This window comes from Kineococcus sp. NBC_00420, assembly GCF_036021035.1.
Taxonomy (GTDB): Bacteria; Actinomycetota; Actinomycetes; order Actinomycetales; family Kineococcaceae; genus Kineococcus.
This window is the reverse complement of sequence record NZ_CP107930.1, coordinates 4,877,857-4,935,527: the sequence shown is the minus strand read 5'-3', so window position 1 is coordinate 4,935,527 and position 57,671 is coordinate 4,877,857. Positions and strand designations below refer to the sequence as shown.

Genomic DNA, 57,671 nt, shown 5'->3' with positions numbered 1-57,671 from the left:
GGCCCGGTCGGGGACCGCGGCCAGGTTCCCGCGGACGACCGCGGCCGGGACCATCCAGCCGACGACCAGGTAGGCGAGGCCGACGACCAGGCTGGAGACCAGGGGCGCGGCGGCCGGGGCGGTGAAGCGTTGCTGGGCCTGCAGGACCCCGGCGAAGACGACGGCGACGGCGTACAGCGGGACCTGCGGCAGGAAGACCCACAACATGACGGTGCCGATGCGCAGCAACGAGTCCCCGCACCCCTCGACGGAGCCGCCACGCAGCAGCAGCCCCATGACGGGCCGCGCCAGCAACGCCGTGAGCCCGGCGACGACGACGAGGACGAGGACGCTCCAGGTGAGCGCGGCCGACGCCGTCCGGGACGCGTCGGCGCGTTGCCGCTCGTCCCCCGAGGCGAGCCGGGAGGACAACAGCGGCACCAGGACCCCCGCCAGCGCCCCTCCCGCCACGACCTCGAAGAGGACGTTGGGGACCTGGTTGGCGGTCTGGTAGGCGGTGCCGAGACAGGTGTCACCGACGGTCTGGCTGAAGGCGAGGATCCGGCCGAACCCCGCGAGGCGGGCGAAGACCGTCAACAGGGCGACCGACGCCGCCGCGGCGGCGACGGAGCGGACCTTCGGCGTCACGGACGGCCGAGGCGGTCGAGCTCCCGCAGCACCGGTACGGACTCGATGACCCGGCTGAAGCTGATCCGTTCCGAGGCCAGGGTCAGCCCCACCACGGTGGCCAGGGCCAGACAGCGACCAGGCCGTTCCCACCGGGCGAGCGCGGCGACGCCGAGGACCCCGCCGAGGGCGTTCGCGCCCGTGTCGCCGAGCATGCTGCGCCCGGCGAGGTCGTCGGGCAGGACGGCCGAGCAGGCGCCCAGGACGGCGGCCGCGCAGGGGCGGGCCGCCGCCGCACCGGCACTGCCGGGGGCTCCCACGGCCAGCGACACGGCCACGACCGTCGCGACCTTCGCCGCGCGCCCCGGGCGCAGGTCGAAGAGGTTCAGGAGGTTGGCGCTGCCCGCCACCAGGGCACCACCGAGGAGGGTGTCGAAGGCCTGCCCGGCCGTGCGGGGACGATCGGCCACCACCGCGGCGGCGAGCCCGGTCGCGCCGATGCCCAGCACCTTCCAGGCCCCCGTGGTGACACGACGCCGGCGCAGCGCCTCGAGGTGACCGCGGAGACCACGCGCACCGGCGTCCCGGTCCCCGGCCCGTTCGGTGAGGTCGTCCAACGCGCCGAAGGCCCCCGCACCGAGGGCCGCGACGACTCCCGCGACCCGGTACGGCGGTCGGGAGGCCAACGACCCGGTGGCGACGGCGAGGGCCGCGGTGGGCCCCTCGAGCAGGGTGACGGTTGCTCCGCGGTGGTTCCGGCGGTCCCAACGCCCTGCCCCCGCCGGCGGGTGGTCCCGCAGCAGCGCGCCGAGGCGTCGACCCGCCCCGCGGGCTGCGGTGAGCGCCAGCGCGGAGCGCGGTGTCGAGGCGCCGTTCACTGCGGTGCCGCCGGCAGCTGCGGGGAGACGGCGTCGGCGGAGCCCGCGGTCCCGTACTGGCCCGCGCCTCCGGACAGCTGCTGGCGCAGCCCGAGGACGACGTTGACCCGCCCGATCGGGGAGTCGAGGTCGTCGACCCCGCTGACGGTGGCCGCGACGTCCTTGTCGGAACGCAGCGCCGCGACCGGTCCACCGTCGGCGGCCGCCTCGGGCGGACCCGCGAGCAGCGCGCCCGCACTGGCGGCGTCGAGCTCGCGGGCGAGCGCGACCCAGGCCGCGTCGTCCTTGGTGACCTGGGCGTCGGTGGCGTCGGAGTCGGGCGCCCCACCGACGAGCAGGGCGAGCGTCGCCCGTTGACCGCTCGCGTCGGTTCCGCCGTCGACCTCGACGAGGCCCGCGTCGGTCAGCGTCTTCAGCACCGCTGCACCGCCTTCGTCGGGCTGACCGGTCTGCGCGAGCTCGGTGGTGACGAGGGCCCGGGCCAGTTCCGCGGCGAGCACGTCCTCGGTGCCGGCGTCGGTGGCCGGCGCCGTGGTCAGCTGACCGGTCAGCTCGTCGGCGACGTCGTCGCGGTCGCTCTGCTTCGCGGGGTCGATCCAGCTGTTCTGGATCGTGACCTGCGTGGACACGGTCGCACCCGCCTGCTCCAGGACGTCGACGGTGGCGTCGACCTGGCTGGAGTCGGCACCGGGGAGTTCCACGACGGCGACGCTGCGACCACCGAGCTGACGGGCGACCAACGCCGGCGTGACAGCCTCGGCCCAGCTGTCCTGCGCCTTGGTGGCCGTGAGCGCGGCGTCGCGTTCGGAGCGCAACTGGTTCTTCTCCGCGGTCAGCTGCTTCACCTGGTCGGTGATCCCCGTCGAGATGCCCTCGTTCAGCGGACCGGCGCCCAGGACGATCCCGACGGCGAGCGCGAGGAAGATCGACACCAGCGAGACGACGTGGTATCGGAAGTCGATCACTGGGCATCCTGTCGTCGAGAAGTGGTGCGGTGCAGTCGGTCCAGGCGCCCTCGGCGGGACGCGCCGGTCACGGCCCCTCCCCCGGCAGCAGGCCGAGGAACCCCGCCCACAGGTCTTCGAAGCGGGCACCGGTGACCGCGAGGATCGCCTGGCCCGTCGGGGTGACCAGCAGCGCGGCGACGAGGGCCAGCACGCCGGAGAGGACGAGGACGACGACCTGGGAGTCGGAGACCCGGGACCGGTAGAGCCGGGACACCCCCTTGGCGTCGACGAGCTTGCCGCCGACGCGCAACCGGGTGAGGAAGGTGCTGGCCATGCCCGAGCGGCCCTTGTCCAGGAACTCCACGAGGGTCACGTGGGTGCCGACGGCGGCGATGAGCGTCGCACCCTTGTCGTCGGCGAGCAGCATCGCGACGTCCTCGCTGGTCCCGGTGGCGGGGAAGACGACCGCGTCGATGCCCAGCGACCGGACCCGTTCCAGACCGGGCGCACGCCCGTCGCGGTAGGCGTGCACGACGACCTCGGCGCCGCAGCGCAGCGCCGCGTCCGAGACGGAGTCCATGTCACCGACGATCAGGCCGGGCTTGTACCCGGCCTCGAGGATCGCGTCGGCGCCCCCGTCCACCCCGATGAGGACCGGCTTGTACTCGCGGATGTAGGGCCGCAGCGTGACCAGGTCCTCCTTGTAGTGGTACCCGCGGACCACGATGAGGACGTGGCGACCGTCGAGGTCGGTGCGGATGTCGGGCACCCCGACCCCGTCGAGCAGGAGGTCGCGCTCGCGGCGCAGGTACTCCATCGTGTTCGCCGCGAAGGCCTCCAACTGCAACGACAGACCCGCGCGAGCGACCTCCATGTCCGCGGCGACGACCTCGGGGGTCAACCGGCGTCCGCGGGCCACGACCTGCCCGTCGACGCGGACGACGTCGTCGTCGAGCTGGAGCTTCGCGCCCTCGACGAGCGCGGTCATGGCGTCGTCCCCGACCTCGTCGATGACGGGGATGCCGGCGTCGACGAGGATTCCGGGTCCGAGGTTCGGGTAGCGGCCGGAGGTGCTGCGGGAGGCGTTCACCACCGCGGCCGGGTGGCAGGCGACGAGCGCCTCGGCGGAGACCCGGTCGAGGTCGAGGTGGTCGATGACGGCGACGTCCCCGGGTTTGAGGCGTTTGGTGAGCCGTTTGGTCCGGCGGTCCACCCGCGCCGTCCCCTTCACCACGTCGAGGGTGCCGGTCGTCCCGTTCGACTCGGCTCCGGCCGCGTCACCGCGCGCTCGTCGCCGCCTGATCACCGTCGAACTCCTCCACCCCTACGTCGCACGCCCGCGCGGCTTCCGCGCAGCAGTGCTCGATCGTCCCACGGGTGCAGGACCGCCCCGTGCCGCACGCGCCGGACGTGACCTGCTCGTGCGCCCGGCCCCGGTCTCCTGCACCGCTTCCGCACGCGAGGAGTTCAAGAGCTCCTCGGCGTGCGCGCGGGCGGTCCCCGACCCGCTGCCGGAGAGCATCCGGGCGAGCTCGGTGACCCGTCCCTCGTCGTCGAGACGCACCACCCCGGACTCGGTCACGCTGCCGTCGTCGGTCTTGACGACCGTGAGGTGGCTGTCGGCGAAGGCCGCGACCTGGGCGAGGTGGGTGACGACGACGACCTGGGTCGTGCGCGCCAGCCGTGCCAGCCGTCGGCCGATCTCGACCGCGGCGCGGCCCCCCACACCCGCGTCGACCTCGTCGAAGACCATGGTCGGCACGGGGTCGGTCCCGGCCAGGACGACCTCGAGAGCCAGCATCACCCGGGACAGCTCACCGCCCGAGGCACCGCGCGACAGCGGTCGTGGGGCCGCCCCGGAGTGCGCGGCGAGGAGCAGTTCGACGCTGTCGCAACCCCACGGTCCGAGGTCGTGGCCGGTGTGGACGGCGACCTCGATGCGCGCGCTGGGCATGGCGAGCGCGGTGAGCTCGCTCGCCACCCGCTCCTCCAGCGTCGACGCGGCGGCCCGGCGGGCGACGCTGAGTCGAGCGGCCAGGGCGCGCAACTGTCCCTCGAGCTCGTCGCGTTCCTTGGCCAGCGTCTCCAGCCGGCCGTCGTCGTCGAGGTCGAGCAGCCTCTCCGCCGCGCCCCCCGCCCACCGGAGCACTCCCGCGACCCCCTCGGAGGGGTCGGCCGCGTAGCGACGCACCAGCGACGTCAGGAGCGCACGGCGTTCCTGGACGACGGCGAGGCGCAACGGGTCGGCCTCGAGGGACTGCGCGTAGGCCGCGACCTCGGTCGCGAGGTCCGCCAGCAGGTAGGAGACCTCCCCGGCGCGGGCCGCGAACCCGGACAGCGTCGGGTCGTGGTCGCCGGCCTGGCTCAGGGCGCGACGGGCGCTGTCGACCCGTACGTCGGCTCCGCCCTCCCCGCTCCCGTCCCCCCCGCTGGCCTCTCCGGTCAGCGCCTCGTGGGCCGTCGAGACGGCCTCCCGGAGGACCTCGACGTGGGCGAGGCGATCGGACTCCTCGCGCAGGGCGACGTCCTCCTCGGGCTGGGGATCGACGCGTTCCACCTCCTCCAGGCCCAGTCGCAGCAGCTCCGCCTCGCGGGCCCGCTCGGCGGAGTGGCCGGCGACGTGGTCGTGCTCGGCGGTGAGGGTCCGCCAGCGGGCGTGGACCTGCTGGTACTCGGCGAGGTCCTTCGCCACGACCGCTCCGGCGAAGGCGTCCAGGACGCGCAACTGCTGCGCCCCCGAGCGCAGTCGGAGCTGGTCGGTCTGACCGTGTACGGCGATGAGGTGCTCGGAGATCTCGGCCAGCACCCCGACGGGTGCACTGCGACCACCGACGTGGGCCCGACTGCGACCGGTCGCCGAGAGGGTCCGGACGAGCAGGAGCTCACCCTCGTCGACCTCGCCGCCCGCCTCACGGGTGCGGGCCGCGACGGCACCGTCCTCGGGGACCTGGATGCGGCCCTCGACGACGGCGGCGTCGTCGCCCGCGCGGACGGCTCCGGCGTCGGCGCGCTCCCCCATGAGCAGTCCGAGACCGGTCACGACCATCGTCTTGCCCGCACCGGTCTCCCCGCTGATCACGGTGAGCCCGGGCCCCAGGGGGAGCCTCGCGTCGCGGATGACCCCCAGGGAGCGGATGTGCATCTCCTCGATCACGCCGTCACCCGTCCTCGCTCGAGCGCGGACCCCGCCAGCCCTGGACGGGCAGGCCGAACTTGGCCACGAGCCGGTCGGTGAAGCTGCCGGAGCTCAGCCGCGCCAGCCGGATCGTCTGAAGCGAACGACGGACCTCGACGCGTGCACCGGCCGGGGCCGCGAACGTCCGCCGACCGTCGCACCACAGGACCCCGCCGTCACCCATCCCCGGCAGGACCTCGATCCCCACGACGGAGGTGGGGGCGATGACCAGCGGCCGGGCGAAGAGGGCGTGCGCGCTGATCGGGACGACGAGCAGCGCCTCGACCTCGGGCCAGACCACGGGGCCCCCGGCGGAGAACGCGTAGGCGGTCGAGCCCGTCGGTGTCGCCGCGATGACCCCGTCGGCGCCGAACGTGCTCAGCGGTCGACCGTCGACGTCGACGACGAGCTCCAGCATCCGCTCGCGGTTGGCCTTCTCGACCGAGACCTCGTTCACCGCCCACGAGGAGGCCACGACCTGACCGTCGAGGACGACCTGCACGTCGAGGGTCATGCGCTCCTCGACGCGGTAGTCGGCCGCGACGACCCGCGTGACGGTCCCGACGATCTCCTCGCGTTCGGCCTCCGCGAGGAAGCCGACGTGGCCGAGGTTGACCCCGAGCAGTGTCGTGTCGGTGCCGCGGACGAGCTCGGCGGCCCGCAGGATCGTGCCGTCCCCGCCCAGGACGATGACCATCTCGGCCCCGAGGACGGCACCCTCGAGGTCGCACTCCTCGACCAGCGCGCGGTCGTCGACGCTCAACGCCGACGCCTCGTCCGGGGTCATCAGGGTGCGGATCCCCGCCTCGTGGAAGCGGTGCACCACCTTGGTCAGCGCGGACACCGCCTCGGAGCGACCGGTGTGCGCGAGCACCAGGACGGAACGCTCCGCCTGCGGGAGAACAGCCGGTCGTCCGGTCACGACAACCCTGCCTGGGGACCCTCGGCGATCGCCCGGGCGAGGTCGTCCTCGTCCAGGGTGGGCGCACCCTCACCCAGGTGCAGGAAGTACTCGACGTTGCCGGAGGGGCCGGGGAGCGGGCTCGCGGCGACGCCGCGCACCCCCAGGCCGAGGGTGGCCGCGGCCGCCGCGACCGTCCGGACCGCGCCGGCACGCAGCTCAGCGCTGCGGACCACACCCCCCGCGCCAAGCGCGTCGCGGCCGACTTCGAACTGCGGTTTGACCATGAGCACGTGTTCCGCCTCGGGAGTGACGCACCGCACCAGCGCGGGCAGGACGAGCGTCAGGGAGATGAAGGACAGGTCGGCGACGACCAGCGAGGGCGCCGGAGCGACGACCTCGGGTTCGAGGGTGCGGACGTTGGTGCGCTCCACGACCGTCACGCGGTCGTCGGTGCGCAGCGACCAGGCGATCTGGCCGTAGCCGACGTCGACCGCGACGACGTGCCCGGCGCCCCGCCGGAGCAGGACGTCGGTGAAACCGCCGGTGCTGGCCCCGGCATCGAGACAGCGACGCCCGGTGACGTCGACGGCGAACGCGTCGAGGGCGCCCACGAGCTTGTGGGCACCCCGGGAGACGTACTCGTCCTCGGCCGTGACCTCCTCGACGAGGATCGCGGCGGCGACGTCGACCTGGGTCGCGGGTTTGGCCGCGGTCGCGCCGCCGACGCGCACGCGACCCGCGGCCACCAGTTCGCTCGCGTGCTCACGCGACCTGGCCAGACCTCGACGCACCAGTTCCGCGTCGAGGCGGAGCCTGCGGACGGCCACCGTCATCCCTCCGTCGCAGCCAACCGCTCGCGCAGTGCGAGGTCGACGGCGGTGTAGACGTCCACGTGGTCGTGGACGCTGACGGCCTCGAGGCCGTCGAGCCGGGCGAGGGCGTGGTCGAGCACCTCGTCGTGGGCGGTCGAGCGCGGGGACGGACCGGGCTTCGGCGCCTGGCTGCGAACGTCCTCGGGGTTCATCACGGGCGCCACGCTACAAGCTCGGTCCGACGCACTCGGGGACGTCGTCCACACCCGCGCGTTCGACCGGCTGTTCGACCAGTCCGGCGAGCGCCTCGACCGCGGCGGCGAGGTCGACGTCCAGCCCCGCGTCCACACCGGCCCAGACGGCTGCGGCGGCCGCCCGCAACACGTCGAGACCGTCCGGACCGACCTCCCCGACGCGGACGACCAGCGACCCATGATCGACCTCGACCTGCGCCTCACGACAGGTCGCGAGGACTCCGTAGGGGCGCTGTACGACCTCCACCGCGGGGTGCACGTCGACGAGGCCCCGCAGGTCGTGGCTGACGTGCCCGGGTCGCTCGTGCGGCTTCGCCGCGAGGAGTTCCCCGACCCCGGTCACGCCGGTGAGGACGAGCAGACCGGGAAGGCCGGCGGTGCGTGCTCCCTGCAGGTCGGTGTCCAGGCGGTCCCCGACGACGAGGGCGTTCTTCGCCCTCAACCGTTGCACGGCCGCGTCGAAGAGGGCGCGCTCCGGCTTGCCGCAGACGACGTCCGGGCCCCGCCCCGCTGCGCGGGCGACGAGGTCCACCAGCAGCCCGTTGCCCGGTGCGGGGCCTCCCGGGGTCGGCACCGTCGCGTCGAGGTTCGTCGCGACCCACGGCAGACCCGAGCGGACCGCGTGGGTCGCTTCGGCGAGCTGGACCCAGCTCAGGTCCGGGGAGAACCCCTGGACGACGGCGACGGCCTCGGTGCGCTCCTCGGTGGGGCGCAGTCCCACGTCCTCCAACGCCACGCGCAGTCCGGTGCCCCCGACGAGCAGCACCGCCGAACCGGCAGGCAGTTCGGCGGCCAGGTGGTCGGCGGCGGCCTGCGCGGAGTTGACGACGTCCTCGTCGGCGGCAGGGACGCCGAGGTCGCGCAGGTGGCCCGCGACGGTCGCCGGGGTGCGGGAGGCGTTGTTCGTGATGAACCCCAGCCGGAGTCCCGCCGCGACGGCGACCTCGAGCGCGGAGACGGCGTGCGGAACGGCGTCCGGCCCGACGTAGACGACACCGTCGAGGTCGAGCAACAGGACGTCGTGGTCGTCGAGGAGGGAACCGGTGCTGGCGGACAGGGTGGTGCTCACGGACTCCCCGGGATCTGGCGCGCCGCGATCGTGGCGCGGACCTGTCGAAGGCGGTCGGCGTACTCCGGACGGTCTGGACGCATGGCGTGCGCCATGGCCAGGTGTTCGGCTGCGAGGCCGAACCGTCCGAGGCGGCTGAGGCAGAGACCCAGCCCGAAGTGAGCGTAGTCGTCGGCCGGCCGGGCGACCGCGAGGTCCCGGAAGGACTGCGCCGCTCCTGCCACGTCACCAGAATCGTACTGGGCCCTGGCCAGGGCCTCCAGAACTCCCGTCGAGCTCGGTTCCTCGCCGTGAGCCCGGGCCAGCAACGTCGCCGCCGCCGCGGCTTCACCGGCTGCGAGCAAGGCGAGACCGCGGTGGAGCCACTCGTAGGTCCCCCCGCTAGGACGCCCGCTCGAGCGGTCTCCGTCCCCCTCGGGAGAGCTATGGGACACGGTGGACCTCCTCGCGATCAGGGGTGGAGCGGTCGACGACAGCTCCGACCGTAGGATGCGACGGGTGGAGGACGCACGCACGGGAACGCGTGCCCGACCAGGATCACCGTCGCGACCAGCCGAGTCACCAGGTCCTCTGCTCCGGCCGTTCCCCGGCCTGCGCTACGACCCGGTCGTCGCTGGCCCGCTCGCCTCACTGCTGGCCCCACCGCACACCGAACTGGACCGCAGCACGCGGACAGCTCTGTTGGCGTCCTCGCGCTACGTCGTGACCCACCTGGAACGCCCCGAGTACGACGCCGGCCCCGGCCGCGCCGTGCAACGGTGGTTGGACGAGGGAGCGCTGGTCCAGGACGAACCCAGCTTCTACGTCGTGCGCCAGGAGCAGGACGGACGTGTGCAGCACTTCCTGATGGGGCAGCTCGACGTGTCCGCGCACGACGACCGCGTGCATCCGCACGAAGGCGTCTTCGAGCAGGCCGTCACCGCGAGGCTGGAACGGCTGGAGACGACGGGTGTGGATTCCGAGCCCGTCCTCGTGGTCGACAGGCATCCCTGGCCGTTGTCCTGGACCGACCCGGCCCCGCTCGGTCGGCGGGTCGAGGTCGCGGAGAACGACCGGTGCCACGTGGAGGTCTGGCAGCTCGACGATCCAGACGTGCTGACGGAACTCACCGTGGCGTCGGCAACGCACCGGTTCCTCATCGCCGACGGGCACCACCGCCACGCAGCAGTCCTCCGAGCCGCGCAACGCGACGGGACTCCGCACTCGTTGCTGGTCGCGGTCGCCGACGACGCGATCGAACCGGTCGACCTCCGCGCGCTGCACCGGGTCCTGCCGCGGGCAGCCGCTCAGGAGGTTCTTCGACGAGCCCCCCGACGACGCGACGTCGTGGTGAAGAACGCCGCAGGAGTCGCCCTCATCGTGGACGCCCTGGGATTCGAGCAGGCTCTGGTGGTCTGTGACGGAGCCAGCGTCGTGGTCGAGTGCCCGCCCGCTACCGGGACGACGGTCGGGAGTGGCGCGTGGGTCGACACGGTCGTGCGAGGGTTCGGCACAGGCAACTCCGACGTGCGCTACCGACCCGACGCCAGCGCGATCTGGTCGACCCTCGGCGACCGCGCCGCGGTCTTCCTCCCCAAACCCCGGGTGCCGGCCCTCCAAGAGCTCGTCCACGGAGGCAGCAGCCTCGGGAGGAAGACGACGTCCTTCCGCCCCAAGCCCCTCGCGGGGACCGTCCTGCGCTTGCGCTGAGAACTGCGCAGGATCGGCTGTCCCAGCCTGAAACGGGGCAGAAACACGTGTGGGGAGCAACCCTTACGGGCTGCTCCCCACACGCTTACCCACTACAAGAGTGAGTGGCCGGCGGTGACCTACTCTCCCACCCAGTCTCCCGAGCAGTACCATCGGCGCAGGTGGGCTTAGCTTCCGGGTTCGGAATGAGACCGGGCGTTTCCCCACCGCTATGACCACCGGACCACAAAGGCCAGGATCAAACCACACCCCCCACCCCCACGAGTGGGACGTGAAGCGTGTGTTCGAGTTCTCTCCCGAGAACCACACAATGGACGCGAACACCACAACAGCAGTGAAATCGTTAGTTGGATTGTTATCACACTCGCCCCGACCCACCAACCCACCACAAAGTGGCGGCAGCTGGTGCGTGGTAGACAAGTGATCGGCTTATTAGTACCGGTCAGCTCCACAGCTCTCTCGTCGCTGCTTCCACACCCGGCCTATCAACCCCGTGATCTACAGGGAGCCTCCCACCCCTTCAACAGGGCACGGAAACCTCATCTCGAAGCAGGCTTCCCGCTTAGATGCCTTCAGCGGTTATCCCTTCCGAACGTAGCCAACCAGCCATGCTCCTGGCGGAACAACTGGCACACCAGAGGTTCGTCCGTCCCGGTCCTCTCGTACTAGGGACAGCCCTTCTCAAGTTTCCAACGCGCGCAGCGGATAGGGACCGAACTGTCTCACGACGTTCTAAACCCAGCTCGCGTACCGCTTTAATGGGCGAACAGCCCAACCCTTGGGACCTACTCCAGCCCCAGGATGCGACGAGCCGACATCGAGGTGCCAAACCATGCCGTCGATATGGACTCTTGGGCAAGATCAGCCTGTTATCCCCGGGGTACCTTTTATCCGTTGAGCGACCGCGATTCCACACTCCACGGCCGGATCACTAGTCCCGACTTTCGTCCCTGCTCGACCTGTCGGTCTCACAGTCAAGCTCCCTTGTGCACTTACACTCAACACCTGATTGCCAACCAGGCTGAGGGAACCTTTGGGCGCCTCCGTTACTCTTTAGGAGGCAACCGCCCCAGTTAAACTACCCATCAGGCACTGTCCCTGATCCGGATCACGGACCGAAGTTAGACATCCAGAACGACCAGAGTGGTATTTCAACGATGACTCCACCATCACTAGCGTGACCGCTTCACAGTCTCCCACCTATCCTACACAAGCCGTCCCGAACACCAATACCAAACTATAGTGAAGGTCCCGGGGTCTTTCCGTCCTGCTGCGCGTAACGAGCATCTTTACTCGTAGTGCAATTTCGCCGAGTTCGCGGTTGAGACAGCGGGGAAGTCGTTACGCCATTCGTGCAGGTCGGAACTTACCCGACAAGGAATTTCGCTACCTTAGGATGGTTATAGTTACCACCGCCGTTTACTGGCGCTTAAGTTCTCAGCGTCCCCACTTGCGTGGGTAACCGGTCCCCTTAACGTTCCAGCACCGGGCAGGCGTCAGTCCGTATACATCGTCTTGCGACTTCGCACGGACCTGTGTTTTTAGTAAACAGTCGCTTCCCCCTGGTCTCTGCGGCCCTCAAACGCTAGCCCGCAAGGAGCTTCACGTCTCAGGCCCCCCTTCTCCCGAAGTTACGGGGGCATTTTGCCGAGTTCCTTAACCACGATTCACTCGAACGCCTCGGTATTCTCTACCTGACCACCTGAGTCGGTTTAGGGTACGGGCGGCTCGAACCTCGCGCCGAGGCTTTTCTAGGCAGCATGGGATCACCCTACTTCCCCCCGAAAGGGTCACCATCAGGTCTCAGACACGACATTGAAGTCAGAAGTGCGGATTTACCAACACCTCGCCCTACACCCTTGGACGTGGACAACCATCGCCACGCGGAAGCTACCCTCCTGCGTCACCCCTGTTAATACGCTTGACTACTACCGGATCGGATCACACGCTCCACCAACCACCACCCGAAGGCGCCGGCGGCTTAGGGTGCTTAGCATCCCCGGCCTCACCATGGACGGTTCTACGCCGGTACGGGAATATCAACCCGTTGTCCATCGACTACGCCTGTCGGCCTCGCCTTAGGTCCCGACTTACCCAGGGCGGATGAACCTAGCCCTGGAACCCTTGGTCAATCGGCGGACGGGTTTCTCACCCGTCATTCGCTACTCATGCCTGCATTCTCACTCGCGTGCAGTCCACAACCCATCACCAGGCTGCTTCACCCCACACACGACGCTCCCCTACCCATCCACACACCTGCCCACCAACACCCAACCCCCACCCACAACCCGAAGGCCACAGACAAAGATCACTGCTGAAGAGAGATTAATATGTGAATGCCACAGCTTCGGCGGTGTACTTGAGCCCCGCTACATTGTCGGCGCGGAATCACTTGACCAGTGAGCTATTACGCACTCTTTCAAGGGTGGCTGCTTCTAAGCCAACCTCCTGGTTGTCTGCGCAACTCCACATCCTTTCCCACTTAGCACACGCTTAGGGGCCTTAGCTGATGATCTGGGCTGTTTCCCTCTCGACTACGAAGCTTATCCCCCGCAGTCTCACTGCCACGCTCTCACTTACCGGCATTCGGAGTTTGGCTGACGTCAGTAACCCGGTGGGGCCCATTAGCCATCCAGTAGCTCTACCTCCGGCAAGAAACACGTGACGCTGCACCTAAATGCATTTCGGGGAGAACCAGCTATCACGGAGTTTGATTGGCCTTTCACCCCTACCCACAGCTCATCCCCCAGGTTTTCAACCCTGGTGGGTTCGGTCCTCCACGCGGTCTTACCCGCGCTTCAACCTGGCCATGGGTAGATCACTCCGCTTCGGGTCTAGAGCACGCGACTATAGGACGCCCTATTCGGACTCGCTTTCGCTACGGCTACCCCACACGGGTTAACCTCGCCACGCACCACTAACTCGCAGGCTCATTCTTCAAAAGGCACGCCGTCACAGGTACAAGCCTGCTCCGACGGATTGTAGGCACACGGTTTCAGGTACTATTTCACTCCCCTCCCGGGGTGCTTTTCACCATTCCCTCACGGTACTTGTCCGCTATCGGTCATCAGGAAGTATTTAGGCTTACCAGGTGGTCCTGGCAGATTCACACGAGATTCCACGAGCCCCGTGCTACTCGGGACATGCTCCCAAGGAGGCCGCAATGTTTCGCCTACGGGGGTCTCACCCACTACGCCGGACCATCCCAGGCCCTTCGGCTACACCACGACTTTCTCACTCCCCGACCAGGTGGTAGCCCAGTCCAGAACACTCCCACAACCCCAACCCCGCAACCCCTACCAGGTATCACACGGAACTGGTTTAGCCTCATCCGCTTTCGCTCGCCACTACTCACGGAATCACTATTTGTTTTCTCTTCCTGTGGGTACTGAGATGTTTCACTTCCCCACGTTCCCTCCACACACCCTATACATTCAGGTGCGGGTGACCGCCCATGACGACGGCCGGGTTTCCCCATTCGGACACCCTCGGATCAACATTCGGTTGCCAACTCCCCGAGGCTTATCGCAGGCTCCCACGTCCTTCATCGGCTCCTGATGCCAAGGCATCCACCATGCGCCCTTACACACTTGACCACCACACACCACCCACCACCACCAACCCACCCGAAAGCAGGACAACAGCAGCAGAGCAGACATGCAGGTCAAGGCGAAACTGCAATAAAAACCCAAACCACAAAGACAGTACGGACCACCACCCACCGAAGTGAGATGACAGCCCGCTCATCAGAGGATTATCACTCGACGAACATCACTACTTTCACGCCCCTCAAAGGAGCGCTACTTGATGCTCGCGTCCACTGTGCAGTTCTCAACAGACAACCCGCACCCACCCCGTAGAGACCGACACCAGACACCCGCAACCCCACCCGAGAGCAGAGACACGAACCGATGTGAACGATCAGGGCAGGCCCAGACCAAGACACCAACCACACCCACCCACCACCCTCCCCAGACACGACGTCGGAAGAAGAGCAGTACGTAGCTGCCGGCCGGTCCCTCAGGACCCAACAGTGCGCCAGGCACTCCCCGACCCCACCACCGCGTTCCACCCGAGCAAAACTCGAGGTACTGACAGATGATGAGCATCCAGAAGTGCCGTGTTGATGTTCCACCCTTGAGCACCAGCCGTCGAACGTATGCCGACGAAACTGGCCCATCCCCACCACACCTCATACCCCACGAAGGAGGCCTGAGACCTGAGATTCAACTCAGTGACGGGGTTGATGCTCCTTAGAAAGGAGGTGATCCAGCCGCACCTTCCGGTACGGCTACCTTGTTACGACTTCGTCCCAATCGCCAGTCCCACCTTCGACAGCTCCCCCCCTTACGGGTTGGGCCACCGGCTTCGGGTGTTACCGACTTTCATGACGTGACGGGCGGTGTGTACAAGGCCCGGGAACGTATTCACCGCAGCGTTGCTGATCTGCGATTACTAGCGACTCCGACTTCACGGGGTCGAGTTGCAGACCCCGATCCGAACTGAGACCAGCTTTTTGGGATTCGCTCCACCTCACGGTATCGCAGCCCTCTGTACTGGCCATTGTAGCATGCGTGAAGCCCAAGACATAAGGGGCATGATGATTTGACGTCATCCCCACCTTCCTCCGAGTTGACCCCGGCAGTCTCCCATGAGTCCCCACCATAACGTGCTGGCAACATGGAACGAGGGTTGCGCTCGTTGCGGGACTTAACCCAACATCTCACGACACGAGCTGACGACAACCATGCACCACCTGTACGCGACCAACTAAATGACACCCCATCTCTGGGATTCCACCGCGCATGTCAAGCCTTGGTAAGGTTCTTCGCGTTGCATCGAATTAATCCGCATGCTCCGCCGCTTGTGCGGGCCCCCGTCAATTCCTTTGAGTTTTAGCCTTGCGGCCGTACTCCCCAGGCGGGGCGCTTAATGCGTTAGCTGCGGCACGGAATCCGTGGAATGGACCCCACACCTAGCGCCCAACGTTTACGGCATGGACTACCAGGGTATCTAATCCTGTTCGCTCCCCATGCTTTCGCTCCTCAGCGTCAGTAACTGCCCAGAGACCCGCCTTCGCCACCGGTGTTCCTCCTGATATCTGCGCATTTCACCGCTACACCAGGAATTCCAGTCTCCCCTACAGCACTCTAGTGTGCCCGTACCCACTGCAAGCTCAGAGTTGAGCCCTGAGTTTTCACAGCAGACGCGACACACCGCCTACGAGCTCTTTACGCCCAATAATTCCGGACAACGCTTGCACCCTACGTATTACCGCGGCTGCTGGCACGTAGTTAGCCGGTGCTTCTTCTGCTCCTACCGTCACTTTCGCTTCTTCGGAGCTGAAAGAGGTTTACAACCCGAAGGCCGTCATCCCTCACGCGGCGTCGCTGCATCAGGCTTTCGCCCATTGTGCAATATTCCCCACTGCTGCCTCCCGTAGGAGTCTGGGCCGTGTCTCAGTCCCAGTGTGGCCGGTCGCCCTCTCAGGCCGGCTACCCGTCGTCGCCTTGGTAGGCCATTACCCCACCAACAAGCTGATAGGCCGCGAGCCCATCCCCAGCCGAAAAACTTTCCACCCACACTCGATGCCGAGGCGGGTCGTATCCGGTATTAGCCACCGTTTCCAGTGGTTGTCCCAGAGCCAGGGGCAGGTTGCTCACGTGTTACTCACCCGTTCGCCACTGATCCACCCCGAAGGGCTTCACCGTTCGACTTGCATGTGTTAAGCACGCCGCCAGCGTTCGTCCTGAGCCAGGATCAAACTCTCCGTCGAAAAACCTACGACCACACCACCACCCCGAAGAGCAGTAGCACAGCCAAGATCTTTAGCACTTCATAGTTGACCCTTGGACTCGAAAACCCCACCCCCCACTGGCGTGAAAGAGGCGGAGATCAATCCCAAAGGAACCCCAAACCATCACCCACCCACGCAGAAAACGCAGCGCAGTGACAGCCGAATTGGGGGTTGATACATATATGGCATCAACATTTTTGGCACACTGTTGAGTTCTCAAGAACCGGACGCACCCACCCGCAACAACCCCCACACAGAGGGCCACCCGAAGAGGGGCAACTTTCCCACCTTAACCACCAACCAGGCCAAACAGCAACCCAGTCACCATCAAGGCTTCCGGCGCCACCCACCAGACGCGGACCACCCAAGCTCAGAAGCTCCGGTTTTCCGCCCCGTCGGGGCGACATGAGAAACAGTACGCGGCTGTCGGGGCGAAGGGCAAATCCGCATCGCCCCGACAGCCACTCACCTACTGCGGCAACAGAAGTGCCACCGCAGCGAGGGTCTTCTTCCCCCGCCGCAGCACCGCGTAGCGGCCGTGGAGGAGCTCCACGTCCGCCAGCGTCGCCTCGGGGTCGGTCACCTTGGTGTTGTTCACGTAGGCGCCACCCTCCCCGATGGTCCGGCGGGCACCGCCGAGGCTGGGTGCGAGGCCGGTGTCGGCGAAGAGCTGCGCCAGGCGCACGTCCCGGTCGGCCGGCGTCGCCGTCGGCAGCTCCTCGAGGGCACCCCGCAGGATGCGTTCGTCGATCCCGTCCAGCTCGGAGCCGCCGAACAACGCTGCCGAGGCGTCCTCGACGGCGACGGCGGCCGCCTCACCGTGGACGAGTGCCGTGACCTCGTGGGCCAGCGCACGCTGCGCCGCCCTGGCCCGGGGGTTCTCGACGACCTGTCGACCCAGCTCCTCGATCTCCTCGCGGGAGCGGAAGCTGAACGCCTTCAGGTAGTCCACGACCTTGGCGTCCTCGGCGTTGAGCCAGAACTGGTAGAAGGCGTACGGCGACGTCAGGTCGGGGTCGAGCCAGACCGCGCCGGACTCCGTCTTGCCGAACTTCGTCCCGTCCGCCTTGGTGAGCAGCGGGGTCGCCAGGGCGTGCACCGTCTGCTGGTCCACCCGACGCACCAGCTCGCAGCCGGCGGTGATGTTGCCCCACTGGTCCGAACCACCGAGCTGCAGCGCGCAGCCGTGGCGACGGTGCAGCTGGAGGAAGTCGTTGCTCTGCAGCAGGACGTAGCTGAACTCGGTGAAGCTGATCCCCGTCGTCGCGAGCCGCTTGCTCACCGCCTCACGATCGAGCATGCGGTTGACGCTGAAGTGCTTGCCCACGTCGCGGAGGAACTCGATGGCCGACATGGGTCCGGTCCAGTCGAGGTTGTTCACCATCGTCGCGGCCGCGGGGCCGTCGAAGTCGAGGAAGGGCGCGATCTGGCCCTGGAGGCCCGTCACCCACCCGGCGACCACCGACGGGTCGTTCATCGTGCGCTCGGCCGAAGGACGCGGATCCCCGACCAGACCGGTGGCCCCGCCCACGAGGATCAGCGGGTGGTGCCCCGCCTGCTGCAGACGCCTCGCCGTCAGAACCTGCACGAGGTGGCCGACGTGCAGGCTCGCCGCCGTCGGGTCGAAGCCCACGTAGTAGGTGAGCGGTCCCGTCCGCAGCGCTTCCTGCAGCGCGGCCTCGTCGGTGGACTGCGCCACCAGGCCCCGCCACTGCAGTTCGTCCCAGACGTCGCTCACGACTCGTCGGCTCCTCAGGTCCTGCGCCCCGACTTCCGGGGCCCGGGCGACCGTCGCCCGCCGACACGGTAGTCGGAGACGGTGCGGTCGTTCGAGAGAGAAACGCGCCAAGGGGTCGGGGCCCCCGCACCGGCCACCCCGACGCGGGGTCCCCACACGACGTCGACGTCGTCGACCGCAGCGCCGCGGAGGACCTCCAGCTCCCCCGGACTGCTGACGTCGAGGCCGTTCTGGGCGCGGTCCACACCGAGCGCCTGGGTGAGCCGGGCCGGTCCACGGGCCAGGTCGACGTCGCGCTTGGCGCTCACCCGGCGCGAGCGGGCCAGCTCCAGGCCCTCCACGACCTCACCGCCCCGCAACAGCACCGCCGACGCCGTGCCCTCCCCCGCGCAGACGAGGTTCATGCACCAGTGCATGCCGTAGGAGAAGTAGACGTAGGCGTGCCCGGGCGGCCCGAACATGACCTGCGTACGGGGGGTGCGACCGCGGAAGGCGTGCGACCCGGGGTCGGACTCCCCAGCGTAGGCCTCGACCTCCGACAACCGGACACCGACGACGCCGGCGGGCGTCGCGTGGCGCACGACGCAGCCCAGCAGGTCGCGCGCCACCTCGGTGACGGCCCGGTCGTAGAACTCCCGCGGGAGCCTCAGGGACGTGCCCACGCCAGGTGTCCCGCGAGTGCGTCCTGCGCGGCCTCGAGCTGCTCCGCCACCCGAATGGGAGCGGTGCCACCGATCCCGTCTCGGGAGGACAACGATCCCTCCGTCGACAGGACGTCCTTGACCTCGGGGGTCAGGTGGGCAGAGATCGCCGCGAGGTCCTCCACCGAGAGGTCCCAGAGCTCGACGCTGCGGCCGAGTTCCGCGGACAGCTCCTCGCAGCGGCGCACGCACGCCCCCGAGGTCTGGTGCGCGTCGCGGAAGGGCACCCCCTGGCGGACCAGCCACTCGGCGATGTCCGTCGCGAGCGCGAATCCCTGCGGCGCCAGCGACGCCATGCGCTCGGTGTGGAAGTGCAGGGTGGCGATCATCCCGGCGACGGCGGGCAGCAGGACCTCGAGGGTGTCCACCGCGTCGAAGACGGGTTCCTTGTCCTCCTGCAGGTCCCGGTTGTAGGCCAGGGGCAGTCCCTTGAGGGTCGCCATCAGACCCGTCAGGTCACCGATGAGCCGCCCCGCCTTGCCGCGGGCGAGCTCGGCGACGTCGGGGTTCTTCTTCTGCGGCATGATGCTCGACCCCGTCGACCACGCGTCGTCGAGGGTGACGAAGGAGAACTCCTTGGTCGCCCACGCGATGACCTCCTCGGAGATGCGCGAGAGGTCGACGCCGATCATGGCGGCGACGAAGGCGAACTCGGCCGCGACGTCGCGCGAGGCGGTCCCGTCGATGGAGTTCTCGACGCTGCGGGTGAACCCGAGTTCACGGGCCACGGCGACCGGGTCCAGCCCGAGCGAGGAACCCGCGAGGGCGCCGGAACCGTAGGGCGAGATCGCGGCTCGGGCGTCCCAGTCGCGCAACCGCTCCACGTCGCGCAACAACGGCCACGCGTGGGCCATCAGGTGGTGCCCCAGCAGGACCGGCTGCGCGTGCTGCAGGTGCGTGCGACCCGGCATCGCGGCCCCCGGGTGCGCCGCGGCCTGGGTGAGCAACGCCTCGACGACGTCGAGCACCAGCCCCGCGATGAGCTTCGCGTGGTCGCGCAGGAACATGCGCAGCAACGTGGCGATCTGGTCGTTGCGGGACCGTCCCGCACGCAGTCGGCCACCGACGTCGCCACCGACGCGTTCCACGAGGGCGCGTTCCAGGGCGGAGTGGACGTCCTCGTCCTCCTCGGCGGGGACGAACGCACCGGAGACGACGTCGGCCTCCAACGCGTCGAGCCCCGCGAGCAACGCCGTGAGGACGTCGTCGTCGAGGAGGCCCGCCGTGTGCAGGACGCGGGCGTGGGCTCGCGACCCGGCGAGGTCGTAGCGGGCGAGGCGGAAGTCGAAGTGGGTGGACTTCGACAGCGCCGCCATCGCCGCGGCGGGACCGCTGGCGAACCGAGCGCCCCACAGACCCTTCTCGCCCTGCTGGTTCTCGTCCGACATCACACGTCCACTTCGCTCTCAGGATCTTCGGGGGTGGAACTGTCCCGGCGGGCCAGCGCCAGGAAGCGGGCGGCGACGGCGTCGCCCCCGAGCGGGTCACGGGAGATGACCAGCACCGTGTCGTCCCCGGCGATCGTGCCCAGCACGGTCGGGATCACCGAGTGGTCGATCGCGCTCGCCAGGAACTGCGCGGCCCCCGGCGGGGTCCGCAGGACGACGAGGTTCGCGGAGGCCTCCGCACTCACCAGGAGTTCCTCGCACCAGCGGGCGAGCCGGGCGTCCAGGACCTCCTGGCCGATGCCGCTGCGGGGGGTGCGGTCCCCGCCCTCGGCGGGCAGGGCGTAGACGAGGCCGCGGTCACCGTCGCGCACCTTGACCGCACCGAGTTCGACGAGGTCGCGGGACAGGGTGGCCTGGGTGACGGCCACCCCCTCCTCGGCGAGGTGGGTCGCCAGCTCGGTCTGGGAGCGCACGGGCAGCCGACCCAGCAGGGAGGCGATCCGGTCGTGCCGGAAGGCCTTCGTCCCCGCGCCGGCGCCGGTGGGAGAGGTCATCGGGAGTTCGCGAGCAGCCAGACGAGCAGCGCCTTCTGGGCGTGGAGGCGGTTCTCGGCCTCGTCCCAGACGACCGACTGCGGACCGTCGATGACCGCGGCGTCGATCTCCTTCCCGCGGTAGGCGGGCAGGCAGTGCAGCACGATCGCGTCGTCCTCCGCCCCGCTCAGCAGGTCCGAGGTCAGCGAGAAGGGCCGGAACCGTTCGAACTCCTGCCCCTCCTGCCCCATCGAGATCCAGGTGTCGGTGGCGACGACGTCGGCGGCGGCGACGGCCTCCTCGGCCGAGGTCGTCACGGTGACGGACCCGCCCGTGGTCGCGGCGACGGCCTGGGCCCGGGCGATGATCTCGGGGTTCGGCAGGTCCGAGCCGGGCGTGCCGATCCGGACGTGCATCCCGGCGGTGGCCCCACCCAGGGCGTAGGAGTGGGCCATGTTGTTGGCCCCGTCCCCCACGTAGGCCAGGGTCAGCCCCGCGAGGGCGCCCTTGCGCTCGATCACCGTCTGCAGGTCGGCGAGGATCTGGCACGGGTGGTAGTCGTCGGTGAGGGAGTTCACGACCGGTACCCCGGAGTGCGCGGCCATCTCCTCGAGGTCCGCCTGCGAGAACGTACGCCACACGATCGCGGCGACCTGGCGTTCCAGGACCCTGGCCGTGTCGGCGACGGGTTCACCGCGACCGAGCTGCGACCCCGCGGCGTCGACGACGAGCGGGACACCGCCGAGGTCGGCGACGCCGACGCTGAAGGAGACGCGCGTCCGGGTCGACGGCTTGTCGAAGACCAACGCGACGGTCTGCGGGCCGGCGAGGGGTTTCTCGGCGAAGCGATCGGCCTTCAGGCGGGCGGCGAGGGCCAGCACCTCGGCCTGTTCGGCCGGGCTGAGGTCGTCGTCGGCGAGGAAGTGCCGGACGGTCACGAGGAGGCTCCGTTCGTGGCTGCGGTGTCGAGGATGTCGGGCAGGGCGGCGACGAACGTGTCGGCCTGCGCCGTGGTGAGGACGAGCGGGGGTGCGAGGCGGATCGTGTCCGGTCGGGCGGAGTTGACGATGAACCCCCGGGCCAGCGCGGCCGCCACGACGTGAGCACCGAGGGGTTGTGTCAGGGCGATCCCCAGCAGCAGGCCCTCACCGCGCACTCCCTCGACCAGGGGATGGCCGAGAGCGGTGACGGCGTCGCGCAGGTGGCGACCGACGGCGTCGGCGTTCGCGAGCAGCCCGTCGCGTTCGACGGCGTGCAGGACGGCGAGACCGGCGGCCGAGGCGACCGGGTTCCCGCCGAACGTCGAACCGTGCTGGCCGGCGCCGAGGAGTGCGGCGTTCGCCGGGCCGAACGCGACGACGGCCCCGATCGGGATCCCACCGCCGAGTCCCTTGGCCAGCGTCATGACGTCGGGGACGACGCCCTCGTGGCGGGGGTTCTGGTGCGCGAACCAGTGACCGGTGCGGGCGATGCCCGTCTGCACCTCGTCGAGGACGAGGAGGGCCCCGTGCTCGGCGGTGATGCGCCGCGCCGCCGCCAGGTACCCGTCCGGCGCGGGGACGACACCGTTCTCGCCCTGCAGGGGTTCGAGGAACACCGCGGCCGTGGCGCCGTCGACGGCGCGACCGAGCGCGCCGACGTCGCCGTAGGGGACGAACTCCACGCCACCCGGTAGCGGTTCGAAAGGCGCCCGGTAGGACTCCTTGGCGGTGAGGGCCAGCGCACCCATGGTGCGGCCGTGGAACGCCCCCAGCGTCGAGACGATCTTCGTGCGGCCGGTGCGGCGGGCCATCTTGAAGGCGGCCTCGTTGGCCTCGGTGCCCGAGTTCGCGAAGAACACCGCGGAACCCTGCGGGGCGCGCGAGACGTCCAGGAGACGTTCCGCGAGGACGACCTGCGGTGCACTGGCGAAGAAGTTGGAGACGTGCCCCAGCGTGGTCAGCTGCGCCGTGACCGCCGCGACCAGCAGCGGGTGCGCGTGCCCGAGGACGTTCGTCGCGATGCCCCCGAGGAGGTCGAGGTACTTGTTCCCGTCGGCGTCCCAGACGTGGCAGCCCTCACCGCGGACGAGGACGCGCTGCGGGGTGCCGAACGTCTGCATGACCGACGTCGAGTAGCGCTGCAGCCACGCGTCGCCGGTGCCTTCGGTGACCGGCAGGGCTTCCGCCGCCGTCGCGAGATCCACGTCAACTCCCTGGGGGTTCACGGCACGACCATCGTGCCGTTGCCGGAGGTCGTGAAGACCTCCAGCAGGACCGAGTGCGCCGTCCGGCCGTCGATGACCGTGGCACGGGGGACCCCGCCGCGCACCGCGCGCAGACAGGCCTCCATCTTCGGGACCATCCCCAACTCCAGGGACGGCAGCAGTTCCGCGAGTTCCGCCGCCGCGATCTCGCGGACGAGCGAGTTCCGGTCGGGCCAGTCCCGGTACAACCCGGCCACGTCGGTCATGACCACGAACTTCTGCGCGCCCAGCGCGACGGCGATGGCCGAGGCCGCGGTGTCGGCGTTCACGTTGAGGACCTGCCCGTGCAGCAGGTTCCCCTCGTCGTCGACCTCGGGGGCGATCGTCGAGATGACCGGGATGCGACCGGCGTCGAGCAGGTCGACGACCGCACGCGGGTCGACCCCGACGACGTCGCCGACCAGTCCGACGTCGACGGGTTGACCGTCGACGATCGCGTGCCGCCGCTTCGCCCGCAGCAACCCCGCGTCCTCCCCGGACAACCCGACGGCCAGCGGACCGTGGGAGTTCAGCAGACCGACGAGTTCCCGTCCCACCTGACCCGTGAGGACCATCCGCACGACGTCCATCGCCTCGGGCGTGGTGACCCGCAGGCCGCCGCGGAACTCGCTGTGGATCTGCAACCGGTCGAGCATGGTCGAGATCTGCGGGCCACCGCCGTGCACGACCACGGGACGCAACCCGGCCGTGCGCAGGAACACCACGTCCTCGGCGAAGGCGCGTTTGAGGTCGTCGTCCACCATGGCGTTGCCGCCGTACTTCAGGACGACGAGGGCGCCGTGCCACTTCTGCAGCCACGGCAGGGCTTCGACGAGGACGCTCGCCTTGTCGGAGGCGGTGAGGTCGTCGAGGTCGACGGGCTCGCTCACGAGCTGTACGCGCTGTTCTCGTGGACGTAGGCGTGGGTGAGGTCGTTCGTCCACACCGTTGCCGTCTCGGAACCCGCGTGCAGGTCGATGACGACCCGGACCTCGCGGGGTTCGAGGTCGACCGTCGCCGGATCGGCGTGCGGGGTCCCCCCGACGCAGACCGCGACCCCGTTGAGGCTCACGTCCAGGGCCTGGGGGTCGAACTGCGCCGACGTCGTCCCGACGGCCGCCATGACGCGGCCCCAGTTCGGGTCCTTGCCGAACACCGCGGCCTTGAACAGGTTGTTCCGGGCGACGGAGCGGGCGACCTCGACGGCCTCGGCCTCCTCGGCCGCGCCGACGACCTCGATGGCGATGTCGTGGTCCGCGCCCTCGGCGTCGCCGACGAGCATGCGGGCCAGGTCCGCGCAGACCCGGCGGACGACCTCGTCGAACTCCGCGGGTTCGGGGGTGACGCCGCCGGCGCCGCTGGCGAGCAGCACGACGGTGTCGTTGGTGGACATGCACCCGTCGGAGTCCACGCGGTCGAACGTCGTGCGGGTCGCCGCCCGCAGCGCCCGGTCCAGGTCGGCGGGTTCCACGGCGGCGTCGGTGGTCAGGACCACGAGCATGGTCGCCAACCCGGGGGCGAGCATGCCCGCCCCCTTGGCCATGCCGCCGACGACGAAGGAGTCGCCCTGCGGTCCGACGCCGGTCTCGATGGCCTGCTTGGACACCGTGTCCGTCGTTATGATGGCCGTCGCGGCCGCCGTCCCGCCCTCGGTCGAGAGGTCCGCGAACGCGGTGCGGACACCGTCGAGGACCTTCTGCCGCGGCAGTGCCACGCCGATCAGACCGGTCGAGCAGACGACGACGTCGCCGGCGCCGGACCCGACGAGTTCACCCACGAGTTCCGCGGTGGCGTGCGTGGTCTGGAAACCGTCCGGCCCGGTGAAGCAGTTCGCACCGCCGGAGTTGAGGACCACCGCCTTGAGGTGGCCGTCGGCGCTGGCGCGTTCGCTCCAGAGTACCGGGTGGGCCTTGCACCGGTTGGAGGTGTAGACGGCGGCACCCGCGTCGAGCGGGCCGTCGTTGACGACGAGGGCGAGGTCGGGACGGCCTGAGGTCTTCAGACCGGCCGTGACCCCGGCCGCCCGGAAACCTGCTGCGGCGGTGACGCTCACGGGGCGACCCCCACGGTGGTGAGCCCGGCGTGCTCGGGCAGGCCCAGGGCGATGTTTACCGATTGCACGGCTCCTCCGGCGGTTCCCTTGACGAGGTTGTCGATGGCCGCGACGACGAGCACACGACCCGCGTGCTCGTCGACGGCGAGTTGCAGGGCGCACGCGTTGCTCCCCAGGACCATCGCCGTCGACGGCCACTGCCCCTCGGGGAGCAGGTGCACGAAGGGTTCTGCGGCGTAGGCCGCCTCCCACGCGGCACGGACGTCGCCCGCGGCGACCCCGGGGGCCAGGCGTGCGGTGCAGGTGGCCAGGATGCCCCGCGACATCGGCGCCAGCGTCGGGGTGAAGGAGACCTGCACGGCGCCACCGCCGGCGAGGCCGAGGTTCTGCTCGATCTCGGGGGTGTGGCGGTGACCGCCGCCGACGCCGTAGGGACTCATGGACCCCATGACCTCGGAACCGAGCAGGTGGGGTTTGAGGCTCTTGCCCGCACCGGAGGTCCCCGACGCCGCGACGACGACGACGTCGGCGGGGTCGAGCAGACGGGCGGCGAAACCCGGGGCGAGGGCCAGGGTGACCGCGGTCGGGTAGCAACCGGGCACTGCGATGCGCGTGACCCCGGCCAGGTTCTGCCGCTGCCGACCACCGCCCGCGAGCGGGAGCTCCGGGAGACCGTAGGGCCAGCTGCCGGCGTGGGTCCCGCCGTAGAACCGCTCCCACTGCGTGGCGTCGAGGAGGCGGTGGTCGGCCCCCAGGTCCACCACGACCACGTCGTCACCGAGGTCGGCGGCGACGGCGGCGGAGGTGCCGTGGGGCAGGCCGAGGAAGACGACGTCGTGGCCGGCGAGGACCTCGGGGGTCGTCGGCTGCAGGACGCGGTCGGCGAGGGGCAGCAGGTGCGGCTGCAGCTCCCCCAGCCGCGTTCCGGCGTTCGAGGCACCGGTGAGCGCGCCGATCTCGACGTTCGGGTGGTTCAGCAGCACGCGCAGGACCTCGCCACCGGCGTAGCCGCTGGCCCCTGCGACGGCGACCGACAGTCGTTTCCCCGGTTCCATGTGCATGAACATACACCGTCTCGGGTAGGCATGCATTGCGTGACGGCCTCAGGCGAGGGGATCGTCCGGGCCGTAGGGCGCGACGGTCAGCCGGCGCGCGTTCGGGGTGCGGGTCGCCTGAGCCGCCAGCAGCGACCCCGGGGTGTCGACACCGACGCGCAGGAAGCGCCCCGTCCACGCGTCGAGCTCGCCCCGGGCGATCGCCAGGACCATGGCGACGACGTCGGCGGGGTCGGTCCACTCCGTCCGTTCGGCGTGCTGGGCCATGCTCGTCGACATCGCGGTGCGCACCACCCCGGGCGAGAGCTCGAACGCCCGCAGCCCGTGCTCCGCACCCGCCGCGGCGAGCGCTCCGCCGAGCCGGAACAGGGCGGCCTTGCTGGCCCCGTAGGCGGCGTGGGTCCCGCCGTCCTTGGAGGCGGAGCCGGAGTTCAGGTCCACGACGCGACCGCTGCGCCGCGCGACCATCCCCGGGACGACGGCCCGCACGACGTGGAAGGCGCCGAGGACGTTGGTCTCCAGGACCGCGCGGACCTGGGCGAGGTCGGCCTCCCAGGGCGGGACCTCGTCCTGCTCGATGCGGCCGTGGGACTGCACGAGCAGGTCGAACCCGCCGAGTTCGTGCTCGAGGGCGCGGACGCCGTGCGCGACCGCCGCGGCGTCGCTCACGTCGAAGGCCGTCGCGACGGCCCAGCCCCCGGCGGCGGTGATCTCCTCGACCAGTTCGTCGAGCGACCGGGCGGTGCGCCCGGTCACCCCCACGACGAACCCGGCCGCGGCCAAGCCCAGGGCGATCTCGCGGCCGATGCCCTGGGTAGCACCGGTCACGAGGGCCCGGACGGGCTGGACGTCAGACACGCTGCGTCGCCCCCGTGCGGGCGGCGGCCTCCGCGACGGCGGTGTCCCGCGCGGCGCTGGCCTCCTCGGCGGTCAGCGTCCGGTCCGGGGCGCGGAACCGCAGGGCGAAGGCGAGGGACTTGCGACCTTCACCGACCTGGGCACCCGTGTAGACGTCGAAGAGGTGGACGTCCTCGAGCAACGGGCCCGCGCCGGCGCGCAACGCCGCCTGCACGGCCCCGGCGGGCACCGCGGACTCCACGACGAGGGCGACGTCCTGCGTGGCGGCCGGGTAGCCGGACAGGGACTCGACCTGCAGGCTCGCGCCGACCTGGTCGAGCAGCACGTCGAGGTCCAGTTCGAACGCGGCCGCCCGGGCCGGCAGTTCCAGCGCGGCGACGACCTTCGGGTGCAACTCCCCCGCGTGGCCGACGGTGTGACCCTGCGCCGTGACGATCCGCGCGCAACGACCCGGGTGCCAGGGGGCGTGCTCGGCCGCCTCGACGCTCACGACGACCCCGATGGAGGCCGCAACGGTGCGTGCCGCGTCGACCGCGTCGGCCCACCCGGCCGGTTCCGCGGTGCGGGCGAAGCCGTCGCCCACCGCGCCGGGACGACGACGCGCCCCGGTGAGGATCCCGGCCACGTGGAGCGGCTGCGGCGGGACGGCCCGCTGGACGCGGGCCAGTTCCTCGTCGGTGGGACGTCGCTCGACCCCGAGGACCTCGGCCCGACCGGCGCCCGGCAGCGGGTGGGTGACGGATCCGACCTCGAACAGCGCCAGGTCACGCAGCCCGCGGGACACGTTGCGGCGCACGGTCTCCGGCAGCGAGTCGAGGAGGCTGGTCCGCATCAGCGGCTGCTGCTCGGAGAGCGGGTTCGCCAGCCGGAGCGCGACGCGGCGCGGGTCGTCGGCCGGGAGGTGCTGGGCGTCGTGGACGGCCGGCGCGACGAACGGGTACGTCAGCACCTCGACGAAACCGTCGTCCGCGAGCGCCCGGGCCAGGGACCGCCGGGCCCGCTGGGTCGACGTCAGTCCCGTTCCGGCGGGAGCCGCGGGCAGGACCGAGGGGATGGCGTCGTACCCGCCGAGGCGGGCGACCTCCTCGACGAGGTGGACCCGGCCGACGAGGTCGGGACGCCACGGCGGCGCCAGCACCGTCAGCGTGGAGCCGTCGACGGTCACGTCGCAGCCGATCTCGGTGAGGTGACCCACGACCTCGTCGGGGGTGTAGTGGACCCCGACGATGCGCTCGGGGAACCCGGCGTCCATCGTGATCGGTTGCGGCGCAGCCGGTTCACCAACGTCGGTGACCGTGACGTCCGCCGTGCCGCCGCCGTGCTCGACGAGGAGGCGGACGGCGAGCTCGGCGGCCTGGGCGCAGATCGTCGGGTCGGTCCCCCGCTCGTTGCGCTTGGCGGCCTCGGAGGGCACCCGGTGGCGACGGGCGCTGCGCGCGATGCTGACCGCCGCGAAGTGGGCCGCCTCGAGGAGCACGTTCACGGTCTTGCCGGACACCTCGGTGGAGGCCCCGCCCATGACGCCGGCGATGCTGAGAACGCGTGACGTCGAGGGGTCCCCGACCACCTCGTCGGTGATGAGCAGGTCCTCGGGGTCGAGGGTGCGCTCGACGTCGTCGAGGGTGGTGAGCTTCTCGCCCGCACGGGCCCGGCGGACGACGATCTGACCCTGCAGGGCGTCGAGGTCGTAGGCGTGCAGAGGCTGACCGGTCGCGAGCATCACGTAGTTCGTGACGTCGACGGCCAGGGAGACGGGGCGCATCCCGGCCTGGCGCAGCCGGTCGCTCACGAACCGCGGCGACGGGGCGCTCGGATCGACCCCCCGGACGGTGCGGGCGACGAACCGGTCGCAGCCCTGCGCACCCCGCAGCGGGGCGTCGTCGGCCAGGCGGACGGGGTACCCGTCGGCGGTGGGGGCCGGGACCTGCACGTCGACGGGGTCGCGCAGGACCTTCCCGACCGGTCGGCGGGTGCCGTGGGCGTACTCCCGGGCGATGCCGCGGATGCTGAAGCAGTACCCGCGGTCGGGGGTGACGTTGACCTCGACGGTCTCCTCACCGAGGCCGAGCAGGGCGAGTGCGTCCTGGCCGGGCGTCATCTCGACCCCGGGCAGGAGGTCGATGAGCACGATGATGCCGTCGTGGTCGGTCCCGAGGCCGAGTTCCTTCGAGGAGCAGATCATCCCGTCGGAGACGTGGCCGTAGGTCTTGCGCGCAGCGATGGCGAAGTCGCCGGGCAGGACGGCCCCCGGCAGCGCGGCGACCACGAGGTCACCCTCGACGAAGTTGTGCGCACCGCAGACGATCCCGCGGTGGCCCTCGGGTCCGTTGTGCTCGGGGCCCACGTCGAGGTGGCACCAGTTGATCGTCTTGCCGTTCTTCTGCGGCTCCCCGACGAGGTCCAGGACCCGGCCGACGACGAGGGGACCGGTGACGCCGGCGGTGTGCAGCCCCTCCTCCTCCAACCCGACCCGGACGAGGGACGCCGCGACGTCCACCCCCGTGGCGCCCGGTTCGAGGTCGACGTGCTCGGCGAGCCAGCTCAGCGGGATCCGCATCAGAGGTCCTCCTCCCCCGTCGCGGTGCCCGGATCGGCACCGCCTGCCACTGCGGAGGCGACCCCCGACGTCGACAGGTCCTCCACACCGAACGCCCGGCTGAACCGCACGTCACCCTCCACCATGTCGCGCATGTCCGTCGCTCCGCTGCGGAACATCAACGTCCGCTCGATGCCCATCCCGAAGGCGAAACCCTGGTAGCGGTCGGGGTCGATCCCCGCGGCCCGCAGCACGTTCGGGTTGACCATGCCGCAGCCGCCCCACTCGATCCAGCCCCGTTCGGCGTCGCGGCCAAGGGAGAAGCGCAGGTCCAGTTCGGCGCTGGGTTCGGTGAACGGGAAGAACGCCGGCCGCCAGCGGGTCTCCACGGCGTCACCGAACATCGCGCGGGCGAAGGTGTCGAGGGTGCCCTTGAGGTTGGCCATGGTCAGGCCCTCGTCGATGGCGATGCCCTCGAGCTGGTGGAACACCGGGGTGTGGGTCGCGTCGAGCTCGTCGGTGCGGAACACCTTGCCCGGGCACACGACGTACAGCGGGACACCGCGGGTGAGCAGCGAGCGCGCCTGCACCGGTGAGGTGTGGGTGCGCAGCACGAGTCCCGAGTCCGCACCACCCTTCTCGTCGGCGACGAAGAAGGTGTCCTGCATCTGGCGGGCGGGGTGGTCGGAGTCGAAGTTCAGGGCGTCGAAGTTGAACCACTCCGCCTCGATCTCGGGACCTTCGGCGACCTCCCAGCCCATCGCCGTGAAGACGTCGGCGACGCGGTCCATCAGCAGAGGCAGGGGGTGACGGGCCCCACCGTCGGGACGCGGCGAGGGCAGCGTGACGTCGACGACCTCCTCGCGCAGGACACGTTCGGTGTGCTCGGTCTCGAGCACCTCCGTCCGCGCCGCGAGGGCCTTGTTCAGCTGCCCGCGCGCCTGACCGACGCGTTTGCCGGCCGCGGCCTTCTCGGGGCCGGGCAGGACACCGATCTCGCGGTTGGCCAGGGCCAGTGGACTGCGGTCGCCCGCGTGGGCGAGCCTCGCGGCCTTCAGCTCGTCGAGGTCGGCGGCCGCGGCCACGGCGGCCAGAGCGGCGTGCAGCGCGGTCTGCACCGCCGCCTCGGACACCGGCGACGGCTCGCCGGGCTGGGAGTCGGGGTGCTGGTCGGGCGACTCGTGCTGCGCCATCGTGGAGCGTTCCTCACTCGGGTCGTGCGGTGCGTCGGGCGGGGCTGCCTCGCGGGGTGGCCCGCGCGCCCCGATCCTCCCAGATGCGCCCGCGACGGGTCACACCGTGGGCGGCTCCCCCGCGGGGAGGCGGACGGTGAAGCGCGCACCGCCGGTGGGGGCGGAGGAGACGTCGATGTCACCGCCGTGCGCCTCGACGAGGCCCCGGGTGACGTAGAGGCCCAACCCGGTGCCGCTGCGCCCACCGCCGTGCCAGAACTTCGAGAACACGTAGGGACGGTTCTCCACCGGGATGCCCTCGCCCGCGTCGTCGACGACGAGCACGAGGGCCTCACCCAGACCGTCGCCGGCCGCGGCGGCCTGCGCTGCGGTCAGGACCGAGACGTCGACCACGACCGTGCCCGCGCCGTGGCGGACCGCGTTGTCGACGAGGTTCGTCACGACCTGGGCCATCCGGTCGGGGTCGGCCCACAGTTCGGGCAGGTCGGCGGCCACGGTCAGGACGAACCGTTCGTCGTCGTAGCCGGCCATCCGCAACCGGTCGACGTGCTCGCGCACGAGCGTCGCGAGGTCCATCGGGCGGCGGTGCACCGTGAGGCGGCCGGCGTCGACGCGGGCGACGTCGAGGAGGTCGCCCACCAGGCGGCTGACGCGCTCGGCGTCGGCCTGGACCGTCTGCAGCATCAGCCGCTTCTGCTCGTCGCTGAAGCGGTCCCAGCGACGCAGCAGGCTGGCGGTGAACTGCTTCACCGAGGTGAGGGGCGAGCGGAGCTCGTGGGCGACGGTCGCGATGAGGCTGGTGGTGTCCGTCTCCGCGCGCCGGCGTTCGTCCGGGGTCCGCAGGGCGAGGACGGCGCGGTCGAGGGAACCGTCCTCGGCGCGGTGGAAGCGGGCCGTGACCAGCAGTTCGGTACCGCCCGGCAGCAGCAGGAGGCGTTCCCCGTGCCCGCCGGCGGTGACGCCCCCGGGGAGGTCACCGCCGCGCAGGACGTCCCACCAGCGACGACCCGAGGTGTCCTGCAGGGGCAGCGCCCGGCGCAACGGTGTCCCGACGAGCTCGGCCCGGGAGCGGCCGAGGAGCCGCTCGGCGGCGGTGTTCAGGTCGGCCGTCCCGCCGTCACCGTCGATGATCACGATGGCGTCGGGGAGGTCGTCCAGCGTCAGCGGCGGGCGGTCCACGGGCAGGGTGAGGAGCGGGGCCGACTGCGCGGCCTCGGCGCTCCCCCTCGCCTCGGGCACGGTGCGACATTAGGGCATGCGGGACCAGGCACCAGCCCAGCGCCGTCGGACCGCCTCAGCCCGGGCGGTTCGCGCCGTCGCGCCGCTGGGCCCGTGCGCTCGCGTAGAGGCAGACGACGGCGGCCGTCGCGAGGTTGAGGCTCTCGGCGCGCCCGTGCAACGGCACCCGGACGACGGCGTCGGCGAGGGCCCGCCCGGCGTCGTCGAGGCCGGCCGCCTCGTTGCCGAAGACCCAGGCCGTCCGGCGCCGCAGGTCGACCGTCCCGGTGCTGCCCGTGGCCGCGGCGTCGGCCAGGTCGTCGAGGTCCGCCTCGCCTCCGCCGTCGGCGGCGAGCACGGTGGACCCGTTGCGCTGCAGAGCCGTCACGACGTCGGCGAGCGGTACGCCGACGACCACGGGGAGGTGGAAGAGGCTGCCGGCCGTCGAGCGGACGCACTTGGGGTTGAACGGGTCGACGCTGCCCTGGGTGAGGACGACGGCGTCGGCGCCGGCCGCGTCGGCGGCCCGCAGGACGGTGCCCGCGTTGCCCGGGTCCTGGACCCGGTCGAGGACGGCGACGAGCCGCGGCTGGGTCGCGAGGACCTCGTCCAGGGTGGTGGCGGTGGTGGGGCAGACGGCCACGAGGCCCTGCGGGGTGACCGTGTCGGTCATCGCGGCCAGGACCTCGTCGGTCACGAGCCAGGTCCGCGACGGAGCTCCGGCGAGGATCTCCGGGTAGCGCCGGGCGGCGTCGTCGCTGGCGTAGAGCTCGAGGGCGGCGCCCGCGGCGACGGCCTCGCGGACGGACTGCGGACCCTCGGCGAGGAACCGGCCGTGCCGTTGACGCGCCGAACGCCCGGTCAGTGCGCGCACGGCCTTCACCCGCTCCGCTCGAGGGTTCGAGAGGAGGGGGAGGTCCAGGTGCGCCACGGCCGGGCGTTCGGTGTCGTTCAAGGTGCTCAGTCGTTCAGGGTGCTCAGTCGTTCGGCGTGCTCAGGCCGCGGTGCCCTCGGCGGCCACAGGGGCGACCGGGAGCGCAGCCTTGGCGGTCGTCACCAGCGCGCTGAAGGCGGCCGGGTCGGAGACGGCGAGCTCGGCCAGCATGCGACGGTCGACCTCGATCTCAGCGGCCTTGAGGCCCTGGATGAAGCGGTTGTACGTCATGCCGTCGGCGCGCGCCGCAGCGTTGATGCGCTGGATCCAGAGACGACGGAAGTCGCCCTTGCGCGCCTTGCGGTCGCGGTAGGCGTAGACGAGGGAGTGGGTGACCTGCTCCTTCGCCTTGCGGTACAGCCGCGAGCGCTGGCCGCGGTAGCCGCTGGCCTGCTCGAGGACGGTACGACGCTTCTTCTGGGCGTTGACTGCGCGCTTCACGCGTGCCACGGGGTACTCCTAGCTGGTCGGTTCGCGGGCGGCGGCGGGACCTGTTCACGTCGTGTGCTCAGGTCGCGCGCCCGCGGTGGTCGGGGTCGTCGCGGTGCCGGTCGGTGGACCGGCCTCGCGTCAGGTCTGCAGGCTCAGCGGCCGAGGAGCTTCTTGATCTTCTTCACGTCCGCGGGCGAGACGACCTGGTCGACCGAGAGGCGACGGGTCCGCTTGCTCGACTTGACCTCGAGCAGGTGGCGCTTGTTGGCCTGCTCGCGCATGACCTTCCCGGTGCCGGTGATGCGGAAACGCTTCTTGGCGCCGGAGTGGGTCTTGTTCTTGGGCACGTCTTCTCCTGTGTTCGTGCCGGGGTGTCCCCCGGCGTGTCTGGCGGGTGCCCGCGGAACCTCACGGTCCCGCGGGCCTCGACGTCAGGACGCGGTCGCGGCCGTCTCGTCCGGTGCGACCTCGGCCACCGTCTCCGGCTGCGTGGCGGTCTCCGGCTCGGCGGCGGGCTGCGACTGCTCCGTGGGAGCCTCCTCGGCGACCGCGGCGTCCTCGGAGTCCTTGCGGCGCTTCTCCTCGGCCTTGGCTTCCGCCTTGGCCTCGGCCTTCTTCTTGTGCGGCCCGATGACCATGACCATGTTGCGGCCGTCCTGGCGCGGCGAGCTCTCCACCCCGCCCAGTTCGGCGACGTCCTCCGCGAGGCGCTGCAGCAGCCGGAAGCCCATCTCGGGGCGGGACTGCTCACGTCCGCGGAACATGATCATGACCTTGACCTTGTCCCCGGCCTTGAGGAACCGCTCGACGTGCCCCTTCTTGGTGGCGTAGTCGTGCGGGTCGATCTTGAGCCGGAAACGGATCTCCTTGAGGATCGTGTTCGACTGGTTCTTGCGGGCTTCGCGGGCCTTCATGTCGGACTCGTACTTGAACTTGCCGAAGTCCATGAGCTTGCAGACCGGCGGTCGCGCCGTGGGAGCGACCTCGACCAGGTCGAGGCCTGCTTCGTCCGCCAGCCGCAGCGCGTCCTCGACGCGCACGATGCCGACCTGTTCACCGTTGGGGCCCACGAGCCGCACCTCGGGAACACGGATGCGGTCGTTGATGCGGGGCTCGCTGATGTGCTGCTCCTTCGTCGTCGTGGGGCCGCCGGACACGAGGAAGGCCCCCGTGCTCGGACGTGAGACGGAGGCCTTGCCGGTTCCGACGACACCCGGACGTCCACGGCGTGCCCACGAGGACACGACGACGACGGGCGTCGCTGCGCTCCTCCGGAGAGGAGCACGGCGCCCCTCCGAGGAGGAGCGCGGACCGGGACCCTCGGCGCGGTGAGCACCGGGGGTGGGAGGAGGCCTCCGCTTCACGTGCCGGCCCTGCGAGACCGGTCCGCAGCCTGGGAGCGTCGAAGCCCCGCAGGTCGTGGACCGGTGACGTGTGCCGGTCGGTCGCCTGTCAGGGTATCAGCATGCAAGCTGACACGACTCCAGGTGACGATCGCGACGAAACCGGCGCGGTGGCCGCCCGCGACATCGCCGACGTCCCCGCCGCCGAGATCATCACGACCGCTGCCGTGCACCTCATGAGCGCCGCCGCCGTGAAGTGCGGACTGGCCGAAGGGCAGGACGCGGAGGACCACCTCGACCTCGCCGAGGCCCGCATCCTCATCACCGCCCTCGCCGGGCTCGTCATCACGTCCGCCCCGGACGTCGGCGGCCAGCACGCGCGGTCCCTGCGCGACGGGCTGCGCTCGCTGCAGCTCGCCTTCCGGGAGGCCTCCGCGGTTCCCGACGAGCCCGGCAAGGGCCCCGGCGAGCGGCTCACGGGAAGCGTGGTCTGAGCTGCACGCGGGCGGCGACCACGGCGGTCGCCGCTCCCGCGCAGACCCCCAGGGCACCGACGACGAGGAACGGGGTGCCCGGACCGGCGGCGTCGCTGACGGCGCCCGCGAACGGGGCCCCGACCGCCGCCCCGACCGTGGTGGCCGCGGCGTGCCATCCCATCGCCCGGCCGCGGACCGACTCGTGGACCCCGTGCACGACGAGGTCGACCGTCGCGCTGATCACCGGGGCGCAGAACAACCCGGCGACGAAGGTCCCGACCGCCAGACCGACCGGCCCGTGCACGAGGACGAGCGGGGCCGTCGCCGCACCGAGGCAGGCCACCAGCAGCCACGGGGGCACCGAGCGCGGCAGCGCCCCGTGGACCAGTCCACCCACCACCGAGCCCGCGGCCCAGACCGCCAGCACCAGTCCGGTCCAGCGGACCGCGCCCTCCTCGCGCAGCTGGGCGACGACGGCGAGGTCGGTGGCCGAGAGCACCAGGTCGGCGGCGAAGGCGCAGGCCATCGCGAGCAGCAGGGCGGAGGTCCAGACCCGTCCCGACGCGACCGTGGCTGCGCCCTCCGCCTCCACGTCGCCCCCGGGGCTGCGCAGCGGCGGGTTCAGCGCGAACATCGCCGACGCCGAGACCACCTGCGCCGCACCGATGCAGAGCATCGCCGCCGTCGTGGAGGAGGTCAGCGCGATGGCCGTGCCGGCGGCGGGGCCGACCATGAAGGAGAACTCCACCAGCACCGCGTCGAGGGAGAAGGCCGTGCGGCGGCGCTCCGGCGCCACGAGCACGGCAAGGGACTGGCGGACCACGGTGAACACCGGCGGTCCCAGCGCGCCCGAGACGAAGGCGGCCACCAGCAGCCCCTGGTAGGGCAGGAACGGCGCCACCGACCAGCAGGCGGCCTGGGCCACGACCGTCGGCAGCAGGGCCCGCCGCAGGCCGTAGCGGTCCACCACCCAGCCCCGCCACGGCGAGCTGACGGCCGTGCCGATGGTCGCCGTCGCCCCCACCAGCCCGGCCGGGCCGTAGCCGAGGCCCAGGGTCTGCACGACGTGCAGGACGCAGACGATCCCCGCCGCGAGCGCCGGGACCCGGCCGAGGGACCCGACGAGTTCGAGCGGGAGGACACCACGGGTCCGCAGGACCTCGCCGTAGGGCGAGAACGCGCGGAGCAGCGCCGGGACGCGGGATGAGCCGGTGGGTGGAGCGGAAGACACGTCCTGCACTGTGCCAGCCGGTCACGACCCGGTCCCGACGGTTCCACCGCACCCGCCGTCGCCCGTCCGACCGGGCGGTGGTCGAATGGCCACGACCTTGAACCGGCAAGAACCTGGAGGACCCCTCGTGGCATCGAACGACCTCGGCCTGCTGGCCCTGCGACTCGGAATCGGCGGCACGCTGGTCGCCCACGGCGCCCAGAAGCTGTTCGGCGCGTTCGGCGGCGGCGGCATCGAAGGTACCGCGGGCGCCATGCACGCCATGGGCTTCCGCCCCGGCAAGCGCAACGCCGTCCTGGCCGGCGCGTCCGAGGCCGGTGGCGGAGCGCTGCTCGCGCTCGGCCTGGCCACCCCCGTCGGCGGCGCCGCCGCGGCGGCCGCGATGGCCGCAGCGGTCTTCGTGCACAAGCCCAACGGGTTCTTCGCCACCTCCGGCGGCTTCGAGTACCCGGCGGTGCTCGGGCTGGCCTCCGTCGCGCTGGCCGTGGGCGGGCCCGGCCGGTTCAGCGTCGACGGGGCCTCGGGTCACGCCTTCAACAAGGGGTGGACGACCGTCCTGGCCCTGGGGGCGGCCGGTGTCGGCGCCTACAGCACCATCAAGGCGCGCCAGGCCACCGTCGCCGCGGACGCCCAGGCGCAGGAGGCGGCCGACGCCCCCGCCGACGGCCCCGGGACGCCCGTCGCCTCTTGAGCCCCCGCGGTGGTCCCGTCGCGTGCGACGGGACCACCGCTTCGGGCGGTCTCAGGCGGGGAGGACCTGGAACTCCACGGACTCCGCGCGGTCGGCGACGACGCCGGTCGCGAGCCGCTCCCCCACGACGTGCAGGAGCTCGTCGAGGGCGTCCCGGCCGAGCCCGGGCCGGACCCCGAGGACGACCCGCAGCTCCGCGCCGGCACCGGGTTCGCAGCGGGTCGCGCGGACCGCGTCCAGACCCCGCACCGCCTCGGCGACCGCCGCCCCGACCTCGGGGTCCAACGGCGCCGGAACCCACGCCGAACCCCGGGCCAGCGCCCAGAACGCGCTGCGGCGCACCACGAAGCGGACCGGACCCGCCGGGTCGAGGACGAGCACGTCGCACTCCTCCTGGACCCCCGACAACGCGGCCTGCTCGGCGGGCACCGGCACCGGACGCGCGTCGGCACGCCAGGTCGTCAGGGCCGTGAGGTCGGTGAACAGCGGCAGCCCGCGGCGGCCGTCGGGCTGGGTCAGCAACGCCAGCGCCATGTCCGCGCTCTTGTCCCCACCGTGGGCGTCGAGTTCCCCGAGCTGGGCGACGACGGGGGCGAAGACCCGGCTCCCGGACAGCGCGGCGACCACGTCGCGTTCGGCGCGCACCCGGGCCGACGGGTCCTCGCCCCGTGCGGACCAGGCCGCCAGCGCGGCGGCCAGGGCCGGGGCGCGACGGCCGTCGTCGGTGGCGAAGGCGTTGGGCTGCAGGGTCCGTCCCGCCCACGGGACTCCCGCGGAGTCCGTGGCGCCGGGGTCCGGCGGTGCGCTCAGGGCCGACCCGCCACGTCGAGCGCCTGAGGCAGGGTGAAGTTTCCGGCGTAGAGCGCCTTGCCGACGATGGCCCCCTCGACGCCGAGGCCGACGAGGTCGCGCAGCACCCGCAGGTCTTCGAGGCTCGAGACGCCCCCGGAGGCGACGACGGGGGCCTGCGTCCGGCCGCAGAACTCGCGCAGGAGCTCGACGTTCGGACCGCGCAACGTCCCGTCCTTGGTGACGTCGGTCAGCACGTAGCGGGCGCAGCCGTCGGCGTCGAGGCGCTCGAGGACCTCCCACAGGTCACCGCCTTCGCGGGTCCACCCGCGGGCGGCCAGCGTCGTGCCCCGGACGTCGAGACCGACGGCGATCCGGTCCCCGTGGCGGGCGATGGCGGCGCGGGTCCAGTCGGGGTTCTCCAGCGCCGCGGTGCCCAGGTTGACCCGTCGGCAGCCGGTGGCCAGCGCGGCCTCGAGGGAGGCGTCGTCGCGGATGCCTCCGGAGAGTTCGACGGCGACGTCGAGACGGCCGACGACCTCGGCGAGGAGTTCCCGGTTCGAGCCGCGCCCGAAGGCGGCGTCCAGGTCGACCAGGTGGACCCACTCGGCGCCGGCCTGCTGCCACGCGAACGCGGCGTCGAGCGGCGCGCCGTAGAAGGTCTCGCTGCCCGCCTCCCCCTGCACGAGGCGGACGGCCTGACCGTCGGCGACGTCGACGGCGGGCAGGAGTTCCAGCCGGGCACTGGAGGGGAGGGTGTTCTCGCTGGTCACGGAGGGCGAGTCTACGAGGCGCTCGGCGTGCGGGGAACGCGGACGGCGGTGGCCGCGTCCACCGGGGCCCCCTTGGCCAGCCGGCCCGCCACGACGTCGCGCCGGCGCAGCGCGGCCCGCCACCCGAGCACGGTGGTGACGACGGCCCGCTCGCCGCCGGGGTGCCCCGCCACGATCTCCCAGGGTCGACGCAGGACGACCCGGGCCAGCACACCCGCGACGAGGAGCGCCACGACCACGACGACGTCCACCACGAGCAGCAGCAGGGGGATCACCAGCAGCCAGCACAGCAGGACGGCCAGTACGAGCCCCACGACGACCAGCACGATGGCCACGCCCTCGTCGAACCCGTCGAGGTCCAGGCCACCGGAGTTCCCCGAACCTCCCTGTGCAGCGCCGTCCGGCACGAGGTCGCCCAGGCCGCTGACGTCCAGGTCGGGAGACCTGCGGCGCCACCGCCGGCGGGCGATGCGTCGGGACAGGAACCGCCAGCGCGGCAGGAAGCGCACGTGCACCGTCCAGACCACCCCGTCGGGGGTGGTGACGGTGCGGGTGCGCATGCCGCCAGCGCAGGTCGGGGGACGACCTCAGGTCAGGGAGTCCACCCAGTTGCGCAGCAGTTGCGCGCCGGCGTCCCCGGACTTCTCCGGGTGGAACTGCGTGGCGGTCAGGGCACCGTTCTCGACCGCGGCGACGAACCGCGCGCCGTGCTCGGCCCAGGTGATCTGCGGCAGCGGAACCCGCCCCGCCGTGGTGTCGAGCATCTCGAAGCGCTGCACGGCGTAGGAGTGCACGAAGTAGAACCGCTCGTCCTCGACGCCCGCGAAGAGCCGGGAACCCGCCGGGGGTTCCACGGTGCTCCAGCCCATGTGCGGCACCACGTCGGCGGGGAGCCGTTCGACGGTGCCGGGCCACTGGCCCAGACCGTCGGGGACTCCTTCGCCGGGTTCGGTGGAGGTCTCGAACATGACCTGCAGACCGACGCAGATCCCCAGCACCGGGCGGCCACCGGCGAGGCGGCGGTCGACGATGGAGTCACCACCGATGGCCTGCAACCCCTGGTTCACGGCCGCGAACGCGCCGACGCCGGGGACGAGGAGGCCGTCGGCCTCCAACGCCGCCTTCCGGTCGGAGGTCAGTTCGACGTCGGCACCGACCCGTTCCAGCGCCCGGACGGCGGAGCGGACGTTGCCGAACCCGTAGTCGAGGACGACGACCTTCTGCGTCACAGGGCGCCCTTCGTCGACGGGACGCCCTGGACCCGGGGATCGGGTTCGACGGCGTAGCGCAGCGCGCGGGCCAGGGCCTTGAACTGGGCCTCGACGACGTGGTGCGGGTCGCGACCGGCGAGGACGCGGACGTGCAGGCAGATCTGGGCGTGGAACGCGAAGCTCTCCAGCACGTGCCGGGTCAGGGACCCCGTGAAGTGCCCGCCGATGAGGTGGTACTCCTGCCCCTCGGGTTCCCCGGTGTGCACGCAGTACGGGCGGCCGGAGACGTCGACGACGACGTGGGCGAGCGCCTCGTCGAGGGGCACCGTGGCGTCGGCGAAGCGGCGGATGCCGGCCTTGTCCCCCAGCGCCTGCCGGAACGCCTGCCCCAGCACGATGGCGGTGTCCTCGACGGTGTGGTGGACGTCGATGTGGGTGTCGCCCTTGGCCACCACGGTGAGGTCCATCAGCGAGTGCTTGCCCAGGGCGGTGAGCATGTGGTCGAAGAACGGCACCGTGGTGGCGATCTCCGTCCTGCCGCTGCCGTCGAGGTCGAGTTCGACCAGCACGCTGGACTCGCTGGTGCTGCGTTCGATGCGGGCCGTGCGGCTCACTGGGACACCACTTCCTGGAGGGCGGTTCGGAACTGCTGCATCTCGTCGGCCGTGCCGATGCTGACCCGCAGCCAGCCGGCGGGGCCGGTCTCGCGGATGAGGACCCCGCGCTCCAGCAGACCCTGCCAGACCGCGTGCCGGTCCTCGAAGCGACCGAACAGGACGAAGTTCGCGTCCGAGTCGGCGACGTCGAAACCGCTGTCGCGCAACCACTGGACGGTTTCGTCCCGGCGCTCCCGGAGCTCGTCCACCGTCGACAGCAACCGCTGCGAGTGCTTGAGCGCCGCGCGCGCCGTGGCCTGGGTGATCGCCGAGAGGTGGTAGGGCAACCGGACGATCCGAAGCGCGTCGACGAACGCGACCGAGGACGCGAGGTACCCGACGCGAGCCCCCGCCAGGGAGAACGCCTTGCTCATCGTCCGGCTCACGGCGAGGTTCCCGTGGCGGGGCAACAGGTCCAGCGCGCTCGGGGTACCGGCGCGGCGGAACTCGCCGTAGGCCTCGTCCACGACGACGACGGCACCCTGGGACAAGCGGGAGCACTCCTCGAGCACGGCCTCGATCGTCGACAGCGGCAACGCCGTACCCGTCGGGTTGTTCGGACTGGCGAGCAGCACGACGGAGGGGCGGTGTTCCCGGACCATCGCCCGCGCGTGCTCGACGTCGACGGTGAAGGCGTCCGTGCGCTGCCCCACGACCCAGGTGGTCTGGGTGTCGCGCGCGTACTCGGGGTACATCGAGTACGTCGGCGCGAAGCTCAGCGCGCGCCGGCCCGGACCGCCGAAGGCCTGCAGGACGTGCAGCATCACCTCGTTGGAACCGTTCGCGGCCCAGACCTGCTCGGGTTCCAGCTCCGCGCCCGACTCCGTCCGCAGGAACGCGGCGAGGTCGGCGCGCAGGTCGAGGAACTCGCGGTCCGGGTAGCGGTTCAGCCCCGAGGCGGCCTGCGCGACGGCCGCCGCGATGTCGGCGACGATCTCCGGCGCGACCGGGTAGGGGTTCTCGTTGACGTTGAGCACGACCGGCACGTCCAGCTGCGGCGCACCGTAGGGGTGCTCGCCGCGGAGGTCCTCGCGCAGCGGGAGGTCGGCCAGGGTGGTCGCCCGGCTGGTGCGGTCGGTCGTGTCGGTCACGCGCGCCAGTCTCCCAGACCGGGAGGGCAGGTCGTCGCCCCCGTCGGCGGCGCACACCCACCGACGACCCGCGATCCTGCCGGGAGTCCCAGCGAGATCGCGGATCGGAGGGGTCAGATCGTCATGACCTTGGCGATGGTGCCGGTGCGGGCGCCCTCGTAGGCCGCGAGCAGGACGCCGAGCACGGCGATGCCCTCGACCTCGGTGTGGATGGGGCGCCGGCCCTCGCGCAGGCAGTCGGCGAAGTCACCGATCTCGGTGACGAACGCGTCGACCTCGGCGAACTCGAAGGTCTCCTCCTCGCCCGAGCGCAGCCGGTAGGTGACGGAGTTCGAAGTACCCGTGAGGGAGCCGAGCTCGCCGACGACGGAGAACTTCTCGGTGCCGGGGGCCGGGTCGTAGGCCCAGCTGGTGACCATCTGGCCGACGACGCCGTTCTCGAAGCGGACCAGCACCTGGGCGGAGTCCTCGCCCTCCATGAACTTCAGCCGGTGCGTCGAGAGGAACGCGGTGGCCTCGACCGGCTGGGCGTTGGCCAGGTGCAGCAGCAGGTACGTCGGGTGGTAGCCGGTGTCGATGAGCTCGCCGCCACCGCTGGTCTTGGCCGAGGCGCGCCACCCCATGTTGGAGGGGTCGAAGTCGTTGTGGAAGCTGTCGGTCGTGCGCACCTCGTAGACCGTGCCGAGGGTCCCTGCGTCCAGGAGTTCCTTCGCCTTCGCGACGGAGGGGAAGAACAGCTGGTTGTGCGCGCACATCAACGTGATCTGGTTGGCGCGGATCGCCTCGGCCACCCGCTTCGCCTCCTCCACGGTGAGGCACAGCGGCTTCTCGCACAGGACGTGCTTGCCGGCCTCGGCCGCGGCGACGATCGCGTCGGCGTGCAGGTGGTGCGGGAGGCAGATGTCGACGGCGTCGATGTCGGCGCTCGCGAGCATCTCGCGGTAGTCGGTGTAGGGCTGGGCGGACAGTTCCGCGGCGCGGGTGGTGGCGGCCTCCTCGACGACGTCGGCGACCGCGGTCACGACGATCTTCTCGGCGTGCGCGCGGTAGCCCTTCACGTGGGCGCGGGTGATCCCGCCGCCACCGATCAGGCCGACCTTGACGACGTCGCTCACAGTGCTTCTCCCTGGGGTGCGGATGCTGCTTCGTTGGACCGCACGACGAGCCGGGTGAGTTCCACGGCACGGTGCAGGTTCTCCTGCGCCACCGTCGCGTCGCTCGCGTGGGAGACCCACTGCGAGAACGGTTCCGGGGCGTCGGCGGGAACGGTCAGTTCCTCGGTGGCACCGTCGGGACGGCGGCGCCACAGCCGGCCGCCGCCGTCGTCGGTGTAGTGGACGCTGCCCTCGGTGCCGTGCACGTCGATGGTGAAGGCGTCGTCGCTCACGAAGCCGGCCTCGATGACGCCGAGGGCTCCGGTGTCGTAGCCGAGGGTCACCACGGCGTGGTCCTCGACCTGGCGGCCGGTGACGTTGCCGTACACGGCGCGGACGATCTCCGGGTCATCGCCGAGGAGGAGCTGGGTGAGGTAGACCGGGTGGCACCCGAGGTCGGTGAGCGCACCGCCGACGCTGGGGGCCGGGTCGAAGAACCGGTCCGGCAACCAGCCGGGGTTCCCGCCGTGCACCGCGCCGTCGTGCGAGAGCCGCACCCGGGCGTAGGTCACCTCACCGAGCTCGCCGGAGGCGACGACGTCGCGCACGGCGAGGGTGTAGCCCTGCGAGAGCCGGGGCAGCGAGACGACGAGGGCGAGACCGGCTTCGGCGGCCTGCGCGACCAGCTGTTCGCACTCCTGCACCGTGGGGGCGAGCAGCTTCTCGGTGAACACGTGCTTGCCGGCGGCGAGCGCCTTGCCGATCACCTCGGTGTGCCGGGTGGTCTCGGTGGTGACCGTCACCGCGTGGACGTCGTCACGGGCGAGCAGCGCGTCGAGGTCGTCGGTGTACTCGATCCCGAAGTCGGCGGCGAGGGCCTGGCCGAGTTCGGGGTCGTGGTCCCACGCGGCGATCAGCGTGGTGTCGGGGTGGGCCGCTGCGGAGCGGGCGTAGTCCTTGGCGTGGACGTGCCAGCAACCGAGCACGGCCACGTTCATGTGGGGCACGGGAGTGTTTCCTCCGGGGACGCTTCATCGGGTCGTGACGGGGAAACGCTAGGTCACCCGCGCCCTCACACGGAAGGGCCCGCGCCGAGCAATCTGGGAACGTTCGCATCCGCGCGCGGACGGGACGTCAGCAGAACCCGCCGAAGAGGTCGAGGACGTGGTCGACCAGCGCGTCGTCGACGCGACCGTGCCCGAAGAGGAGCCGGTGGTAGAGCGGCGCGAAGAGGACGTCGACGGCGGCCTCGACGTCGATCCCGGGACGCACCTCACCCGCGGCCTGGCCCCGACGCAACAGCGCGGCGGCGACCGCCCGGCGCGGACCCAGCCAGTGCTCGACGAGGTCGAGACGCAGTCCGGGCTCCGCCGCGACCTGGGCCGTGACGGCGCGCAGCGCGGCGCCCGTCCGGCCGTCGTCGGTCAGCAGCGCGACCAGCCCGTGCATCTGGTGGGCCAGCGCGTCGCGCGCGCTCGCCGCCGCGGGGTGCTGCACCGAGTCGGCGGTCCCTTCGAGGAGCGCGTCGAGGACGATCGCGGCCGGGGAGTCCCACCACTTGTAGACCGTCACGCGGCTGACGCCGGCCCGGGCGGCGATGGCCGAGAACGTCGCGGCCGCGAGCCCCCCTTCGGCGACCAGGTCGACAGCCGCTTCGAGAGCGGCTCGTCGGGTCTCCTCGCTGCGCGGTCTGGCCACGTGGTCCTCCCTCAGCACCATTGGTGAACAAGTCGTACAGTAACGGACATGGCCACCGTCGCACAGCACCTCGTCGCCACCCTCAAGGCCCACGGCGTCCGCCGCGTCTACGGACTGCCGGGCGACTCCCTCAACGGCCTCACCGACGCGCTGCGCCGTGACGGGACGCTGGACTGGGTCCACGTCCGCCACGAGGAGGCCGCCGCCTTCGCCGCCGCGGCCGACGCGCACACCACGGGCGAGCTCGCCGTCTGCGCGGGCAGTTGCGGTCCCGGGAACCTGCACCTCATCAACGGCCTGTTCGACGCCCAGCGCAGCCGGGTCCCCGTGCTGGCCATCGCCGCCCACATCCCGGGCTCGGAGATCGGCAGCGGGTACTTCCAGGAGACCCACCCGCAGGAACTGTTCCGCGAGTGCAGCGTCTACTCCGAACTCGTCTCCTCCGCCGAGCAGCTCCCCCGCGTCCTCGAGATCGCGATGCGGCAGGCCGTCGAGAAGCGCGGCGTGGCCGTCGTGGTCGTCCCCGGCGAGATCCTGCTGGTCCGTTCCACCCAGGACCGCATCGCGACGATCCGCCGCACCGACCCCGTGGTGCGCCCCAGCGACGCCGAGCTCACCGAGGCCGCGACCCTGCTGAACGCCGCCGTGAAGGTGACCATCCTCGCCGGCGCGGGAGCCGAAGGAGCGCACGCGGAACTGCTGGCCCTGGCCGACGCCCTCGGTGCCCCGATCGTGCACTCCTTCCGCGGCAAGGAGTTCGTCGAGCACGACAACCCCTACGACGTCGGCATGACCGGGTTGCTGGGCTACGCCTCGGGGTACCGGGCGATGGAGGACTGCGACACCCTGCTGATGCTGGGGACCGACTTCCCCTACCAGCAGTTCTTCCCCAGCACGCCACGGTGATCCAGGTCGACGTCCGAGGTGAGCAGCTCGGCAAGCGGGTTCCCCTCGACCTCGCCCTGGTCGGGACCGTCCGCGACACCGCGGCCGCCCTGCTGCCCCGCATCGTCCGCAAGAGCGACCGCGGCCACCTCAACGAGGCCCGCAAGCACTACGCGGCCACCCGGGACAAGCTCGACGAGCTCGCCACGCCCGGACGCGGACCGATCCACCCGCAGTACCTCGCGCGCCTCGTCGACGAGCTCGCCACCGACGACGCCGTCTTCATCCCCGACGTCGGCTCCCCCGTCGTGTGGGCCGCGCGCTACCTCACGATGAACGGCCGGCGCCGGCTCATCGGGTCCTTCAACCACGGCACGATGGCCAACGCCCTGCCGCACGCCATCGGCGTGCAGTCCGCGTTCCCGGACCGCCAGGTCGTCGCGCTGGCCGGTGACGGCGGGCTGACCATGCTGCTCGGCGAGCTCATCACCCTGGTCCAGAACCGGCTGCCGGTGAAGGTCGTCGTCCTGAACAACTCCTCGCTGAACTTCGTCGAGCTCGAGATGAAGGCGGCCGGGTTCGTCACCTACGGCACGGGCCTGGAGAACCCGAACCTCGCCGACGTGGCCCGCGCGATCGGCCTGCACGCCCAGCGGGTCGAGAAGGCCGACGACCTCGCCGGGGCGCTGGAGGCCGCCTTCGCCCACGACGGGCCCGCGCTCGTCGACGTCGTGACCGAGCGGCAGGAACTGTCGATGCCGCCGAGCGTCACCGCGGAGCAGGCGAAGGGCTTCACGCTCTACGCCATCCGGACGGTCCTCTCCGGCCGCGGCGACGAGCTGTTCGACCTGGCGAAGGCGAACCTGCGTCAGCTGCTCTGACCGGGGCGCCGGGTCAGCCGGGGGTGTCGGGGGTGCCGGCGTCGGGGGTCTGGTCGTCGTTCTTGCCGCGGAACAGCTTCCAGAACGCGCCGATCCGGCTGCCCTCACCCCCGGCGGCGGCACCCGCCGCCTCGGCGGGGTCGAGGCGGCCGAGCACGAGCTGCTGCACGACGTCGGGCCAGACCGACAGCAGCAGACCGGGTTTCGGGTCGTCGCCGCGCTGACCGCCGACCCAGGTCTGTCCCTCGATCGAGTCCTCGCCGACGGTGAGCAGCACGATCTCGGCCCCCTGGAGCACGCCGGACAGCGTCTGCGCGTCGGCCTCCCCCGTGCCCGGGTCCTCGGTCACGAGGACGCACCCGAGGCCCTTCACGGGGACGACGAACGCGTTGACCTTCGCGATCGTGCAGACCTCGGCCAGCTTCCTCGCGTTGGCCACGGGGGCCACCAGGACCGAACGGACCGGCTTCTTCGGGCCGAAGGCCTTCTCGAACTCCGCGTCGAAGTCGAAACCCGGTTCCTCGCTCATGCGCCGAACCGGGCCGTCACCGCTTCGCCGTGGGCCGGCAGGTCCTCGGACTCCGCGAGCGCCACGACGTGCGGGGCGACCTCGCGCAACGCCGCCTCGTCGTAGTCGATGACGTGGACAGGGCGGAGGAAGGTCTGCACGCTCAGGCCCCCGGCGTGCATCGCCGTCCCCCCGGTCGGCAGGACGTGGTTGGAGCCGGCGCAGTAGTCGCCCAGCGACACCGGCGAGTGCGCCCCCACGAAGACGGCCCCGGCGTTGCGGACCCGGGCCGCGACCGCGCGGGAGTCGGCGGTCTGGACCTCGAGGTGCTCGGCGGCGTAGCCGTCGACGACGGCGAGGCCGTCGTCGAGGGAGTCGACCAGGACGATCCCGGACTGCCTGCCCCGCAGCGCCTCCTCGATGCGGCCGGAGTGCTTCGTCGCGGCGACCCGCTTCTCCAGCTCGACGTCGACGGCGTCCGCGAGCGCCACCGACGGGGTGATCAGGACGGCGGCGGCCATCGGGTCGTGCTCGGCCTGGCTGACCAGGTCGGCGGCGACGTGCACGGGGTCGGCGGTGTCGTCGGCGAGGACGGCGATCTCGGTGGGGCCGGCCTCGGAGTCGATGCCGACGACGCCCTGGACGTAGCGCTTGGCGGAGGCGACGTAGATGTTGCCCGGACCGGTGACGACGTCCACGGGCGCGACGACGACGGTCCCCTCGGCGTCACGGGCGCCGTAGGCGAACATCGCGATGGCCTGGGCCCCACCCACGGTGTAGACCTCCTCGACGCCCAGCAGCGCGCAGGCGGCCAGGATCGTCGGGTGCGCGGAGCCGCCGAACTCCTTCTGCGCCGGGGTGGTGACGGCGATGGAGGCGACCCCGGCGGCCTGGGCCGGGACGACGTTCATGACCACGCTGGAGGGGTAGACCGCGCGCCCGCCCGGGACGTAGAGCCCGACCCGCCCGACGGGGATCCAGCGTTCGGTGACGGTGCCGCCGGGCGCGACCTGCGTCGTGGTGTCGGTGCGGCGCTGGTCGTCGTGCACCAGCCGCGCCCGCCGGATCGACTCCTCCAGCCCGGCCCGCACCTGCGGGTCGAGGGCCGCCAGCGCGTCGGTCAGGGCCCGGGCCGGGACCCGGACGTCGGTGATGGCGACGCCGTCGAAGCGTTCGGTGAGCTCGAGGAGGGCAGGGACGCCGCGGGTGCGCACGTCCTCGCAGATCGGGGCGACGGTCGCGATGGCGGCGGCCACGTCGACGTCGGCGCGCGGGACGATCGACCGCAGCGCCATGGCGTCGAGGGTCGTTCCGCGCAGGTCGGTGCGGGCCAGCAGGGGGGGCGTCACGGTGGGTCAGTCTAGAGCGCGTGGGCCGTAGGGTGGCCGCGTGCCGCAACGTCTTCCGCTGTTCCCGCTGGGAAGCGTCCTCTTCCCCGGACTCGTGCTGCCCCTGAACGTCTTCGAACCCCGCTACCGGCTGCTCGTGCAGGACCTGGTGGCGGGCGCCGAGGACGAGGACGCCGTCCGCGGTTTCGGGGTCGTGGCGATCAAGGCGGGGCACGAGGTCGGCGAGGGCAACGCGCAGGCCCTGCACGAGGTGGGCTGCGTCGCCCTGCTGCGCGAGGTGACCGAGACCGAGGACGGCCGCTACGAGCTGGTCACCGTCGGCGCCAGCCGGTTCAAGGTCGTCGGGATCGACGAGTCCGCGGGGACGCCGTACCTGACGGGGCTCGTCGAGCCGTTCGGGGACGACGACACCGAGGACGACGAGGACGAGGGCGGTCTGCAGCTTCTCTCGGCGGCCGTCGCCCGCCGCTTCGAGGAGTACCGCGAGGTGCTGGACATCGGCGGCGCCGAGGCGCCGGAGGACCCGCGCGTCATGTCCTACCTGGTCGCGGCCGCGATGGTCCTGTCCCTGGACCAGCGCCAGGCCCTCCTCGAGGCACCCGACACCGCGACCCGGCTGCGCACCGAACTCGCCGTGCTGAAGCAGGAGATCGCGTTGGTCGAGACCTTCGGCGCGGTTCCCGCGACGGAGCTGCCGGACCTCCCCGCGAACCCCAACTGACTCCGGCGCCGTGGCCAGGAAGAACGCCGACTCCGGCACGCCCGCGCTCAGGCTGCTGAACGAGCGCGGAGTCGTACACACCCTGCACCCCTACGACCACGAGGCGCACGACGGTTTCGGGGACGAGGCCGTCCGTGCCCTGCAGGCCGCCGGGGTGGACGTCGACGAGCACCGGGTCTTCAAGACGCTGCTCGCCGACGTCGACGGCCGGCTGGTCTGCGCCGTGGTGCCCGTCGCCGGGATGCTGGACCTCAAGGCGCTCGCGAGCGCGGCCGGCGGCAAGAAGGCCGTCATGGCCGATCCGGGCCGGGCGCAGCGCAGCAGCGGCTACGTCGTCGGCGGGATCAGCCCGCTGGGGCAGAAGACCGCTCTGGCCACGTTCGTGGACGAGAGCGCGGAGTCGTACGAGACGGTCCTCATGAGCGCCGGACGGCGCGGGCTGCAGGTGGAGCTGGCTCCCGCGGACCTGGTGGCCGCGACGGCGGCGACGGTGGCCGCGATCAGCCGGTGAACGACGTCGACCCCGCACGGGGTGTCGACGAGCCCGTGGACGAGCGGGACACCGGTGAGGCTCGTCGTCAGGGTGTCCTGGTCCAGTCGAGCAGGGACTGGACCAACGTGGTCAGCGCCACGACGGCGGCGACGACGAAGGGCTGCACGAGCAGCGCGACCCACGCCTGCAGGGTGACGTGCGCGGCGTTCTCGGTGTTCGTGGGGGGCAGCGAGGTGGCGAGGCCGGCGGCCAGCAGGGCACCGGCGACGGCCCCGGCCAGCGCCGTCGCGAAGAGGACGAGGGGCCTCTCCCCGGCGCGGCGGACGACGACGATCCCGGCGGCCAGGCCGACGAGGCCGGTGAGGACGGAGAACACCCCGTCCCGGGCGATCGGGTACACCGACGTCGAGGTGACGACGGGCTCCCCCACCATCCACGTCGCCGGGTGGCGGGTGACGGCCCACCACACCACGCCGACCACGAGCCCCAGCACCGCCTGCCCGAAGAGCAGCACCAGCGGGAGGCGGCCCGACCGCTGCGCAGCACCGGGGAGGGTCGTGCTCACACCAGGCACGCCGGGCCGAGGAGTTGCTTGAGGTCACCGAACAACGCCGGGCTGGGCGTCACCCGCAGCGAGTCGTCGAGACGCATGAGCGTGCCGGCCCCGCCGCCGCTGCGGGTGAGGCGCAACCGGACCTCCGTGGACCCCTTGTGGGTCTCGAGGACCGTCTTGAGCTGCTCCACGACGGGCGCGGTGCACTTCGCGGTGGGCAGGGTGACCGTCACCGGAACCCCGTCCGTGCTGGAGATGTCGGGCACGGTGAGGCCGGAGGCGTAGATCGTGGGGACCTCGTCCCGACGGTTCAACCGGCCCTTCACGACGACGACGAGGTCCTCGGCGAGCAACTGCGCGACGTCCATGTAGGACTGGGGGAAGAACAGGCACTCGATGGCCCCGGCGAGGTCCTCGACGGTGACGATGGCCCAGTAGTTGCCCTGCTTGGTCGTCTTGCGCTGCAGGCCGGTGATCATCCCCGCGATGGTGATCTGCGACCCGTCGGGACGGGACTCGTCCTCCAGCAGGGACGAGATGGACATGTCGGAGGCATTGGCCAGCAACCGCTCCAGCCCGAAGAGGGGGTGGTCGGAGACGTAGAGGCCGAGCATCTGCCGTTCGTGGGCGAGGAGTTCGGCCTTCTCCCACTCGGGGATGTCGGGGATCTCGACCTGGAACCCGCTGGCCCCGTCGTCGTCACCGCCGAGCCCGGCGAAGAGGTCGAACTGGCCGATGGCCTCGTTGCGCTTGACTCCGACGACGGCGTCCACGGCGTCCTCGTGCGTGGCGACCAGCGCGCGACGGACGTGGCCGAGGGAGTCGAAGGACCCGGCCTTGATGAGGGACTCGATGGTCCGCTTGTTGCAGACGACCGCGGGGACCTTGGTGAGGAAGTCGGTGAACGACTCGAAGCGGCCCTTCGCCTGGCGGGCCTCGACGATCCCGTCGACGACGTTGGCGCCGACGTTGCGGATCGCGGTGAGCCCGAAGCGGATGTCGGTACCGACCGCGGTGAAGTTCGCGCTCGACTCGTTGACGTCCGGCGGGAGCACCTGGATGCCCATGCGACGGCACTCGTTGAGGTACAGCGCCGACTTGTCCTTGTCGTCGCGCACCGAGGTGAGGACGGCGGCCATGTACTCCGCCGGGTAGTTGGCCTTGAGGTAGCCCGTCCAGTAGGAGACCAGGCCGTAGGCCGCCGAGTGCGCCTTGTTGAAGGCGTAGTCGGAGAACGGGACCAGGATGTCCCAGAGCGCCTTGACGCACTCCGTGGAGAACCCGTTGTCCAGCATCCCCTTCTCGAAGCCGACGTACTCGGCGTCGAGGACCTCGCGCTTCTTCTTGCCCATCGCGCGGCGCAGCAGGTCGGCGCTGCCGAGGGAGTACCCGGCGACCTTCTGCGCGATCGACATGACCTGCTCCTGGTACACGATCAGGCCGTAGGTCGTGCCGAGGATCTCCTTGAGGGGTTCCTCGAGCTCGGGGTGGATCGGGGTGATCGGCTCCTGGCCGTTCTTGCGCCGGGCGTAGGCGGTGTGCGAGCCCGCCCCCATCGGTCCCGGGCGGTACAGCGCACCGACGGCGGAGATGTCCTCGAAGTTGTCGGGGCGCATGAGGCGCAGCAGCGAGCGCATCGGGCCGCCGTCGAACTGGAACACCCCGAGCGTGTCGCCACGGCCGAGCAGTTCGAACGTCGCCGGGTCGTCGAGCTCGAGGGCGTCGAGGTCGACGGGGTCCTTGCCGTTGGCGATGACGTTCTTCAACGCGTCGTCGAGGATCGTGAGGTTGCGCAGGCCGAGGAAGTCCATCTTGACCAGCCCGAGCGTCTCGCACGTCGGGTAGTCGAACTGGGTGATGATCGCGCCGTCGGCTTCGCGCTTCATGATCGGGATCAGGTCGATCAAGGGGTCCGAGGACATGATGACGCCGGCCGCGTGCACGCCCCACTGGCGCTTCAGACCCTCGAGACCACGCGCGGTGTCGACGACCTTCACGACCTCGGGGTCGGACTTGTAGAGCTCGCGGAACTCCCCCGCCTCGGAGTACCGCTTGTGGTTGGGGTCGAAGATCCCGGCCAGCGGGATGTCCTTGCCCATCACGGCCGGCGGCATCGTCTTGGTGATCCGGTCGCCCATGGAGAAGGGGAACCCGAGGACGCGCGAGGAGTCCTTGACGGCCTGCTTGGCCTTGATCGTGCCGTAGGTGACGATCTGCGCGACGCGGTCGGTGCCGTACTTCTCGACGACGTACTGGATGACCTCACCGCGGCGACGTTCGTCGAAGTCGACGTCGAAGTCGGGCATGGACATGCGCTCGGGGTTGAGGAAGCGCTCGAAGAACAGACCGTGGCGCAACGGGTCCAGGTCGGTGATCCCCATGGCGTACGCGGCCATCGACCCCGCGCCCGAGCCACGGCCCGGCCCGACCCGGATGCCGTTCTCCTTGGACCAGTTGATGAAGTCGGCGACGACGAGGAAGTACCCGGGGTACCCCTTGGAGACGATGACCTCGATCTCGTACTCCGCCTGCGCGCGGACGTCGTCGGGGATGCCGCCCGGGTAGCGGTGCGCCAGCCCGGTCCAGACCTCCTTGATGAACCAGCTCTCCTCGTTCTCCCCCTCGGGGCAGGGGAAGCGCGGCATGTAGGCACCGGTCGACTCGGTGAAGGAGACGTCGCAGCGCTCGGCGATGAGGAGGGTGTTGTCGCAGGCCTCGGGGTGGTCGCGCCACACGTGGCGCATCTCCGCGGGGCTCTTGAGGTAGAACTCGTCGGCGTCGAACTTGAAGCGCTTCGGGTCGGCCAGCGTCGAGCCGGACTGCACGCAGAGCAGCGCCTCGTGCGCCTTGAAGTCCTCGGCCTTGGTGTAGTGCAGGTCGTTGGTGGCCAGCAGCGGCAGGTCGAGGTCCTTCGCGAGCTTCAGCAGGTCGTCCTGGACGCGGCGCTCGATGTCGAGGCCGTGGTCCATCAGCTCGCAGAAGAAGTTGTCCTTGCCGAAGATGTCGCGGTACTCCGCGGCGGCCTTGCGGGCCTCGTCGTACTGACCGAGCCGCAACCGGGTCTGGACCTCACCCGAGGGGCATCCCGTCGTCGCGATGAGCCCGGAGGAGTACTTCGAGAGCAGCTCGCGGTCCATGCGGGGCTTGTAGAGGAAGCCCTCGAGGCTGGCCAGGCTGCTCATCTTGAAGAGGTTGTGCATGCCGGCGGTGTTCTCGGCCAGCATCGTCATGTGGGTGTAGGACCCGGCACCGGAGACGTCGTCGCCGGAGCGGCCGTTGGGGTCGCCCCACTTCACGCGGGTCTTGTCCTGGCGGGCGGTGCCCGGCGTGAGGTAGGCCTCGACCCCGATGATCGCCTTGACCCCGTGCTTCTTGGCGGTCTTCCAGAAGTCGTAGGCGCCGAAGACGAAGCCGTGGTCGGTCGTCGCGACCGCCGGCATCCCCATCTCCGCGGCGGTGCGGAACAGGTCGTCCACCTTGGCCGCACCGTCCAGCATCGAGTACTCGGTGTGGACGTGCAGGTGGGCGAAGGAGTCGCCGCTGGACGAACCGGATGCCATGGGGGTGCGCCTCCAGGTGGGTCGGCCGGCCGGGTGGGCGCCTGGCCGTGCCTGTCGATGGTAAGTGCCGGCCCGGACACGGACCCGACCCGACACACGTCCGCGCCTCAGTCGGCGAGGCGCTCCAGGGCGGTGGCCAGGTCGAGCGGGTAGCTGCTCGTGAACTCGACGGGCCGGCCCGTCCCCGGGTGCTCGAAACCGAGCCGGACGGCGTGCAGCCACTGGCGCTGCAGGCCGAGACGGGCCGCGAGCGTCGGGTCGGCGCCGTAGCTCATGTCCCCGACGCAGGGGTGGCGCAGCGCGGAGAAGTGAACACGGATCTGGTGGGTGCGCCCCGTCTCCAGGTGCACCTCGCAGAGCGCGGCGGAACGGAAGGCCTCCATCACCTCGTAGTGGGTGACGGACGGTTTGCCCTCGGCCATGACCGCGAACTTGTAGGTCCCCCCGGGGTGGCGACCGATGGGGGCGTCGATGGTGCCGCGCAACGGGTCGGGGTGGCCCTGGACGAGCGCGTGGTAGACCTTCTCGACCGTCCGCTCCTTGAAGGCGCGCTTCAGGGCGGAGTAGGCGTGCTCGCTCTTGGCGACCACCATCAGACCCGACGTGCCGACGTCGAGGCGGTGCACGACCCCTTGGCGTTCCGCCGATCCCGACGTGGCGATGGTGTACCCCGCGCCCATCAGCCCGCCGACGACGGTCGGGCCGGTCCAGCCGGGGCTGGGGTGGGCCGCCACCCCGACGGGCTTGTCGACGACGACGAGGTCGTCGTCGTCGTGCACGATGGTCAGCCCGTCGATCACCTCGGCCACGGCGGTCGGTGCGCCGACCGGGTCGGGCACCTCGACCTCGAGCCAGGACCCGGCGGTGAGGCGGTCGGACTTGCCGACGGCGCGGCCGTCGAGCAGGACCCCACCGGTGGCCGCGATCTCGGCGGCGCGGGTGCGGGAGAACCCGAGGAGTCGGGACAGGCCCGCGTCGACGCGCTCCCCCTCGAGACCGTCGGGGACCGGGAGACTGCGCTGTTCAGGCATCGTTCGCCGCTTTCTCGGGGCGCGTCTCGCGGGTGCCGTCGAGGCCCACCCCGCGGATCGCGAGGATGGCGATGAGGACGGCCGCGACGCAGATGCTCGAGTCCGCGACGTTGAAGATCGGCCAGTGCGGCAGCTGCAGGAAGTCCACGACGTGCCCGCGGGCGAACCCGGGTTCGCGCAGCAGCCGGTCGGCGAGGTTGCCGGTGGCGCCGGCGAGCAGGAAGCCGAAGGCCAGGGCCCAGGCGGTGCTGCGCAGCTTGCGGGACAACCGCACGACCACGACGACGACCGCCGCGGCGAGGACGGTGAAGATCCAGGTGCTGCCGGTGGCGAAGCTGAACGCCGCTCCGGGGTTGCGGATCAGGTGGAACTGCAACACCTTGCCGACGAAGGGCTGCACCACACCGGGTTCGAGGTTCGCGACGGCGAGGACCTTGGTGACCTGGTCGAGGGCGAAGACGACCACCCAGACGAGGAAGGTCCACAGCGTGCGGCGGGGGCGCCGGGCGTCGGTCCCCGGGGGGGACGGCTCCGGGGATCGAGAGGCATCGGTCATGGCGACCTCAGTCTCCCACGCCCCGCTCCCCCTCCCGGTCCGCGATCCCGCCGGTCGCCCGGCCGGCTCACGGACCGGGGAGGCTCAGCGGCGTTCGGCGCGGGACTTGCAGGTCATGCACTGGGTGACGCGCGGGAAGGCCTGCAGGCGCGCCTTGCCCACGGGGCCGCTGCAGGACTCGCACACGCCGAAGACCCCCGAACCCATGCGGACCAGTGCGCGCTGGGTCTGCTCGAGCAGGTCACGGGCGTTGTTGGCGATCGTCATCTCGTGCTCGCGACCGGCCGTGGTGGCACCGTGGTCGACCTGGTCGTCGCCGGCCCCCTCGCCGCCGGAACGGACCAGCGCGGAGAAGGACGAGTTGGCGTCGTCGAGCTGGTGGGTGAGGCGGTCGATCTCGCTCTGGAGTTCCGCGCGGACCTCGTCGAGCTCGGCCGGGGTCCAGGCCTCCTCGGAGTCCTTGACCGGCAACTCACGCACCGCAGCGGCGCGGACGGCCCGTCCGGTGATCCCCGTGGACGCTCCCGCGGTCGCGGTTCCTGCAGACACCCCGTGCATGGTGGTCCCCCCTCGTCGAGCGCGGCGGCCGTTGCCGCGTGCGGGAGACACTAGGGACTATCACCCTCCGTAAGCAACCGGAAACGGAAAGTCGCCGAAATTCGACTGTTCGGCCGGTCCGGACGGTGATCACGGAGTGTCACGACATCGGAACGACGCGGGAACGACGACAGCCGCCGACCCCCGGGTCACGGGGAGCGGCGGCTGTCGGGCCGGTGCGACTGGGTCAGCGGATGACCGCGTCGTCGGGAACGACGCGCGCGACACGACGCAGGTCCTCGAGCTGGGTCGCGATGAACTGCTCGAGCTGCTCGCGGTAGGTCGTCTCCCGGCCGTGCAGCTCGTGGATGACGCCTTCGAGGGCGTGCTTGCGGCCCTCGAGCTCACCCAGCGTGCGGTCGCGGCGGGCTTCCGCCTCGGACACGACCTGCTGGGCCTGCTCCTGGGCGGAGGCGACGAGCGCGTCGCGCTGCGACTCGCCCTCACGGACGTACTCGTCGTGCAGACGCTGCGCGAGGGCGATGACCCCGGCGGCACGCGCAGTGGCGTCCTCACCCGGGGCACCAGGCTGGACGGTGGCCGCAGCGGTCTCCTGGACGGCCTGGACGGGCTCGGGCTCCGGGAGCGGTTCCGGCTCCGGGGCCGCGACGGGCTCCGGCTCCTTCTCGAACACGACCTCGGACGCCGGCGCGGGGACCTCCGCGGCCTGGGCACCCGCCCGCGTCAGCTCGGAGACCCGGGCCTGGCACTGGTTGAGCTGACCGCGCAGCTCGGCGTTCTCGCCGTTGAGCCGGCGCAGCTCGGCGACGACCTCGTCGAGGAAGTCGTCGACCTCGTCCTGGGCGTAGCCCTCGCGTACCCGCGTGGGGTTGAAACGCTTCTCGACGACTTCTTCGGGAGTGAGCGGCATCTCCACACCTCTGCTGATGGACCGCCCCGGACGGACGGCTGACCTCGGTCAACGGTAGCCCACGTGATCGTCGGGACCCCGCCGGTGGTGCGGCCGGGCCCACGTGCGGCCCCGCCGGTCACCCGCGCGGGAGGTCAGGACAACGCGGCGGTCCTCGCCAGGCCCTCGAAGGTGGGCATCAGGATCGAGCACAGGATGGCCAGCACCAGGAAGGCCAGGTCCAGCTGCACGGCGCCGAGACGCAGCGGCGGCAGGATCCGCCGCAGCAGCTTCAGCGGCGGGTCGGTCACCGTGTACACGGCCTCCGCCCCCACCAGCACCGGCCCCCGCGGACGCCACTCCCGCGAGAGCGCCTGGACCCAGTCGAGGACCAACCTGCCGATGAGGCAGATGAAGAAGATCAGGACGATGAACTCGGCGAGCTTGAAGACCACGGCCACGGATTCATCCTGCCTGATGGCGCTGTGTGGTCACGACCAGTTCAGGACTGGTTGAAGAAGGTTCGCTCGGTCGGGCGTTCCTCCTCCTGGGAGGCGACCTCGACGTTGGCCGGCGAGAGCAGGAAGACCTTGTTGGTCACACGCTCTATCGCGCCGTGGAGGCCGAAGACCAGACCGGCCGAGAAGTCGACCAGCCGCTTGGCGTCGGAGTCGTCCATGTCGGTGAGGTTCATGATCACGGGGACGCCCTCGCGGAACGACTCGCCGATGGTCTTGGCCTCGTTGTAGGTCCGCGGGTGGATCGTGGTGATCCGGTGCAGCTCGGCGACGGACGAGGACGACGTCTGGGGAACCACGTGGGCCACCTGCTTCCTGATCGGGGTCACCTGGGCCGTGGTCGTCGAAGGGCTGGGCCGACGTTCGACGGACAGGTCCGGTCGCGGCTCGTGCCGGACCTCGGGTCGGGCTTCCTGCCGCGACTCGTGCCGGGACTCGGTGCGCACCTCACGGGCGGGCTCGGTCCGGGGACGTGACTGTTCCACCTCGCCGTCCTCGGCGTAGCGGTCGTCCTCCGCGAGGCCGAGGTAGACCATCGCATTGCGCAGCGCGCCGGCCATCGCAGGCTCCTCGGGATGTGCTCGATCTCGTCCTGTGTCGTGCGTCCGGCCAAGGGACCGGACACGAGGGACGCTACCGCCCAGGAGGGCGCGATCCCAGGATGGCACTGCCGACACGCAGGTGTGTCGCGCCGGCGGCCACGGCCTGCTCGAGGTCACCGCTCATCCCCGCCGAGAGCTCGACCGCCCCGGGGTGGTGCCCGCGCAGGCGCTGCGCGGTCCGGGCCAGCACCTCGAAGGCGGCACCCGGGTCCACCCCCAGCGGCGCCACGGCCATCAACCCGCGCAGGCGCAGGGCGTCGTGCCCGGCCACCGCGTCGGCGACGCGGAACACGTCCTCACCCGCGGCGCCCCCGCGACCGGTGTCCCCGGTGAGCCCGAGAGCGGTGGCGAGGTCCACCTGCACGAAGCAACCGAGCTCACGGTCCTCCTGCGCCGCAGCGTGTCCGAGCGCGTCAGCGAGCTTGGTCCGGTCCACCGAGTGGACGGAGTCGACGTAGCGGGCGACCGAACGCGCCTTGTTGCTCTGCAGCTGGCCGACGAAGTGCCAGTGCAGGTCGGG

At 71.1% G+C, this 57,671-nt stretch carries 53 protein-coding genes, 3 rRNA genes and 1 pseudogene (2 of these 57 only partly in view); 6 read left to right on the top strand and 51 right to left on the bottom strand.

All coding sequences use genetic code 11. The features are described 5' to 3' along the window. From murJ to OG218_RS24060, 10 genes are all read right to left on the bottom strand, one after another. Positions 1–627, bottom strand: the start of a protein-coding gene (gene murJ / locus OG218_RS24105) for a murein biosynthesis integral membrane protein MurJ (protein ID WP_328295751.1). The gene continues 993 nt to the left of window position 1, outside the view; 627 of the gene's 1,620 nt are visible here — the first part of the coding sequence; its start codon is at positions 625–627; its stop codon lies beyond the left edge, outside the window. Further along, positions 624–1,484 (bottom strand): hypothetical protein, encoded by an 861-nt coding sequence (locus OG218_RS24100; RefSeq protein WP_328295750.1) that lies wholly within the window; start codon positions 1,482–1,484, stop codon positions 624–626. The genes murJ and OG218_RS24100 overlap by 4 nt, the downstream gene beginning before the upstream one ends. Then, positions 1,481–2,449, bottom strand: a complete 969-nt coding sequence (locus OG218_RS24095; RefSeq protein ID WP_328295749.1) for a copper transporter — start codon at positions 2,447–2,449, stop codon at positions 1,481–1,483. The genes OG218_RS24100 and OG218_RS24095 overlap by 4 nt, the downstream gene beginning before the upstream one ends. 67 nt (positions 2,450–2,516) lie before the next feature. Beyond that, on the bottom strand, positions 2,517–3,737 hold the full coding sequence (steA, locus tag OG218_RS24090) for a putative cytokinetic ring protein SteA (RefSeq protein WP_328295748.1): 1,221 nt from the start codon (positions 3,735–3,737) through the stop codon (positions 2,517–2,519). 18 nt (positions 3,738–3,755) lie between these two features. Beyond that, complete coding sequence (gene recN, locus OG218_RS24085; protein WP_328295747.1) at positions 3,756–5,585, bottom strand: DNA repair protein RecN; 1,830 nt, start codon at positions 5,583–5,585, stop codon at positions 3,756–3,758. Positions 5,586–5,589: 4 nt separating this feature from the next. Next, the gene (locus OG218_RS24080) at positions 5,590–6,528 is read right to left on the bottom strand and encodes an NAD kinase (protein WP_328295746.1); all 939 of its coding nucleotides are present in this window, start codon (positions 6,526–6,528) and stop codon (positions 5,590–5,592) included. Then, positions 6,525–7,343, bottom strand: coding sequence for a TlyA family RNA methyltransferase (locus OG218_RS24075; protein WP_328295745.1), 819 nt, complete (start codon positions 7,341–7,343; stop codon positions 6,525–6,527). Before OG218_RS24075 ends, OG218_RS24080 begins: the two co-directional genes overlap by 4 nt. Continuing rightward, positions 7,340–7,537 carry a hypothetical protein gene (locus OG218_RS24070; RefSeq protein ID WP_328295744.1) on the bottom strand — a complete coding sequence of 66 codons (198 nt, stop codon included), beginning with the start codon at positions 7,535–7,537 and terminating at the stop codon, positions 7,340–7,342. The genes OG218_RS24075 and OG218_RS24070 overlap by 4 nt, the downstream gene beginning before the upstream one ends. 10 nt (positions 7,538–7,547) lie before the next feature. Continuing rightward, positions 7,548–8,645: an HAD-IIA family hydrolase gene (locus OG218_RS24065; RefSeq protein ID WP_328295743.1), complete on the bottom strand. Its 1,098-nt coding sequence runs from the start codon at positions 8,643–8,645 to the stop codon at positions 7,548–7,550. Next, complete coding sequence (locus tag OG218_RS24060; RefSeq protein WP_328295742.1) at positions 8,642–8,989, bottom strand: tetratricopeptide repeat protein; 348 nt, start codon at positions 8,987–8,989, stop codon at positions 8,642–8,644. The genes OG218_RS24065 and OG218_RS24060 overlap by 4 nt, the downstream gene beginning before the upstream one ends. A gap of 145 nt (positions 8,990–9,134) precedes the next feature. On the opposite strand from OG218_RS24060, the gene OG218_RS24055 reads away from it, so the two are divergent. Further along, positions 9,135–10,334, top strand: coding sequence for a DUF1015 family protein (locus OG218_RS24055; RefSeq protein WP_328295741.1), 1,200 nt, complete (start codon positions 9,135–9,137; stop codon positions 10,332–10,334). A gap of 106 nt (positions 10,335–10,440) precedes the next feature. On the opposite strand, the gene rrf is transcribed toward OG218_RS24055, so the two are convergent. The 20 genes from rrf to infC all read right to left on the bottom strand — a co-directional run bounded on the left by rrf (position 10,441) and on the right by infC (position 34,115). Further along, positions 10,441–10,557: ribosomal RNA gene (rrf, locus tag OG218_RS24050) — 5S ribosomal RNA — on the bottom strand. Positions 10,558–10,746: 189 nt separating this feature from the next. After that, positions 10,747–13,930: ribosomal RNA gene (locus OG218_RS24045) — 23S ribosomal RNA — on the bottom strand. 661 nt (positions 13,931–14,591) lie between these two features. Continuing rightward, positions 14,592–16,110: ribosomal RNA gene (locus tag OG218_RS24040) — 16S ribosomal RNA — on the bottom strand. The 16S, 23S and 5S rRNA genes sit together here, the layout of an rRNA operon. A 490-nt stretch (positions 16,111–16,600) precedes the next feature. After that, a complete protein-coding gene (tyrS, locus tag OG218_RS24035; RefSeq protein WP_328295740.1) occupies positions 16,601–17,869 on the bottom strand; it encodes a tyrosine--tRNA ligase in 1,269 nt (422 codons plus the stop codon). Positions 17,870–17,883: 14 nt separating this feature from the next. Beyond that, positions 17,884–18,531, bottom strand: a complete 648-nt coding sequence (locus tag OG218_RS24030; protein WP_328295739.1) for a DNA-3-methyladenine glycosylase — start codon at positions 18,529–18,531, stop codon at positions 17,884–17,886. Continuing rightward, positions 18,516–19,958 (bottom strand): argininosuccinate lyase, encoded by a 1,443-nt coding sequence (argH, locus tag OG218_RS24025; RefSeq protein WP_328295738.1) that lies wholly within the window; start codon positions 19,956–19,958, stop codon positions 18,516–18,518. Before argH ends, OG218_RS24030 begins: the two co-directional genes overlap by 16 nt. Then, the gene (locus tag OG218_RS24020; RefSeq protein ID WP_328295737.1) at positions 19,958–20,512 is read right to left on the bottom strand and encodes an arginine repressor; all 555 of its coding nucleotides are present in this window, start codon (positions 20,510–20,512) and stop codon (positions 19,958–19,960) included. The genes argH and OG218_RS24020 overlap by 1 nt, the downstream gene beginning before the upstream one ends. Beyond that, a complete protein-coding gene (gene argF, locus OG218_RS24015) occupies positions 20,509–21,429 on the bottom strand; it encodes an ornithine carbamoyltransferase (RefSeq protein ID WP_328295736.1) in 921 nt (306 codons plus the stop codon). The genes OG218_RS24020 and argF overlap by 4 nt, the downstream gene beginning before the upstream one ends. Next, a complete protein-coding gene (locus OG218_RS24010) occupies positions 21,426–22,676 on the bottom strand; it encodes an acetylornithine transaminase (RefSeq protein WP_328295735.1) in 1,251 nt (416 codons plus the stop codon). Before OG218_RS24010 ends, argF begins: the two co-directional genes overlap by 4 nt. A gap of 17 nt (positions 22,677–22,693) precedes the next feature. Further along, the gene (gene argB / locus OG218_RS24005; RefSeq protein ID WP_328295734.1) at positions 22,694–23,605 is read right to left on the bottom strand and encodes an acetylglutamate kinase; all 912 of its coding nucleotides are present in this window, start codon (positions 23,603–23,605) and stop codon (positions 22,694–22,696) included. Next, a complete protein-coding gene (gene argJ, locus OG218_RS24000; protein WP_328295733.1) occupies positions 23,602–24,768 on the bottom strand; it encodes a bifunctional glutamate N-acetyltransferase/amino-acid acetyltransferase ArgJ in 1,167 nt (388 codons plus the stop codon). Before argJ ends, argB begins: the two co-directional genes overlap by 4 nt. Further along, positions 24,765–25,823, bottom strand: coding sequence for an N-acetyl-gamma-glutamyl-phosphate reductase (gene argC / locus OG218_RS23995; RefSeq protein WP_442906553.1), 1,059 nt, complete (start codon positions 25,821–25,823; stop codon positions 24,765–24,767). The genes argJ and argC overlap by 4 nt, the downstream gene beginning before the upstream one ends. A gap of 48 nt (positions 25,824–25,871) precedes the next feature. Further along, a complete protein-coding gene (locus tag OG218_RS23990; RefSeq protein ID WP_328295731.1) occupies positions 25,872–26,681 on the bottom strand; it encodes an SDR family NAD(P)-dependent oxidoreductase in 810 nt (269 codons plus the stop codon). After that, positions 26,674–29,238, bottom strand: a complete 2,565-nt coding sequence (gene pheT, locus OG218_RS23985; RefSeq protein ID WP_328295730.1) for a phenylalanine--tRNA ligase subunit beta — start codon at positions 29,236–29,238, stop codon at positions 26,674–26,676. The genes OG218_RS23990 and pheT overlap by 8 nt, the downstream gene beginning before the upstream one ends. Further along, on the bottom strand, positions 29,238–30,410 hold the full coding sequence (pheS, locus tag OG218_RS23980) for a phenylalanine--tRNA ligase subunit alpha (protein WP_328295729.1): 1,173 nt from the start codon (positions 30,408–30,410) through the stop codon (positions 29,238–29,240). Before pheS ends, pheT begins: the two co-directional genes overlap by 1 nt. A 99-nt stretch (positions 30,411–30,509) precedes the next feature. Next, positions 30,510–31,649, bottom strand: a complete 1,140-nt coding sequence (locus OG218_RS23975; protein ID WP_328295728.1) for an ATP-binding protein — start codon at positions 31,647–31,649, stop codon at positions 30,510–30,512. A 55-nt stretch (positions 31,650–31,704) separates the two neighbouring features. Next, on the bottom strand, positions 31,705–32,583 hold the full coding sequence (locus OG218_RS23970) for a TrmH family RNA methyltransferase (protein WP_328295727.1): 879 nt from the start codon (positions 32,581–32,583) through the stop codon (positions 31,705–31,707). A gap of 39 nt (positions 32,584–32,622) precedes the next feature. Beyond that, the gene (rplT, locus tag OG218_RS23965; RefSeq protein ID WP_328295726.1) at positions 32,623–33,012 is read right to left on the bottom strand and encodes a 50S ribosomal protein L20; all 390 of its coding nucleotides are present in this window, start codon (positions 33,010–33,012) and stop codon (positions 32,623–32,625) included. A 134-nt stretch (positions 33,013–33,146) separates the two neighbouring features. Next, a complete protein-coding gene (gene rpmI, locus OG218_RS23960; protein ID WP_328295725.1) occupies positions 33,147–33,341 on the bottom strand; it encodes a 50S ribosomal protein L35 in 195 nt (64 codons plus the stop codon). A gap of 84 nt (positions 33,342–33,425) precedes the next feature. Beyond that, on the bottom strand, positions 33,426–34,115 hold the full coding sequence (infC, locus tag OG218_RS23955) for a translation initiation factor IF-3 (RefSeq protein ID WP_380162121.1): 690 nt from the start codon (positions 34,113–34,115) through the stop codon (positions 33,426–33,428). A 344-nt stretch (positions 34,116–34,459) separates the two neighbouring features. Here infC and OG218_RS23950 point away from each other — a divergent pair, with 344 nt between their 5' ends. Next, on the top strand, positions 34,460–34,831 hold the full coding sequence (locus OG218_RS23950; protein WP_328295723.1) for a DUF1844 domain-containing protein: 372 nt from the start codon (positions 34,460–34,462) through the stop codon (positions 34,829–34,831). Here the strand turns inward: OG218_RS23950 and OG218_RS23945 are convergent. Further along, positions 34,812–36,044 (bottom strand): MFS transporter, encoded by a 1,233-nt coding sequence (locus OG218_RS23945; RefSeq protein WP_328295722.1) that lies wholly within the window; start codon positions 36,042–36,044, stop codon positions 34,812–34,814. The two genes, OG218_RS23950 and OG218_RS23945, sit on opposite strands and share 20 nt — an antisense overlap. Before the next feature lie 85 nt (positions 36,045–36,129). Here OG218_RS23945 and OG218_RS23940 point away from each other — a divergent pair, with 85 nt between their 5' ends. Continuing rightward, on the top strand, positions 36,130–36,735 hold the full coding sequence (locus tag OG218_RS23940) for a DoxX family protein (RefSeq protein WP_380156918.1): 606 nt from the start codon (positions 36,130–36,132) through the stop codon (positions 36,733–36,735). A 51-nt stretch (positions 36,736–36,786) separates the two neighbouring features. Here the strand turns inward: OG218_RS23940 and OG218_RS23935 are convergent, their stop codons facing one another. The 9 genes from OG218_RS23935 to OG218_RS23895 all read right to left on the bottom strand — a co-directional run bounded on the left by OG218_RS23935 (position 36,787) and on the right by OG218_RS23895 (position 44,047). Further along, positions 36,787–37,422, bottom strand: a complete 636-nt coding sequence (locus tag OG218_RS23935) for an SseB family protein (protein WP_328296290.1) — start codon at positions 37,420–37,422, stop codon at positions 36,787–36,789. A 119-nt stretch (positions 37,423–37,541) separates the two neighbouring features. Beyond that, positions 37,542–38,297: a bifunctional 1-(5-phosphoribosyl)-5-((5-phosphoribosylamino)methylideneamino)imidazole-4-carboxamide isomerase/phosphoribosylanthranilate isomerase PriA gene (gene priA / locus OG218_RS23930; protein WP_328295720.1), complete on the bottom strand. Its 756-nt coding sequence runs from the start codon at positions 38,295–38,297 to the stop codon at positions 37,542–37,544. An 11-nt stretch (positions 38,298–38,308) separates the two neighbouring features. Next, positions 38,309–38,857, bottom strand: coding sequence for a hypothetical protein (locus tag OG218_RS23925; protein WP_328295719.1), 549 nt, complete (start codon positions 38,855–38,857; stop codon positions 38,309–38,311). A gap of 27 nt (positions 38,858–38,884) precedes the next feature. Continuing rightward, entirely contained in the window at positions 38,885–39,526 is a 642-nt protein-coding gene (hisH, locus tag OG218_RS23920) for an imidazole glycerol phosphate synthase subunit HisH (RefSeq protein WP_328295718.1), read from the bottom strand. Beyond that, entirely contained in the window at positions 39,523–40,122 is a 600-nt protein-coding gene (gene hisB / locus OG218_RS23915) for an imidazoleglycerol-phosphate dehydratase HisB (protein WP_328295717.1), read from the bottom strand. Before hisB ends, hisH begins: the two co-directional genes overlap by 4 nt. After that, positions 40,119–41,255 carry a histidinol-phosphate transaminase gene (locus OG218_RS23910; RefSeq protein ID WP_328295716.1) on the bottom strand — a complete coding sequence of 379 codons (1,137 nt, stop codon included), beginning with the start codon at positions 41,253–41,255 and terminating at the stop codon, positions 40,119–40,121. Before OG218_RS23910 ends, hisB begins: the two co-directional genes overlap by 4 nt. 113 nt (positions 41,256–41,368) lie before the next feature. Next, the gene (locus OG218_RS23905) at positions 41,369–42,370 is read right to left on the bottom strand and encodes a Gfo/Idh/MocA family protein (protein WP_328295715.1); all 1,002 of its coding nucleotides are present in this window, start codon (positions 42,368–42,370) and stop codon (positions 41,369–41,371) included. Then, positions 42,367–43,347: a Gfo/Idh/MocA family protein gene (locus OG218_RS23900; protein WP_328296289.1), complete on the bottom strand. Its 981-nt coding sequence runs from the start codon at positions 43,345–43,347 to the stop codon at positions 42,367–42,369. The genes OG218_RS23905 and OG218_RS23900 overlap by 4 nt, the downstream gene beginning before the upstream one ends. Before the next feature lie 136 nt (positions 43,348–43,483). After that, entirely contained in the window at positions 43,484–44,047 is a 564-nt protein-coding gene (locus tag OG218_RS23895) for a TetR/AcrR family transcriptional regulator (protein ID WP_328295714.1), read from the bottom strand. A 48-nt stretch (positions 44,048–44,095) separates the two neighbouring features. Here OG218_RS23895 and poxB point away from each other — a divergent pair. After that, positions 44,096–45,813 (top strand): annotated as a pseudogene (gene poxB, locus OG218_RS26740) (ubiquinone-dependent pyruvate dehydrogenase). Between the two features lie 13 nt (positions 45,814–45,826). Here the strand turns inward: poxB and OG218_RS23880 are convergent. Both OG218_RS23880 and hisD read right to left on the bottom strand, forming a co-directional pair. Then, the gene (locus OG218_RS23880) at positions 45,827–46,342 is read right to left on the bottom strand and encodes a hypothetical protein (RefSeq protein WP_328295711.1); all 516 of its coding nucleotides are present in this window, start codon (positions 46,340–46,342) and stop codon (positions 45,827–45,829) included. Then, complete coding sequence (gene hisD / locus OG218_RS23875; protein WP_380162127.1) at positions 46,339–47,658, bottom strand: histidinol dehydrogenase; 1,320 nt, start codon at positions 47,656–47,658, stop codon at positions 46,339–46,341. The genes OG218_RS23880 and hisD overlap by 4 nt, the downstream gene beginning before the upstream one ends. A gap of 52 nt (positions 47,659–47,710) precedes the next feature. Here hisD and OG218_RS23870 point away from each other — a divergent pair, with 52 nt between their 5' ends. Next, positions 47,711–48,391 carry an LON peptidase substrate-binding domain-containing protein gene (locus OG218_RS23870; protein WP_328295709.1) on the top strand — a complete coding sequence of 227 codons (681 nt, stop codon included), beginning with the start codon at positions 47,711–47,713 and terminating at the stop codon, positions 48,389–48,391. Positions 48,392–48,401: 10 nt separating this feature from the next. Continuing rightward, the gene (ybaK, locus tag OG218_RS23865) at positions 48,402–48,902 is read left to right on the top strand and encodes a Cys-tRNA(Pro) deacylase (protein ID WP_328295708.1); all 501 of its coding nucleotides are present in this window, start codon (positions 48,402–48,404) and stop codon (positions 48,900–48,902) included. Positions 48,903–48,969: 67 nt separating this feature from the next. On the opposite strand, the gene OG218_RS23860 is transcribed toward ybaK, so the two are convergent. From OG218_RS23860 to OG218_RS23820, 9 genes are all read right to left on the bottom strand, one after another. Next, the gene (locus OG218_RS23860) at positions 48,970–49,449 is read right to left on the bottom strand and encodes a hypothetical protein (RefSeq protein ID WP_328295707.1); all 480 of its coding nucleotides are present in this window, start codon (positions 49,447–49,449) and stop codon (positions 48,970–48,972) included. Continuing rightward, positions 49,446–52,997, bottom strand: a complete 3,552-nt coding sequence (dnaE, locus tag OG218_RS23855) for a DNA polymerase III subunit alpha (protein ID WP_328295706.1) — start codon at positions 52,995–52,997, stop codon at positions 49,446–49,448. Before dnaE ends, OG218_RS23860 begins: the two co-directional genes overlap by 4 nt. Positions 52,998–53,104: 107 nt before the next feature. Then, a complete protein-coding gene (locus tag OG218_RS23850) occupies positions 53,105–54,028 on the bottom strand; it encodes an RluA family pseudouridine synthase (RefSeq protein ID WP_328295705.1) in 924 nt (307 codons plus the stop codon). Continuing rightward, positions 54,021–54,584: a signal peptidase II gene (gene lspA, locus OG218_RS23845; protein ID WP_328295704.1), complete on the bottom strand. Its 564-nt coding sequence runs from the start codon at positions 54,582–54,584 to the stop codon at positions 54,021–54,023. The genes OG218_RS23850 and lspA overlap by 8 nt, the downstream gene beginning before the upstream one ends. 84 nt (positions 54,585–54,668) lie before the next feature. Next, positions 54,669–55,142 carry a TraR/DksA family transcriptional regulator gene (locus tag OG218_RS23840; RefSeq protein WP_328295703.1) on the bottom strand — a complete coding sequence of 158 codons (474 nt, stop codon included), beginning with the start codon at positions 55,140–55,142 and terminating at the stop codon, positions 54,669–54,671. 226 nt (positions 55,143–55,368) lie between these two features. Then, positions 55,369–56,052: a DivIVA domain-containing protein gene (locus OG218_RS23835; protein ID WP_328295702.1), complete on the bottom strand. Its 684-nt coding sequence runs from the start codon at positions 56,050–56,052 to the stop codon at positions 55,369–55,371. 134 nt (positions 56,053–56,186) lie between these two features. Continuing rightward, positions 56,187–56,492, bottom strand: coding sequence for a YggT family protein (locus OG218_RS23830; RefSeq protein WP_328295701.1), 306 nt, complete (start codon positions 56,490–56,492; stop codon positions 56,187–56,189). Between the two features lie 41 nt (positions 56,493–56,533). Further along, positions 56,534–57,109, bottom strand: coding sequence for a cell division protein SepF (locus tag OG218_RS23825; protein ID WP_328295700.1), 576 nt, complete (start codon positions 57,107–57,109; stop codon positions 56,534–56,536). 73 nt (positions 57,110–57,182) lie between these two features. Continuing rightward, a protein-coding gene (locus tag OG218_RS23820) for a YggS family pyridoxal phosphate-dependent enzyme (RefSeq protein ID WP_328295699.1) crosses the window boundary here: on the bottom strand, positions 57,183–57,671 show its 3' portion. It continues 228 nt past the right edge of the window; the window shows 489 of its 717 coding nt (coding positions 229–717); its start codon lies off the right edge, out of view; it ends in the stop codon at positions 57,183–57,185.

Bases quoted from the DNA above. Each gene is read 5' to 3' on its own strand.
- OG218_RS24075 (WP_328295745.1), bottom strand. From the start codon at position 7,343: ATGACGGTGGCCGTCCGCAGGCTCCGCCTCGACGCGGAACTGGTGCGT.
- OG218_RS24055 (WP_328295741.1), top strand. From the start codon at position 9,135: ATGCGACGGGTGGAGGACGCACGCACGGGAACGCGTGCCCGACCAGGA.
- argH (WP_328295738.1), bottom strand. From the start codon at position 19,958: ATGTCGGACGAGAACCAGCAGGGCGAGAAGGGTCTGTGGGGCGCTCGG.
- OG218_RS24020 (WP_328295737.1), bottom strand. From the start codon at position 20,512: ATGACCTCTCCCACCGGCGCCGGCGCGGGGACGAAGGCCTTCCGGCAC.
- argC (WP_442906553.1), bottom strand. From the start codon at position 25,823: ATGGAACCGGGGAAACGACTGTCGGTCGCCGTCGCAGGGGCCAGCGGC.
- pheT (WP_328295730.1), bottom strand. From the start codon at position 29,238: ATGCGGATCCCGCTGAGCTGGCTCGCCGAGCACGTCGACCTCGAACCG.
- pheS (WP_328295729.1), bottom strand. From the start codon at position 30,410: ATGGCGCAGCACGAGTCGCCCGACCAGCACCCCGACTCCCAGCCCGGC.
- OG218_RS23950 (WP_328295723.1), top strand. From the start codon at position 34,460: ATGCAAGCTGACACGACTCCAGGTGACGATCGCGACGAAACCGGCGCG.
- OG218_RS23940 (WP_380156918.1), top strand. From the start codon at position 36,130: ATGGCCACGACCTTGAACCGGCAAGAACCTGGAGGACCCCTCGTGGCA.
- OG218_RS23925 (WP_328295719.1), bottom strand. From the start codon at position 38,857: ATGCGCACCCGCACCGTCACCACCCCCGACGGGGTGGTCTGGACGGTG.
- OG218_RS23900 (WP_328296289.1), bottom strand. From the start codon at position 43,347: ATGAACGTGGCCGTGCTCGGTTGCTGGCACGTCCACGCCAAGGACTAC.
- OG218_RS23880 (WP_328295711.1), bottom strand. From the start codon at position 46,342: ATGAGCGAGGAACCGGGTTTCGACTTCGACGCGGAGTTCGAGAAGGCC.
- dnaE (WP_328295706.1), bottom strand. From the start codon at position 52,997: ATGGCATCCGGTTCGTCCAGCGGCGACTCCTTCGCCCACCTGCACGTC.
- OG218_RS23850 (WP_328295705.1), bottom strand. From the start codon at position 54,028: ATGCCTGAACAGCGCAGTCTCCCGGTCCCCGACGGTCTCGAGGGGGAG.
- lspA (WP_328295704.1), bottom strand. From the start codon at position 54,584: ATGACCGATGCCTCTCGATCCCCGGAGCCGTCCCCCCCGGGGACCGAC.
- OG218_RS23840 (WP_328295703.1), bottom strand. From the start codon at position 55,142: ATGCACGGGGTGTCTGCAGGAACCGCGACCGCGGGAGCGTCCACGGGG.
- OG218_RS23835 (WP_328295702.1), bottom strand. From the start codon at position 56,052: ATGCCGCTCACTCCCGAAGAAGTCGTCGAGAAGCGTTTCAACCCCACG.
- OG218_RS23825 (WP_328295700.1), bottom strand. From the start codon at position 57,109: ATGGCCGGCGCGCTGCGCAATGCGATGGTCTACCTCGGCCTCGCGGAG.